This window comes from Anabaena sp. PCC 7108, assembly GCF_000332135.1.
Lineage (GTDB): Bacteria > Cyanobacteriota > Cyanobacteriia > Cyanobacteriales > Nostocaceae > Anabaena.
Window position 1 is genome coordinate 2,812,862 of sequence record NZ_KB235896.1, and the last position, 57,671, is coordinate 2,870,532.

A 57,671-nucleotide genomic window follows, 5' to 3' on the forward strand; every position below is an offset into this window, starting at 1 on the left:
TGGCAATGTATGTATGAGTTAACCCATTTCCTGGTATTTTTTGCAATTCTCTGACAATGCCAGTAATGGGACTAATATGATGTTGATATTTTCTAAAAGTTTCTTGGGGTGAACAATAACGATGTCCTCCATCTTGAGTAAATTTTTTCTGACGATGTTCTAAAATAATGGGTAGAGGTTTGTGATTTTGTTCATTTATTTCTCCACAACTAGAACATTGAGGACGCTTAACGAGGATATGATTTTGGGTTTGGAGAGTCAGCGTATCATAGGTTAATAAAGTCCCTTCTAATTGTTGATTTCTGCCTTGGATAATCCACTTAAAAATCTCTGTAGCTACCATTCCTAATGCTGTTTGCACTGTAGAATTCAGGAATCCCAGCGGTGGAGAAATAGGGGTAGAAATATCTTTATGCTTTTGAATAAACCTTTCAACGGGGCGATTATTTCGTAAGCGGTTTGCAAGGCATTCCCAACACCCAGTTTTATGGGGATTAAATATAGGACCTATCCAGATTTTGGTACCAAGAGGATTGACTAACATCCAGGGAGATTGGGACTTTAATGCTTGTTGATTAAATTCCTCTAGGTTAGGGTGGAGGTAGTCATCAGTTAAGACAACTGTAAGATGTCCTTCATCAACTACTTGAATATGAAGGGATTTAAGAATAGCTATTAAGTCTGCGGTAGGAAGAGAAGGATAAGGTTTGACGGTAACTTTAGTTGATTGCAACCTTAGATAAGCGACTGTGGGAGTAATGTTGAGATGATGACAAAAAATAGCTAAATGCGATGGTAATGAGTCATTCTTTTCAACCAGATATCCTTGTTTTTCCATTTGGAATAGGGCATATTGAGTCTTGATACTGATATCAAGAAAATTTTGGAAAAAGTCGTTTCTTTCCTGAGGTAATTGTTGTTTATTTAATAGTTCTAGTTGAATTATTTCTATAATTTCATCAACACTGTAATGGTGTTCTTGCAGTAAAGAAGCTACACGATAAGAAAGGTGATCACTCAACCAAATTACCTCTCTTTCAGACAAGAGAAATACCTGGTCTGGTGCTATAGTTTCCACGGAGTAACAAGGCTTAAAATGGGGTTTATTGATCATCTTCTATATTCGTATTAATTCAAGTTGAAAGTTATTTGGTTCACTGAAACTGAAATTGAACGTACAACTCACTGTTGCGGACAATTTATTTGATTTCCTAAACACTTATCAATCATTACTCCTCTCTGTGCCTCTGCGTCTCTGCGTGAGAAAAAACCTCTATATCTAAACACTCCTCAACTTAATCACACCCCGATCAAAAACACGATTATCAACACCAATACCACTCACCTCAATTCTATCTGTATACACATCATAAGCCGCAAAACTCAAATTACTAGTCGAATATTCAGTCAACTCAGAACGGCTAATAGGACGATTACCCGCGCCAGCACCACAAATTAAATAGGTAGTTCCATTAATAGAACGAGTGCGTTCATAATTGTGTTCATGACCATTGATATAAAGTTGAACATTGTATTTTTGAAACAGAGGAGTAAAAATTTTAATAAAATTAGCATTACTCCCATAATGACCAGATGAATAAATTGGATGATGACCAAACACAACTTTCCAATCAGCTTTACTTAAACTTAATTCTTTCTCTAACCAAATTAACTGATTTTTCCAATCAGCATTACCGTTAGTATCTAAAGCAAAAAACTGAACTTTATCTTGACTAAACGTATAATAACGCCCCTTCATATTAAAGCCAGCATATTTAACTTGGGGAACTCCATTATCAGTACGAATATCATGATTACCTAAACAAGCATGAAATTTCACGCCATTTTTCAGCAAAGGTTGATAAGGACGTTCAAAAACTGCATTGATTTTCTCAATTTCGCCGTTATTGTAAATGTTATCACCAGCTAAAACTACTACATTATATGGATTTTTTTGGTGATAAAAATTCATAGCTTTTGCTACAGAATACTGTCCTCTAGCACCAGTTCCGGTATCAGCTACAGACACAAAACGTAATAGTAAATCTTTTTTATTTGGGGTAGCAGCGATTACTGAATCTACAAGAATATTTTCAGAATTTTGACCAACTAGTTTCCAACCTGTAAATCCTGTACCAATAGCGCTAAGACTACCTAAAAATAAAAATTGACGACGGTTAAGTTTCATAAATCAATAAATCCAATAAATGGCACAATAAATGATGATAGTCAAAATGTAATTTCTATGTTTTTGATTTGCTAATTTGAGGGAAAGTTCCATGTCACCAGACAACCGACGAAAACAAAGGAATGAGGAAAAAAATCAGCCTTCCCCACAAGAATACCAGACAAATCAGTCAATTTGGAAGACAACAATTATCCAAATTTTGAGGGGAACGATTGGGGTTTTAGAAACCACTGTGGTAAAACTAGAGACTAAACAGACTCTAACTGCGGAGAAGAAGCCCAATTTTTTACAAAGGATACTGTCCGGGTGGGATGGATTTTTGAGGACATTTCGTTTATTTTTACCATCAAATATATCAAATAATTTGTCAGATACAGTTTTGACAGGAATTTTTGCGGTAATTGCTGTGGGAATAGTGGGAACAACTGCATTTTTATTCACTTCTAAACCTGTTGAAGTAACAAATCTTCCCTCAGTTGAGGAAGTTCCCGCACCCATACCAACTGTAACTGCTTCCCCAGAACCAATTCCTGAACCAGAACCCATACCGACACAAGAACCAGAACTAATTCCCGAACCCACAATAATTCCAGAACCAGAACCAACGCAAGAACCAATTCCCGAACCTACACCAACACCAATTATAGAATTAACACCAGAACAAGCTTTAATTGCGGCTATTGAAAATCAGTTTTCAGACATTAGTATTTCCTTAAAAAGTAGCGAAAGTGAAAGCATTTCTTCTAAACTGATAAAATCTATTCAAGCCAATTTCCGTACCGGTGATTTAACTATCAAAATTAGTGATGTTTGGTATGAGCTAGAAAAATCTCAACAAGATAAACTAGCTGCGGATATATTACAACGTTCTCAAGAACTAAATTTCAGCCATTTAGAAATTATTGATTTTCAAGATAAGCTAGTAGCACGTAGTCCAGTTGTTGGTAATCAAATGCTAATTTTTAAACGATGAAATTTGATATATTGAGAATTTTCAACTACTGACTAGATCAAAAAAACAATTTTTAATTATGCGTTTATTATTAGTTGAAGATGAACATGATTTAGGTGTTAGCATTCATAATGCTCTTACCCAGCGTGATTATATAGTAGATTGGGCAGAAGATGGAGAGACGGCTTGGGATTATCTGAATACAATACCACAAAGATATGAAATTGCGATTTTAGATTGGATGTTACCCAAGTTATCAGGATTAGAAATATGTAAAAGATTAAGAGCGCAGAAAAATCAATTACCAGTTATGTTATTAACAGCAAGAGATAGTATGAATGATCGTGTAACTGGTTTAGATGCGGGAGCAGATGATTATCTTGTTAAACCATTTGGTATGGAAGAATTATTGGCGCGGGTAAGAGCATTACAAAGAAGATCGCCAAATTTCCAACCACCGCAGTTACAAGTAGATGGTTTAATGTTAGATTACGGTAATTTTTCACTGGTGAATTTAAATAGTAAAAATTCTTCACCTATTATCCTCACAGCCAAAGAATTTCAACTGCTAGAATATTTTATGCAGCATCCTCAACAAATACTAACTCATGAACAAATTCGCGCCAGATTGTGGGATTTTGAAAGTGATACTGTGAGTAATGTGGTTGCTGCACAAATAAGATTATTACGACGCAAATTATTAGAATGCGGTTTTCCTACAGCGATTGAAACTATTCGGGGTTTTGGTTATCGTTTTTCTGTTTAAATTAACTATGCAACAGTTGTAGGTTGGGTTGAGAATAACCCAAAATTATAAAACTGTGTCGGGTTGCGCTATCGCTTAACCCAACCTACATTTTTATTAGATTTTTACAGTTATAAAATCTCAATTTTTATGAATAATAATTCACTATTTAATAATTCTCGTTTTAAATTAGCTATTACCTATGCTGGGGTTATGGGTACAACTTTATTAATATGTGGTTATATCGCTCATATTGTCATGGTAAAAGCTTTTACTCGCACTCTTGATCGAGAATTAGAAGTTTTGGGAAAGGTATTTGAAGATAAACTGAAAACTCAGTTAAAAACTCCAGGAATTTTACCTCTTAATATTAGAAAATCTTTTCCAGAAATTTGTTTTGAAAAACAATCTTGTGTAAAAATAAAATCTGAATCAGCAGTGATGAGTTTATTATTACAAGGTCATTATGTTAGGTTATTAAATTCCAAAGGTGAAGCTATTGCTGCTATTAATCATGATCCTGATGAATTTACTGATAATATTAAACTTCATCATTCTTATGATATCAGAAATCGCAATGGTGAACTATATCATTTACATTTAATGCCTTTAAAAATTAACAATAATCAATTGTGGGGATATTTACAAGTTGGCAGATCCATACAACGATTAAATGATTATATGAATAGTCTACATTTGTTGTTATTATTGGGTATTCCTACTGCTATGATTATTATTGGTAGTGGGGGTTGGTGGTTAGCAGGTTTAGCTATGCTCCCTATTAAAAAATCATATCAAAAATTAGAACAATTTACGGCTGATGCCGCTCATGAGTTACGCACTCCTATTACATCTTTACAAACAATTGTTGAAACAAATTCAATTAACCAAGAAACTCAAAAAGCACTTGAGAGACAAATTAAAAGATTGGTCACTTTAACCCAAGATTTGTTATTATTATCTAGGTTGGAAAGTGGTTTACAGGAAGTAAAAATACAACAAATTTGTTTAAATGATCTAGTTGCAGATGTAGAAGAAGAATTATTATGTTTGGCTATGAATGCAGAGGTTTTATTATTTAGTCATGTTCCTGATCAAGCTTGTTTTTATATTCAAGGTAATGAAAGTCAAATTTATCGAATGTTGCTAAATTTAGTTAGTAATGCTATTAAATATACCCCCGTTGGTGGGGAAGTGAAAATTAATCTGACAACCAATGATAATCAAGGTATAATTACTATCAAAGATACAGGTATTGGTATTCCTGCTGCTGATATTCCCCATATTTTTGATCGCTTTTATCGAGTCAATGCAGATCGTTCTCGAAATACAGGAGGTTCGGGTTTAGGTTTAGCTATTTCTTTGGCAATTGTCCAAACTCACAAAGGCAAATTAGAAGTACAAAGTCTTGTAGATAATGGCAGTACATTTACTGTGACTTTGCCACTCGTTTCCAAAGTAAACAGGTAACTTCAACTAACATAGACGTAATCATGGCTATAGCGGCAGCCATTGCCCCATTCATGCCTTTGTTAATAGCAAAAGTAGCAATTATTAATAAAGTTCCTGTTCCTAACCAAGTAGATAGATTGACGTGTCCTGTGCGATTTTCGCTGACTAAAAACCCCTGAGTTGCATTTTGTAAAGCCACAAATAATGGGACAATTGTACATATTAAAAGAACTGGTTTAATGCTTTTAGCGAGGGTGAGATCATTACCGATAAAACTTTGAACAATGCGATCGCCTATTGGTGTTAAACTCATCAATAATAGTAAGCTGGAACAAGCACCACCAACACTGATGGCAAAAGTCAGTAATTGGCGATCGCTCACTTGATGACGATATTTAATCACCATTTGCTGTACCATGCGGGTAGAATTGGCAATTACCAGAACCAACCCCCAAGCCGCAGACCAAGCAGCAATGGCAATTGTCGCATCTTCAGCGCGGGCAAGAATGCTAATTAATATCGCCCTTCCTCCCCATACCACCATCATAGAATTAGCCAAAGGAAAATAGAATTTCCACACCTGTGCTAAGTTTTGAGGTAAATTAGGCTGTTCTATTTCCGGTGGTAAAATTGCCCCAGAACGATAGGCAAAAAATGTGACAACTATAGCTTCTACTATCACGCCAGCAATGAGGGCTAATCCAGCTAGGACACCGCCAGATATTTGTAATAAAAAGCCGATAATTAGAACTACTGCTAAGGTTAATAGTCTGCAAATACTGGCTTTTGCTAAAGCACCAGGCTGACCATGATAAATTAATAATCCTTGAAAATAACGCCGCCAAGCGATCGCAAATGGCCAACCGCCCATTAGTAATAATACTTGACTAACTGTAGCTAACATTGCTGATGGAATCCCCAACAGACTCACACCCACAAAATTAAAAATGATCGGTATTCCTAACAAACTTAATAAAAAAGTTAGTCCTCCACCTACCAATAAAGTAAACCGCCATAATGCTTTGCGTGAATCTTGAGAACCAGCCAAAGCGTTAGCAGCGTGCAGAATCATAATAATCGGACTTTCAAAAAATATCGCCAAAGATTTAGCAATACCTACAGCCGCCAGGTTAATTTGAGCATCAGGAAGATGAGCTAATGTAGTGGTCATCATCGGATCACCACAGGCCATAGTCACATCACTGAGGGATAAAGGCAGAAATTCCCGCCATAAAGTCCCTAAACTAACTGGTTGAGATTGGGGTTCTTGTAATTTCATATCATCACGAAGCTATGTGTGCAAAAAGCGCAAAAATCTAACTTTTAAACTCTTACCCTTTGCGCCTTTGCGCCTTTGCGTGAGAAAATTATCTTTATGACTCTTGACTCCTACCAACAATATCCAATGGTACAGGTAGAAGATTCGCAATTGCTGTCGTTAAATTGGTATTTTCGAGGATTGTAATTTCCTGTGCAGTTAACCAATCAGCATTGTAAACTGTTTCGAGATAGCGATCGCCTCGGTCAGGATTAAGTAGTAACATAGTTTGAGGTTTAGTAAATCTTTGGCCATCCGCTAAAGCTGCGGCGACAATTGCACCAGTGGAAGCACCTAAAAGCATTCCTTCCTGTTTAGCCAAAGCATGACAAACCGAAAACGCCAGCCTATCATCAACGCTATAAGCCGCGTCTAACACTTGCGGGTCAAAATTGGGGGGAACGAAGGATAAACCCAGTCCAGTCATCTTATAGGGGTGTCTGGGTGTACCAAAAATAGCCGATCCTGCCACATCAACACCAATAATTCTGGTTTGGGGATAATACTGTTTAAAATAGCGACTGATACCGCCTAATTGTCCGGCTGTACTGACTCCAATAGCGATAGCATCCGGCGCACCACCAAAAGCAGCTTCTATTTCCCGCGCTGTCCAAAGTTCATGGGCATCAGTATTACTAGGATTTTTATGTTGACAAGGATACCAAGCACCAGCAATATTTGTGGCTAATTCCTGAGCTTTTGCCATTCTTGCTACCTGCATCGAACCTTGAGCATCAGCCGCACTCAGAGGCACTTCTACTAATTCTGCACCATAAGCAGTAAGCATTCTCCGCATTGTTACAGGAGTTTTCGCATCAATGACAATCATCACCCTGTAACCCTTAGTTGCACCGACAATGGCTAACCCAATGCCAAAGTTACCAGAACTAGATTCAACAATTGTACCTCCTGGCCGCAATAAACCTTGTTTTTCGGCTTCATTCACCAGATAAGCCGCATTTTTTTCTTTAATACTCCCACCGGGATTACAAGATTCTAATTTTAAATATAAATGATGATGTTGACAACTGGGGTGAATTCGATTTAATTGAACTATGGGAACTTTACCTAACGCTTCTGTTACCGTTTTAAATAGCGGTGATGTTGGTAAGCTGCTTCTGAAGGTTGATTCTGGAGAGTAAGTAACCATCATTAATAGCCAAATACTGTTCATCTCCAAAAATGCCAACCCTAGATGAAATAGAGATGAAATTGGTCAACTAAATATAAGTTTTTAGTTCCTGTAATGCTAAATGTGGGTTGATTTCTCTTATATGGAAATAGCTTATAATGCAGAATTATAAGCTTTAACTAACAAATCAATTCCCGTAATTGCCCCACCCACAACAACAGCATCAGCACCTAAATCTAAGGCTTTTCTTGCCATTGCTGGTGAAGAAATACCGCCTTCACAAATAACAAAAGTATCAAGATTTTCTATGATTTGGGTGAGTAATTCCCAACCAGGAGGAGCAAAATTTTTAGTTTCTGTAGTGTAGCTAACTAGAGTAGTTCCCACTATATCAGCACCAGCATCAACAGCTAATTTTGCTGCGGCAAATGTATCTACATCTGCCATAACTGGTTTACCCAATTCTTGATGAATACTGTTAATAATATCAATTAATTTTTCATCACCAGGACGATTTCTCATCGTAGCATCTATAGCAATAATATCTGCACCTGCTTGTGCCACAGCTACAGCGTGATGAAACTGTGGTGTAATGTAAACATCAGAACCGGTTATGACTTGTTTCCAGAGTCCAATAATTGGTACTTGTACTTTTTCTCTCACAGCTTTAATATGATTTGGCGTATCAATTCTCACGCCAACAGCACCATTATTAACAGCAGCTTGCGCCATTGCTGCAATTACATAAGCATCATGTAATGGAGAATTTACAGGTGCTTGACAGGAAACAATTAATCCTTTTTGTAAATTAGTCATTTTTGATTTTTGATTTTTAATTGTTTAACAAATTCTGGGAGTTTAATTCAATTTACGAATTACAAATTAGGAATTACAAATTACGAATTACGAATTACGAATTACGAATTACAAATTAGGAATTACAAATTAGGAATTACAAATTAGGAATTACGAATTACGAATTACGAATTACGAATTACGAATTACGAATTACGAATTACGAATTATTTTAATTGATTTGGTATCCAGATAGTAAAAATTGAACCTATGCTTACAGTCGATTCTACTTCAATTCGACCGCGATGAAGTTCTATAATTTGTTTAGTTAAAGCTAAACCAACTCCTGTACCTTCATAGCGACGACGATAGGGTGTATCAAGTTGCTGAAATTTTTCAAATAGTAGTGGTAATTGATCTTCTGGGATGCCAATACCAGTATCTTCAATTTGAAAAACAGCAGTGTCATCTTCTACCCACAAACGCAAAGTAACGCTGCCACCTGCGGGAGTAAACTTGATAGCATTAGCTAATAAATTCCAGAGAATTTGTTCTACTCTTCCAGAATCAGCAGTAAATAAATCGCGCAAAGGGTTAATTTGTAAATCGAGTTTAAGAGTAACTTTTTCGCTGTTTGCTTTTTCTGATAATGATTCTAGTGCATTTTCTGCTGTTTTGATCAAAGAAAATTCAGAAATATTTAATATTGCTTTACCAGCCTCAATTTGTGATAAATCGAGGATGTCATTAATCATTTCTAATAAATGTTCACCACTGTCATGGATAGTTTGTAAATAATTACGTTGTCGTTGGCTTAACTCACCCAAAGGCCAACGTAATAATGTCGAAGACATCCCAATCACATAAGTTAAAGGTGTGAGCAATTCATGACTGATTGTAGCCAGAAATTCACTTCTGAGACGACTGGCGGCTTCTGCGGCTAGTAGTGCTTCCCGCATTGCCATAGTCCGTTCAATCACTCGTTGTTCTAAAGTTTGTTTTTCTTGAGTTAGTGTTTGCGTAGCATCTCGTAAAGAATGCATTAAATCACTTTGATGAATAGCAATCGCTAATTGTTCTGCAATTGAATTTAATAAGTTTTTTTCACTTTCTTGCCATACACGAGGAACATGACATTGGTGAGCAATTAAAAGCCCCCAAAGTTTTTCTTCAAACATAATTGGGGCTGCTAATTTTGCCCGAATTTGGTTTGTCCTTAAAAAATTTAATAAACACACTTCCAGTGCATAGGTTTTTTCCACATCATCAACAGCTAAGATAAAACCTTGACGATATTTTTCCCAACAGTGAGAAATGCGCGTCAGACATTCTTTTTCTTGAAAATTTAACACAGAGGTAATATTGTCTGTAGCACGGGCTTCATAAACTATACAACCCCAGCAATTTTCATTATTCTGTTCTAAGGATTGAGAATTAACTGAACTTAGGATTAAATCTTGTGTATGTTGAGTCTTGACTTTAAGCGGCTCAAATTTATAAATTACTAATCTATCTAATTCTAGAAATTCACGTACTTGTGTAATTGCCGTTGCCATAATTACTGGCAAATTTAGGCTTTTGCGGATTTGTGTATTTACTTGATTTAACAGACGTTCTTGAGCAATCTGTTTTATCAAGGCATTTTCCACCGACTGACAACTAAAATTCTCTGGAGAAATTAAATTGGCAGGTACTGTTAAATCTATGTTGAAATCAGGGAGCAGATATTCTAATAATAACAGCGTAAATTTACTTTGGAGTGTGGCATCATTAGGAGCAAGAAGTTGCTGATATTGCTCAAGATTTTGGTATGTGTCAGAATTAGACTCAAACAAATTTCGCAATTTAGAGACAAAAGATGCGATCGCTTCCTGATTAAATGTCAAACTAGCATTTAGGGCTGAGTCAATTTCTTGATTTTCCAGCTTTTGGGTTCCCACCAACAGTGCATTAAATCCCTGAGAAACCACCAGTTTAAACCTTTGTTCTTGCCATTCTACAGGCAGTTTTATCCGAACCAGTACAGCTTCGGTCAGCACTAAAGCATCACTTTCTACCGCTGGAACCATTTGCTGTAATAATTCTCCAAGCTGATTAAATACACTTAAAGGCAAGGTTCGAGAAAAGCCCAAATCAGGAGAAATAAGCATTTTCAAAAATGTGGTGAGAGGGGCTAAATGCTGGATTTAGAAGTTGTTTTTGATTGTGTACTAACCAACAGTGTAAAACGGTAAAAGAGAATTATGCATCGTATAAGTGCTACACCAGGGGGATGGAATCAGTCGGAAGGCGTAATTTTCCTTGAACAAACCCCATCACCTTTCGTGTTAATCACGGCTGCCGATACCGACATTCAAACCCTAGCAGCTGTCGTTACCAAATTACCTGCCCAATTTCCACAAATTAGAGTAGCCAACCTGTTACAACTACAACAACAAATAAGTATAGATGCTTATGCTGAACAAGTATTAGAATCAGCCCAAGTGATCGTTCTCCGTTTAATTGGTGGAAGTTCTTACTGGGGTTATGGCTTGGAAGTGGTACAAGAAATTGTGCAACGTAATAGTACAACCCTTATTGTAATGCCAGGAGACGACGGACTTGATCTTGATTTAATCTCTAAATCTACGATTTCTTTAGAAATTGTTAAGCAAATTTGGCAATACTTTCAGGAAGGTGGTATTGAAAATTTCCTGAACGCCCTCCAATTTATCGCTGATACAGCCCTCTCTACCTCGTTTAATCCCCCACCACCACAACCTGTTCCTCGTGTGGGAATGTATGAGAGGTTGGGGATTGGGAACTGGGGACTGGGGACTGGGGAAGAATTTTCTTCTACTTCTTCCACTTCCACTTCTACTCTGTCACCGTGGCGTAGCACCTGTCACCTGTCACCTTCTAAAGTTGGTATTTTGTTTTACCGCGCTCATTATTTGGCGGGAAATACTAAGGTTATTGATGCTTTATGTGCGGCTTTAGTAGAAAAAAATTTACAACCTGTACCAGTGTTTGTTTCTTCGTTGCGTGAACCTGGTGTGAGTGAACAGTTGTATGAGTTATTTCAGCCGAAAGATGGACAGCATATTGATTGTTTACTCAATACCACCAGTTTTTCCCTAGCACGGTTGGAAACAGAAACACCGCAAATCGAACTTTGGGAAAAATTAGATGTCCCCGTTTTACAAGTAATTCTCTGTGCTAGTTCCGTGGAACAGTGGGAGTCACAGTCACAAGGTTTGACACCCCGTGATATGGCGATGAATGTGGCATTACCAGAGGTAGACGGGAGGATTATTAGTCGGGCTGTGTCCTTTAAAAGTTTGCAAACTCGCAATAATGATTTAGAAACAGATGTGGTAATTTATGAACCAAAGAGCGATCGCATTGATTTTGTCGCTCAATTAGCCGCAAATTGGGTAAGATTACGCCAAAAAACGCCCCAAGAACGCCGCATAGCTCTAATTTTAGCAAATTACCCCAACACCAATGGTCGCCTTGCTAATGGCGTAGGACTTGACACTCCTGCTAGTTGTGTGGAAATTCTCAAAGCTTTACAGTTGGCTGGTTATGAAGTCGGAGATATCCCAGCGACTGGTGATGAATTAATTCAACTTCTCACATCTGGCGTTACTAATGATCCTGAAGGAAAAGATTGGAAACCAATACAGCAAGGTCTTTCGGCGCAAGAATATCGAGAGTATTTTGCTGGTTTACCAGAAACTGTGCAGGAAGGTATTAGTGGCCGTTGGGGATTTTTTGGAGAAACGAACCACAGAGGCACAGAGGTCGCAGAGGATGAGGAGGTTTTAGCTATTTGTGGGATTCAATTTGGTAATGTTTTTGTGGGGATTCAGCCTTCACGGGGTTATGATCTTGACCCTAGTTTGAATTATCATGCGCCGGATTTGGAGCCTACTCACGCTTATTTGGCTTTTTACTATTGGGTGCGGGAAAAAAATTCTAGTTGTTTTGGGGCTGATGCGATCGCTCATGTCGGTAAACATGGAAACTTAGAATGGCTACCTGGTAAAAGTATTGCCTTATCTAAAACTTGTTATCCTGAAGTTGCTTTTGGAGCTATGCCTCACCTATATCCGTTTATTGTCAATGATCCTGGTGAGGGTTCTCAAGCTAAACGCCGCGCCCAAGCAGTAATTATTGACCATCTCACACCGCCAATGACTCGCGCTCAATTATATGGTGCATTGCAACAGGTAGAAAATTTAATTGATGAATACTACGAAGCCGCAAGTTTAGATCCTACCCGTTTACCAACAATACGCGATCGCATTCAAGAATTAGTCATCAAAGAAAATCTCTATAAAGACTTAGGAATTACCGACGCAAAAGACATCTTAAATTTTGAAACCTTAATCTTAAATTCCCTAGATGGCTATTTGTGCGAACTCAAAGAAGCCCAAATCCGCGATGGACTCCACATTTTCGGTCAATGTCCCCAAGGTACACAACTACGAGACTTAATAGTAGCGATCGCCCGCCTCCCCAACCGCCATTCCATCGGCATTACCCGCGCCATAGCCCAAGAATGGGGCTTAGATATAGACCCCCTCACGGATGATTTTTCAACCCCTCTCTCTGCACCTTCTCGCCTTTGTGAGAGGCTAAACTCTTGCCACATCATCGGCGATGTAGTAGAACTCCTAGAAGCAGAAGCCGCCTTTTTAGTCGAAGAACTCATAAATTCCCAGTCCCCCGTAGGGGCGGGGTCTCCCCGCCCTCTCCAGCCATCCTCCGTCACCACTACTCTCGACTGGATACAGTCCAAACTCCTCCCCGCACTGCAAAAAACCACCGAAGAAATCACCAACTTCTTACGCGGACTAGATGGAAAATATATTCCCAGCGCAGCTTCTGGCGCACCCACACGTGGCCGTCCAGAAGTCCTCCCCACAGGTAAGAACTTTTACGCCGTGGATATTCGCGCCATTCCCACAGAAACCGCTTGGGATGTTGGCAGAAACGCCGCCGAAAGCCTGATTGAAACCTACACCCAAGAACATGGAGAATATCCTAAAACTTTAGGTTTATCATTATGGGGAACTGCTACCATGCGAACTGGTGGCGATGATATGGCTGAGGCTTTGGCTTTAATCGGTGTTCAACCTGTTTGGGATGGTGCAGCCAGAAGAGTAGTAGATTTTGAAATTTTGCCTTTATCTATTTTGGGTCGTCCCCGTGTGGATGTGACTTTAAGAATTTCAGGATTTTTCCGAGATGCTTTTCCCAACTTGATTGATTTATTTTCCCAAGCTGTCACAGCCGTAGCCGCATTAGATGAACCGACAGATGAAAACCCTTTAGCAGAAGCAGTTCGTCAAGATACTGACTTATGGACTCAAGAGGGTTTAAGTTTAGAAGCGGCACAAGAGCGATCGCAATATCGTGTCTTTGGTTCTAAACCAGGTGCTTACGGTGCAGGACTCCAAGGCTTAATCGCCTCCCAAAATTGGCAAGATGATCAGGATTTAGCCCGCGCTTACATGAATTGGAGTTCTTACGCTTATTCTGGGGGAACAGGGAACAGGGAACAGGGAACAGAGAAGAGTAAACAGACAACGGAAGATAATAATACTGTCACCTGTCACCTGTCACCTGTCACCTCTATGGAAGCATTTGAGCAACGCTTGAAGCAAATGCAAATTGTACTGCACAATCAAGACAACCGGGAACACGATTTACTCGATTCTGATGATTATTACCAATTTCAGGGTGGCTTAACCGCAGCGGTGCGTTCTCTCCAAGGAAAAAATCCTCAAACCTATTTTGGTGACAATTCCATTCCCAGCCAGCCAAAAGTCCGCCAACTCAAAGCAGAAATTGCGCGGGTATATCGTTCTCGTGTAGTTAATCCCAAATGGATTGCGGGAGTTATGCGTCACGGTTACAAGGGTGCATTTGAAATGGCCGCGACTGTAGATTTCTTATTTGCCTACGATGCTACCGCTCAATGTGTAGAAGATCATATGTATCAGGGTATCGTCCAGGCATATTTACAAGATCCAATTGTCTGTGAATTCATCCAAGAAAAGAACCCGTGGGCGTTGCGTGATATTTCCGAAAGACTATTAGAAGCACATCAGCGCGGTTTATGGCAGGATGTCAGCACACAGACCTTGGCAGATTTAAGAAACCTAGTACATCAAGCTGAAGCCGCAATTGAAGAAATATAAAGTGGTTTAGGAAACAAATATGGAAAATATTGCGTATTTGCACCTAGCTTTTGCCTATGAAGATAGTGAATTCGGTGAATTAGCTTCTCTATTTCACCCAGCCGCCATACCAGACTGGAAACGCCTTTCTAGCAAGGCTTGGAAGTATATGCTTCCCGTTGTGTTAATTCTCTCTATTTTCAGTTCTGTGGGTAGCGTTTTGGCATTAGAAAAAGGCGATCAAGGCCCTTCTGTCAAAAATCTGCAACAAAAGTTAAACACAGCCGGTTTCTATCGAGATCCCATTACTGAAGTCTATGACTCTTCTACAGAAGATGCTGTCCGAGACTTTCAAAAAGCTGCTGGTTTGCCGATTAATGGGGTTTTTGAAGTTAAAACTTGGCAAAAATTAGAAAGTTGGCAAAAAACGCCAGAAAGTACAACAACCAAAACTGCTACAGCACCAACGCAAAGCACTACAACCAGTAATCCCAGTTATGTAACTAACAAGCGTCAAAATCCCAAACTCATTACTAAAGGTGATGAAGGTGAACACGTGAAAGTTTTACAAGCACGCTTGCGAATTGCTGGTTTTTATTTTGGGAATCCGAGTGGTATATTTGGTCCAATTACGGAGGAAGCTGTTAAACGATTTCAAAAAGCTTATAAGTTAAGCGCTGACGGTATTGTTGGACCAACTACACTGGCTAAATTACCGCCAGTAGATGCAGAAAGTGGGGAAGATACTCTAAACAAGGAAGTTAATCGAGATCAACTCAGTTTAGGCGATCGCGGTGAAGCTGTCAGAATTCTCCAAGAACAATTAATCAAAGCCGGATATCTAGACGGACAACCCAATGGTTACTATGGTTCTTACACCGCAGATGCTGTTAGTCGCTTTCAAAAACATCATCACTTAGAAGCTAACAGCATTGCTGGAACTACTACCCGCTCTAAGTTACATCACTTAGCTAAAATCTCACCCAACAGCGATTTTAGTGTTTTGGAAGTTCAAATGCGACTACAGGAGAAAGGTTTTTATAAGGGATCAATCAACGGCATCATGGCAGAAGACACTAAAAAAGCAATCAAACGCGCCCAAGAGTTCTATGGCGTTAGCTCCGGTGATATCATCAGCGGCAGCTTTTAGCACAGTCCGACAAAGATAACTATCGAGTTGAAAAATGATCAAAAGCTGATGCAACAAACTTTCTTTTCTCCAGCCAGACTGCCTCATTCCACTAGCAGCTGCTTAGATTGGGCAGAGGATTCCCCCACTAACCGATTATAGGGCAACACGAAGACGCGCAGAGTTTTTAGCCTGGTGACTCACCCTGATGCTAAAGCGGCATTAATGCCCTTTGGCATTTGGGACAAACGGCATGAATTGTCAGTTGACAGTCAAGTAGGTGAAAACCTTCTTTTTGGGCTGTTTTTACGCCAATTTTTAAAATTGACTCATTTTTGAACTCAATTGTGGTGTTACACTTAACACAAATTAAGTGATGATGGTGATGGGGATAGGGCTGGTTAAGTTCATAATGTTTATGTCCTTCACCTAGTTCCAGTTCTCGCAAAATCCCCATTCTCGCCATCAACTTCAAAGTCCGATAGATGGTTGATAGACTTATCCCTTCGCCGTCAGTTTCTAGGCGATGATAAAGATCCTCGGCGCTTAAATGTTCACCTTGCGGAAGTTCTTGAAAAATGTGTAGAATTGTTTCGCGCTGTGGAGTTAAACGCCAGCCTCGGTCGTTTAGTTCTGCCTTGAGTGAACCAGTTGTGTAGACAGTCATACTAAATTTTCTCAACAAAGCCTGTTAATTGAGAATATAACAAATTTTAGGCTTGATTTGCAACAAATATAGCTTATTGAGAATATTTGCTATTTGTTATTTGTCAGGTGACAATTTTAAATCTCAAGGTTAGAATTTGGTATGGCCGTTGCCAGTGACTGCATTTACAGAAACTGCTCATAAAACCGAGTCACCAAAAACCTTCAAGCTTATTCAGTGTTCAAGCCCTTCATGTAGTAGGATGGCAACAACTTCAATCCAGAAAGGTAGCAAAAGCTGATGTCAGCAGCTTTTCACCTTCTGCCCCCTGTACTAAGTTAAAGACTCTAAATAGTCGCGGATCAGGTTACGGCGTTTGGGTTGGCGCAGTTTTTGTAAAGCCTTAGATTCAATTTGTCGTACACGTTCTCTTGATAAGTCAAGGGCGCGGCCAATTTCAGCTAATGAGTAAGGATGACCATCGGATAAACCAAAACGCATGAGGATGACATCACGCTCACGGCTAGTGAGATCCTCTAGTAAATTTTGCAAATCTTTTTGTAAAGATTCTCGCATTAACATTTCTTCTGGAGTGACGCTATCAGTCTCCAGCAATTCGCCCAACTCAGTATCTTTATCTTTACCGACTTTGGTTTCTAAAGAAACTGAACGAGGTACACGCAACAAAACTTCCCTGACTTGCACAGGTGTCATGTCTAATTCAATTGCTAAGTCTTCTAAGGTGGGAGTACGACCTTTTTCTTGAGCAATTTTACGTTGGGCTTTTTTAATTTTGTTGAGTTTTTCTGTAATATGTACAGGGAGGCGAATTGTGCGGCTAGAAGTGGCGATCGCTCTGGTAATTCCCTGCCGAATCCACCAATACGCATAAGTACTAAAACGATAACCCTTAGTGGGGTCAAATTTTTCCACGGCTCGTTCTAAACCTAAAGTCCCTTCTTGGACTAAATCTAACAATTCCAAGCCACGATTTTGATACTTCTTGGCCACAGAAACTACCAGGCGCAGATTCGCCTTAATCATATGTTCTTTGGCTTGGAGTCCTTGTGACTGAACTTTTTCTAGTTCTTCTACTGTCAACTTAGCAATTTCTGCCCAGCGACGTTTACCTGCTGACAAAGTAGGCTTGAGATCCGATAACTCAATCCCCGCAGTAGTAGCCCATCTTTCCAAGGAAGGGCGATGTCCTAATTCAGAGGATAAACGCTCTTGAACTTCGACTAATCTCAGATAGGGTGCAATCACTTCGTCTCCTTCTTTGGCCGCATTCGCAAGAACTATTCGCATTCGCAAATATCGTTGCACTTTTTGGGCTTCTGCAACTTCTTCATCCCGACCTAACAACCGCACCCGACCAATTTCTTGAAGATATAGACGTACTAAGTCTGTACTCCGACGGTTATTGTTAGCGGCTAAATTATGAGAATCAACAGCAGCTATTTCTATATCTTGCAAATCATCTAAAGACAAGTCACTGTCATCAATAGTTAAATCAGAGTCTAATGTGGGGCTAGACTTGTGGGCATCGTAGGCGGCATCTGTGTAAAAAGATGTTGCTGGCATAATGTCTTAATTGCTCCAGGTAACAATAGATTACGGTCAGCTAAAATTAGTTCAGCAAAATCAACTGTTGCTATTGTTCCCGTAATTTACGATGAACGAACATTGTTGATGTTTACAGTACAATTCTTTGCAAATTCTTGTACTAGTTATTTTTGTTACATTTTACTTGGCTTGTTCAGCAACTATCGTTCTTGAGATTGAACCAATAGCTGTGAATCAGCCAGTCATGTGAATGAAACGCCTAAAGACCTGACGGAACAGTAGTTAAAAGTTACAAATTCCCCAAAGTGTTACTAGGCTGTAAATTAGTAATTACTGAGTTAACACTGTACTTTTGAGCTAAATTAACCGTTATTTTTATAACCAGGTATAAACATATTCATAGTAATTTTGCTGTTTATAAAGTACATAGTTATATTTACACGACTAGGGAAGTAATTTCCTGACGATTTAGCACTTTTTTTAGTGATTATTTGGTCATGAGCCGATGTCAGTTCCGAAATAATGCTGATAGCACAGCGTTACAGAAGCCATAGCTTTAGTGGATATACTCTGGCTTGATATCTCGTAACATTAGTTTATCCAGGGCTTGTTGAGGTGTAACCTCAGCCTCAAGTAAACGATAGACCTGTTCAGTAATAGGGATAGGGATATTTTGCTGCTGGGATATTTGCATTAAAACCCGGCAAGTGTTCACTCCTTCAGCGGTTCCTGGTAAATTAGCTATAATTTTTGTCAGAGTTTTGCCACAAGCTAATTGGTATCCAACTTGGTAATTGCGACTTAAGGGGCTATTGCAAGTGGCTAACAAATCCCCTAGACCTGATAAACCGTAAAATGTTTCCGTCTTTGCACCAAAGATGTTACCAATGCGAACCATTTCTGTCAAGCCACGAGTGACTAAAGCAGCTTTAGCATTGGTTCCTAAATGCAGTCCATCACATACCCCAGCTGCGATCGCTATCACATTTTTGATTGTACCCCCCAGTTCTACACCCACGGGGTCAGGGTTTGTATATACACGGAATCGATTGGAAGAAAATACTTGCTGTACCATTTGGGCAGCAGCCGTATTTTTGCTGGCTACTACTGTTGCAGCTGGTAATTCCTGTTCAATTTCTGGAGATAAATTTGGACCGGAAAGTACCACTACTGGATGATCAGGAAATTGCGTTTGCCAAATTTGCGAAGGTGTGCGGGTAGTTTGCGGTTCTAGTCCCTTTGTGGCTGTGACAAAAATTGTCTCTGGAGACAAGGGACAAGATTTAACTAGAGAGGCGACACTACTCACACCTTTCATAGAGATAGCCGAAAGGATGATTTCGGCATTGAATAAAACTGTTTCTAGAGTCTGGGAACTCTGACGCGACCACAAGCATACTTGATGACCGTTTATCTGTGCCAAATTTGCTAAGGCTGTACCCCAAGCACCAGCACCCAGAATAACAACAAATTTTGGATTTTCGATTTTGGGTTTTCGAGTAGTCATTATTAAAATCAAGTTGCGTGATTGGGAATTGGGGATTTCCCCCATGTCCCCGCGTCCCCTTTCCTAGCGAGGGTAACGTTCCATTAATTCCCTAACTTGCTCTGCATGATAAGAGCTTCTTGTCAATGGTGAAGAAACAATTTGTAAAAAGCCTATTTCTTCCCCATATACTTTCCAAGCTGCAAATTGTTCTGGAGTGATAAAGTCTGATATTTGCAAATGTTTTTGACTAGGTTGGAGATATTGCCCAATGGTCAAAATATCACAATCTACTGCTCGTAGATCCTGCATGACTTGACGAACTTCTACATCAGTTTCACCTAAACCCACCATAATACCCGATTTGGTGTATGTGCTGGGTGCAATTTGGCGGGAGCGTTGTAGTAACTCCATTGTTCGTTGATAATTACCTTGAGGACGTACCCGACGATACAAGCGTGATATCGTTTCTGTGTTGTGGTTGAGTACCTCTGGTGCAGCTTGGAGAATAATTTCCAGTGCATTCCAATTTCCGCATAAATCAGGAATCAACACCTCTATTGTAGTGTTAGGTGAGACGCTACGAACTGCGGTAATACACTTAACAAACTGAGATGCACCACCATCGGGTAGGTCATCACGGTTAACGGAAGTAATCACAACGTGATTAAGCCGCATTCGTCGGACTGCTTCTGCTAGTCGTGTGGGTTCGGTAGCATCTAGGGGTTGAGGTTTTTTCTCAAAATCAATATCACAATAAGGACAAGCTCTAGTACAAGCAGGTCCCATAATTAAAAATGTGGCGGTTCCTGCATTGAAGCACTCACCAATATTGGGACAAGATGCTTCTTCACAAACCGTATTCAGAGCTAAATCCCGCAAAATTTCTTTAACGTTACCAACGCGCTCCCACTGAGGCGCTTTTACCCGCAACCAGTCTGGTTTTACAGTCACAATCCACTTTTACCACTGAAGTTATACACATTTAATCCTAGCAAGCAAAGACCGCTGTGAAAGATATATGATTTGTGATTTTTTTCTGCTTATGATATCATCATAATGATATTTATATATTTATAACGGGATGTGGCGCAGCTTGGTAGCGCACTTCGTTCGGGACGAAGGGGCCGCTGGTTCGAATCCAGTCATCCCGATTTTATTGTGTCTTTTGCCGGATTACTTATCCGCGTTGATGAAATACCTAATGATCATAATTAAAGAGCGATTCCTAAGTTGCGCTTCGCAATCGCACATTTGGATGAAGGTAAAGCTGTTATTTCTGTGAGGTTAGATGTTATTATGACTTACGCATTGACAAGATTCCTCAAATATGTAATATGAATTATATTTCTTGTAGGGTGCGTCAGACACGATATTTTCACAAAAAACAGATTCTCTCTATCTGACGCACCTTACTCAATAAGTGATTCCCAAAGGCGAAAACGACGCAATTTCGTTCATTCACATCATGGCAGATTCGTACAGTGCGTAAGTCCTAGTTATTTATCAGAAGTTACCAAAAAAATTAACTTCTTAAATACTCAAACACACGGCGTAAAGCCGAAGCTTGCCTACAATTATAGAATTTACGCAAGGGTAACAATAAAAATCTGTTGTAGGGTGCGTCAGACTGCATAAATCCCGCAAATAAACAGATTGTTGATATCTGACGCACTTTTTTAACTTCTAACAGGCCAAAATCCTTTACCTGTAAAGTTTTCAGATTTATCTGGCTAACGCCACGCTACGCTATCAGCAAGCCTTATGTATATTCTATCAATATCTAAAAATTGCTGCCACCGTTGCTTCATTTAGCATCTCTTGAGATTTGATAGTGTAAACTTTGCCACTATTTAAAATAGTATGAACAGCAGCAAAATCTAACATATCTTCATCATCTGCTTCTGCTTCTGTGTGTAAATCCACCGTCGTTGTTTCTAAATTAAATTTTCCCCATTTATGTTCACCCACAGATATAAATAAATAATCAACTCGGTGATAGTAAGCCGCAGGAATGATTTCTTTAATATCACTATTAGCCTTGCTATTACCTTCACCAGCTAATTGGTTATAAAGTGCTATTGCTGCTTTTTTATTTTCCTGAAACGATGGTGCAACAATTCTCCAAGCTTGATCATGTAATTCTCTTAAATTCAACAGTTCTGGATTACCAGTAATACCTTCTATTAACAAATGAGGATAGGTATTTGCTTGTTGATAAATTGGCAAAAGATACTCTACTCCTGCTAATACCAAAGGCGCTTTTTCTTCTCGTAACTTTTCATGTATAGCTCCATCAATAGCGTAGCAAAATTGTAGAATATCTTCTTCATGCTTCTCTCGGTCAGGACTACCTTGTCCATGAACAGAACCTGGATGTTGAGCAGAAGCAGTTGCTCCTCTAGTTATACCAATTCTATGCTGGATACCTTTTTGTAACTCATCTTCCATGAGAGTATCTGCTAGAGAATTCGGCATATTTTCTAGTTGAATTTCATGGAGACTATGGGCTGTTCCTGCAAAAATTCTCACCTTTTTTTGACTCAAAGCCAAAACGTAGAAATTCCCATCATTATTAATTAAATGCAGTAAAGGCTTGAGATGAAATTGCTCACCAACAACTACCAATTCTGGAAATTCAATAGGTACAGAATAGTAACGAAATAAATTTTGGGAACTAAAAATTACCAATCCCTGATCTTGGTGTTCCCAGAAATCAACTTTATCGAGTTCCATAACTGGTGTAAGCAGATTTGCAGCTTGAGTTTGGCTTATTCCTATTGCATTTAAGCGTTCCTCGGCTTCCCGAACTAAATTTTTGAAGCGAATGGGATTTTGTCGAATCTCTGACCCGGCTTTATGGGTATGCATATACATAGATACACAAGGGTGTTCGGGATTTGCAACTAAAGTTTTGAGTTCATCAATAGACAATAGCTTCATCTTCTGATTTTGTCCACGTTAAGAAATTGGAATAATCTAGATTTATTCAACCTCTATTGTGGTATCACTGCATCTTTCTTTTGACCGGAAATTACATTCTCATATTCCTTTCTTTAGATAGAATTATATGATTTACAATTCACCCATACACACCAATTATGTTGCCCAATTCTATGCTGTGTAAAAATTCCCTTTCTTGTGAGGTTTGATAGGGCTAAAGCCCTGACTACTAACTTCTCTTTTATTCAGCTTTAGCAATGTGAGGATTAGTTCTTGGTGAATTCATACCTTTATTTACGAAACCTAAAGTTACACGTTTCATTAACCAGTACAAACCCGAAAGCACCACAAAGGTAATCAAGATAATTACCAAAGGCTGTTTACCAAAAAGTTCTTCAACACCTTTAGTCAATATGGCATCTGGCTGAGTAATAAAATCCCAACTGTTGAAACGCAAAAACCGTCCCCAATAAATCCCAACAGCAGAAAGAGCATGAGTAATTAATTCAACACCAAAAACCCATTTATTTTTGCCAATGCGTTGCAAATAGTAACCTAAATTGATCAGGGAGATGACATAAGCTTCAAATCCACCTAAAATTACTAGCAGATAAGTAGGTATTAGCACTAATGTAATTATCCAGACCGATGAAATTCTGCGGATATCATCAATTAAGTGAATTACATCAGTCAACAGATAGGGCGCATTGGGCAAAAACGCATAGAAAGCCAAGAATCCTAGCCACCAGACCCAAGAGCGGCCGCGTTTAGTGCGAAATAACCAAATACTCAAAACCAGGGGAATAAAAGCCAAAAATAAATTCCAAGTCATCCAACGTATATTAATTTGTAATACTTGGGTAACTCTGGCTATCAGTTCAATCAATTCTGCTTTCATACGCAATAAGTTTTCTTCAAATAGAGTGATTTGATTAAATCAACAATCCCTGTCTTCTTTATTGGGGTTGACTACAATACTCATTCAGCTGATTCCCGAATGTATCAGATTGTTTACCAGCCGTTTTTGCTGCTGCTGTCAGTGCTGAGTCAATATCTGCTCTGGCTTCTTGGATTTTTTCCCTCCCAGCAGATGATGCTTCTGCTGTTTTAGCTGCACCAAGAGCCTTAGCTGCTGTGGAGATGGATTGACTAAGATTATCAAAAACTTTCACGAACTTGCTTTGAAACTCTTTCAGTTTGGGATCTGTTAACCGTAATTCCCCAATTGATTTAGTAACATTTTTCAAATCTCTGGATAATTGTAAACTAGTTGTTACTTGTTTTCCTTTATTGGTATCAATCAAAGATGTACCTTGGTTGACAGCTTTAATCAATCGTTGACACTGGGAAATTTTACTCTCACTACAACCAGTCACCAACAAAACAATACTGAGACTAACAGGAGCAATAATAGTATACTTACGTAAAATGAACATTAATTTATTAATTTCTCAACAGCAGTAAAGTCCCATTAATACTAGCCAATAATTTAGCAATTGTGGTGTAAATCAATTGGGTGAAATTTTAAATCCACAAATTCGTAATTCGAGTTATTAATTACGAATTACGAATTACGAATTACCAATCTACGGGCAAACCTAACTGATCTAAAGTATTCCCATCTTGCAAAAGTGACTGAATATCGCTATCTATTTGAATTTGACCAGCAGAGAGAACTAAAGCGCGTTGAGTAACTCTACCTAACCAATGTAGGTCATGGGAAGCAATTAACATTACTTGCACCGGCAATTTTAATAATACTTGGGCTAAATGTCTTCTCCATGCTGGATCAAGTCCGTTGGTTGGCTCGTCTAGAATGAGAATTGATGGCTCTAAGGCTAATATGGTGGCTAGAGCGGCTAAACGTCGTTGTCCTCCTGATAGTTCATGGGCGGAACGATGAGCATAGGCTTCTAGACCAAAATCAGCTAATAATTGTCGGGCTTTATCAGTTGCTATTGCTGGTGAGATACCGTAGTTGCGTGGACCAAAGGTGACATCTTCTAAGATGGTGGGCATAAATAATTGGTCGTTGGCATCTTGGAAGGTAAAGCCGATTTGCTGGCGTATTTGGGGTAAGGTGCGTGGTTCTACGGGAATGCCATTGATGAAAATTGCACCACTATGGGGATGTTTTAAGCCAATTAGGGTTTCTAGTAAGGTGCTTTTACCTGAGCCGGTTGCACCCATTAGAGCGATGCGATCGCCTGCATTTAAGCTAAAAGAAATTTCGTTTAATACTGGTTCCTCGTGAGAATAGGCATATACCAGATTTTTCACCTCAATCACAGCATTGTGATGGGGAGAGATTGAAGTTTGGGGATTAGATGTTAGAGATGTCAAAATTCACCACTCAAATATAAATGGTCATTGGTCATTGGTCATTGGTCATTGGTCATTTGCATTCTGACTTGTGAGTTTTGACCTGTGACTTTTGACGGTAAATAACTAGTACAGCTAAAAGTAGGAATTGAAGGTTATACAAGTAGCAGTTATTCCTACTGTTATTAGTGTAAAACGTTCTTTTGGTCTGAGGGTGGAATCTATGGGTAATTGTCCGTTATAACCACGGGCGATCATGGCGCTGTAAACTCGTTCTGACCTTTCTAAAGTCCTGAGATACAAAGCTCCAATCATCGCGGCACTAGCATAGCGTAGCCATCCCCCAGCACCATTTAAACCGCGTAATTGGGCGCTACGTTGCATTCGTGCTACTTCTGAGAGCAAAATTTCTAAGTATTGACCAGCCAAGAGTAAATTTTGCTTTAATGGGGCTGGCACGGGTAAGCCTTTGAGGGCGATACCGAAACTATGGGGCGGTAAAGTTAACAAAAAGCTATTCATGGTAATTAAACAAATTAGGGAACGCACGAGCAAAAAACTAGCTCGTTCCCATCCCAAAGGTAAAGCTACCAAAGACAGAAAAATTAATTCTGTACCTAGTAACCCGCCTAATTTGCGAATAGGGACGCGTAATAGGAACATCCACAAAAGTGCGATCGCTCCATACACAACTAAATTAGACCAGGCATAATGCTTTAATAAAGCTGCCCCAATCACGATTACTAGGGACAGTTGCAAGCGTAAAGGCAGGGAAATTTTCAGCGAAATTTTAAGCATTTTTTGGTTTCATGACTTTGGCAATTCCAAAAGCAACCCCAAAGCAAGCCGTTGCTCCCACCAATCCAGCGATACTAGTACCGATTTCTCCTAAACCTTTAATTTCATAATCAGCTAAGGGTGTGGGTGAAATTACTCGCACATTCTCAGCTAAGTTAATAAAGCCAATATTTTCTGCCACTTTTTCTAAACCATCCGGCCAAGCTGAGGCAAATAAGGACAACACACCAGCAACTAGAAATATGCTGACAATGGGAACCAACCACCCGCGAAACTTTTCTTCTTCTCCTGGTAATAAATCTGGTCTGGCTGTGGCTAGGTAAGTCAAGACACCTCCTGTAATCAAACCTTCACCAATACCAATCAAAATATGTACACCTGTCATGGTGGGTAAAACTATGTTGACTGGTGCTGTTCCAGAAAGGGCTAATTCAATCGCACAAGCAATAGCGGCTACTACGACACTAACACCGGCAGCAATACCAGCAGCTAGGGGTAAACGTGCCTTGGAACCCCCAAATAGTCTTTGTAAGGTTTGGGTTAATATCCAACCTGTCCACACTCCCACTACAGCCATATTCAAAATATTTGCACCTAAAGCGGTAATGCCACCATCGGCAAATAGTACGGCTTGAATAATTAAAACTGTGGCAATACACAACATTCCTGCCCAAGGACAACCCAAAATGATTGCTGCTAAGGTTCCTCCTAACAGGTGTCCGCTGGTTCCCCCGGCGACGGGAAAATTAATCATTTGGGCGGCAAAGATAAACGCAGTAGTTAAACCTAGTATCGGAGCGCGACGAATTCCCAAACCTTCTTGCGATCGCCCAAAAGCAATAAACAAAGCTGCTGCACTCGCTAAACTAGTCGCTCCTGCCACTGGTGCAGAAATAAATCCATCAGGTATATGCATATTCTGGCTTTTATTTTCCTGTTTTTTTCACACTAATGCCAGCAATATAATTACGGCATCAATTTAATAACAAACTATAAATTTCCTTTTTTTACAATGCCATATTGGGGGATTTTTAGCGGCTACTTAGGAAAGATTTATAATAATAAATACGTTTAATATTATACTTATTTTTTATAAAATTAATTTTTGTCAATTTATTTTACTTGAATATTTATCAAAATTTAAAAAACAATTTAAAATTCAAAATCCAAAATTCCAAATTCAAAACCCAAAGACACAAAAAACTCTGGCGTTGCATAATTGCGGGATGATTTGAGAATCTGCATCAATATATAATCACCGCGTCACCGCGTCTCCTTCCGCGTCAGCCTCAATCATCCTCTTATTCAGCAACGCCAAAACTCTTTGCGCCTCTGCATGAGACTATTTCAAACTATGCACCTTCCCGCAACTTATCTAAAACACTGCGGTCTTCCAAAGTAGAAGTATCACCAGACACCTCTTGACCAGCGGCTAAATTCCGCAATAACCGCCGCATAATTTTCCCGGAACGGGTTTTAGGTAAAGCATCAGTAAACCTGATTTCACCAGGACGGGCGATCGCACCAATTTCACTCACAACGTGCTTTTTCAGTTCCTTACTCAGTTCTTCACTGGCTTGATAAGTCCCCTCTAAAGTCACAAAAGCTACAACTTCCTCACCTTTCAAATCATCGGGTTTACCCACCACAGCAGCTTCAGCAACCGCAGGATGAGACACCAACGCAGATTCTACTTCCATCGTTCCTAAACGGTGTCCAGAAACATTGAGGACATCATCAACACGCCCCATAACCCAAAAATAGCCGTCTTCATCCTTTCTTGCACCATCGCCGGCAAAATAAGTATATTTACTATCTTTGGGCGGAATATGTTCCCAGTAAGTGCGGCGGAAGCGCTCAGGATCACCGTACACAGTCCGCATCATTCCCGGCCAAGGATAACGAATTGCTAAATAACCACCTTCGTTATCAGGGACAGAATTACCGTCTAAATCCACCACATCCGCAATAATACCGGGGAAGGGGAGAGTGGCTGAACCTGGTTTAGTGGGAATTGCCCCAGGTAAAGGTGTAATCATAATCCCACCTGTTTCCGTTTGCCACCAAGTATCTACAATCGGACAGCGTTCACCACCAATGATTTTGTGATACCACATCCAAGCTTCGGGGTTAATGGGTTCACCTACAGTTCCCAGTAGTCGCAGAGAAGAAAGATTCCGCGCTTTGGGTAAATGTTCACCCATTTTAATAAATGTCCGAATTGCCGTCGGTGCAGTATAAAAAATATTGACACCATGCTTTTCAATAATATCCCAAGTACACCCAGGATTAGAAGCACGGGGCGCACCTTCATACATGAGAGTTGTTGCACCATTGGAGAGGGGTCCATAGACAATATAACTATGTCCAGTAATCCAACCTACATCAGCAGTACACCAATATACATCTGTGTCTTGTAAATCAAAAATCCATTTGGTGGTGATATGACTGTATAAGTTATAACCGCCTGTAGTATGAACAACTCCCTTAGGTTTGCCGGTACTACCGGAAGTGTAGAGAACAAACAGCATATCCTCGCTGTCCATTGGTTCTGCGGGACAATCAGCAGAAACGCCTTTTTGTAAATCATGCCACCAATGGTCGCGTCCTGCTGTCATGTGCGTTGTTTGATTTGTGCGTTTGACAACTAGCACATCTGTAATGCTGGGAACGGCATTATTTTCTAAAGCTTTATCTACCTGTTCTTTGAGGGGGACAATTGCATCTTTGCGCCAACCACCATCAGCTGTTATGACTAGTTTAGCCTCAGCATCATTCAAGCGATCGCGCAAAGCTTCGGCACTAAATCCCCCAAAAACTACGCTGTGTGGTGCGCCAATTCTGGCACAGGCTAACATAGCAATCGCCGCTTCAGGAATCATTGGCATATAGATACCAATGCGATCGCCTTTTTTCGCTCCCAACTGCTTTAGCACATTGGCAAATTGACAAACTTCCCGATGTAGTTGAGCATAAGTAAGAGTACGAGAATCTCCGGGTTCTCCTTCCCAAATCAAGGCAGCTTTATTTTTGCGCCAAGTTGTAAGATGTCTGTCAAGACAATTGTAAGAAATATTAATTTTACCGTTGACAAACCACTTAGCAAAAGGTGGTTGCCAATCTAGTACAGTGTCCCATTTTTGAAACCAGTGCAACTCAGTTGCTGCTAATTCTGCCCAGAATTGTTGAGGATCAGCTTTAGCTTGATTATATATCAGCTGATAGTCTTCTAAGCTTTTGATATGGGCTTTTTGCGAAAATTCACTCTGAGGATGGAAGAGGCGCTTTTCTTGTAAGATGGATTCTATAGTCGGTTGAGACATGGTAATGTATGCAAACGATATTGTGACTGAAAACTATTTTTAACGGAGTTGTGTCAAATAGTGTTGATATTTTCGTTAAGCTGGGTAAAAGTCTCCAAGTTACTCAGATTACACTAACCGCTATTAAGCCAGGATATGCAGTTGACGGCAAGTTAAAGCTGAAAAAAATATTAAGTGTAATTTAGAAAATTCCAAATTACACCTCTTGCCCCTTGCAAAAAGGTAAGATAACAGTGTATTGCTAAGTTAATAGGTATTTTACATCTATTGACTGGGTTGAAACCTGTAGTCTAAGGGAATAAAACTTCGTCAATAAAAATACTTTGGATAGATTGTTGTAAATGGCATCCTTTTTTTAAACCAAATTTAAACCAAAATTTAATCAATCATGATTGAGAACATCCGCAGAAAAGGTATAAATTCTTAACAAAATCGTTAGTTACTCAAAAGCAGGGCGTAGTTTGCAAGCAAAAGAAATAAAGGATAAACTAAAATCACTGACCGAGCAAGCCTCTTTGATAGATCCTCAATTAGCGAAAAGACTAAATGAGATCAATCGTTGGGTTAGATTTACTCGTCCTGGTTCTTTGACTGCTAAACCATTTGTTCTGGCCTTTCTCCTAGAAGTAATTACGGATTCTAAAATTTGGCTAATCATTCAATCTTTACCTTCAGAAGCAGCACGGAAAGCAAAATTCGATCAAATGACACCAAATGAGAGGTACTGGTATAGTTACCTTTTCCCTAGGTGGATAAACTCAACTGATTCCAAATTTTATATTTGGAAGAAAAAAATTATGTCGGGAGAGTTTAATCAGTTTGATGGTGATATTATTAAGTTAATAGCTCAAGATGTAGTTCGTCGGGAAGGGAGCTTTTGGCAGCGTTATATTGCCGACCTTTCTATGGCAACAGACTTAATCATCAGTAATCATCAACAAAAACCACTTTGTATTCAAGTTACCAGTGTTAGCGAAGAATTTCATCGCCAAAAGTATGAGAAGTGGCAAAATTCACTGCAATTGTGGGAAATAGAGAGAGGATTGTTCCTAAGTTACAATCCCGGAGAAAGTAACTTTATCAATCAGTTAGTAAATGTGGCGCTGTATAACAGTGATCATCTGTCGGAAGGAAAGTATATCAATTTTTCCTGAAGTCAAATTTTTGCTCTCTGTCTAATATTTGTGTCCTAGCCTACATCGTTACCTGCTCAAGACAGCATTTATGATTAACCAACAAGAAATGAACAGCATTACTCAAGTGGATGAATTTGCTGAGATTTTAGCAGCGGCTCGGAGAATGCAGCAAGATTGGCTAGAACATGGTTTAAATTTTGTCCATCTTTATGTTGAAGATGTAGAGGGAGATTGGTTAGAAACTTGGGGAGATGATGAAATATCTAATTCTTTATTCGATTCTATTAAGGAATTTCTAGTAAGTAATGATGATGTAGCCCTGAAGATTAGATATTGTTTAGGAGACAAACCACTGTTTGATTTAGCAGTAAATTTAGAAGAATGTCTGAGGATTTCTAGAGAAGATGAAAAAGCATCTGCTGTGAGAGATATTTTAGCTGCTTATCTTGATATTTATGATCCCAATTTACTTGATTTAGCAAATAATTTGCTAGATAAGTTGTTGTAATATTGCAGCCAAATGCAAGAGTCAGGAGTCAGAATAAATTTTACCTCTGCTATCCTGACGTATGATGCAATACAGCAGATTGTAGGGTACAAAATTTAAGAACAAAGCCATATAAAAAAAGTTTCAACCCTGTTTCCTGTTGTAATTTTTTCATAAATCAAAGCGGATTCCCATAGCAGATGACAGTCTAAAAAGTCTTTTAGTGTCCTAATCGCCCTGTCTGTTGCTATATATAAAAAAAGACTTGGAGTTTTTTGAAAATTCCAAGTCTGAAATTAAGATTTATTGATTTCTAAAGTTTTCGCTTAAAGTGTCAAAGATTGAGGATTAGTTTCAATCAAATTAGCTAAATCTTTCAAGAATGCTGCTGCATTAGCGCCGTAAATAATCCGGTGATCACAGGTAATATTAACTTTCATTTGTTGACGAACACCAAACAAACCATCAGCAGTGGCGATCACTTGCGGACGAGAGGCGGCGATCGCTAAAATTGAACCTTGTCCAGGTGGCAAAATTGCATCAAATGTATCTACACCAAACATTCCCAAATTAGACAGTGTGAAAGTGCCACTGTTGTATTCATCTGGTTGTAGTTGTTTAGCTCTAGCCTTATCCACCAAAGATTTCCAATTGCGAGATAGAGAATAAATATCTACTGCATCTGCTTTTTGCAATACTGGTGTAATCAATCCACCATCATCCATTGCTACTGCTACAGCAACATTGATATGAGGATGATAAACAATTCCTTGGTCGGAATAGCTGGCATTTAATAAAGGGTGTTTTTGTAATGTCACCGCTACAGCTTTTGCTAATAGCGCTGTCATTGTCACTCCTTTAGATTTAATTTGCTTATAAAGTTTGTCTAGTCCATCAGTAGTAATTGTGTAACTGACATGGAATGTAGGTACAGACAAGCTTGTTACCATATTCCGTACTACTGCATTTTGTAGCGTAGTTAATGGTACTACCTGACCAGGAATAGCACTGCTAACAACTGGGGCGGCTGCGGGTGTTAGTTTAGCAGGTGCTTGGGCTGTGGTGGTGATAACAGGTTGAGTGGGAGTAATAGCAGGGGTAGTAGGTTGCTTAACTTTACCAACGGAGGTTTCTACATCTTCGGCGACAATCCGACCGTAAGGACCACTACCTTTCAGGCTATTTAAATCAACCCGGAGTTCTTTTGCTAACTTACGAGCGCGAGGTGAAGCTACTAGCCGATCTTCTCGATGGTTGGAGCCATTTTGAGAGGCTGTAGCAGGTGTAGCTACTGTTGCAGCTGCGGCCACGGGTATGGGTGCGGGTGTTTCAGCCACAGCACTTCCTCCACCAGCCATAGCTTTGGCAGTTTCGATTTCTGCTTCTGTTTCAGCAACGTAAGCGATAGCCGCGCCAATGGAGGCGCTTTCACCAGCGGGGACGATAATATGGGCAAGAAATCCTTCATAGAAAGATTCCACATCCATATCAGCCTTATCTGACTCGACAACCACCACTGTTTCGCCTTTTTCCACTTTATCCCCCGGCGATTTTACCCAAGAAACGATTTTCCCCTCTGTCATGGTGGAACTCAGCGCCGGCATAAATACTTCATGAATGCTCATAATGGTGGTTTCAGAATCAATAATTTTATGGACTTTAACAGCTGTTGCCAGATCGAATTGTATCTTGGCACGAGAATTTTAGGTGATGAAAGGGTCTGAGAATTGAGGACAAATCAAGTCAAAAGTCACAAGAGAAGATAATTTTCTCTTCTAGCTGAGGAACTGCTACCTCTAATTGGAACCTAACGGGTTGGGTGATGTCTATATACATAGCAATTATTGGTAGTTAGTCAAGAGGAACTAAAATTATTGCTATATATCTATGTATCTCTGTTCCTCACCGCTAGGAAGATACATAGAAAATCTGCTTATTAGCAGTGGTTGGGGGTGAGAGCAAAATCTAGAATTCAAAATGGTCGTTAACCTGTTTGAAATTGCCCTTTAATACTATTACTATGTCGGCAAAGTTCAAATTGTTTTTAATTTTGACACTCAGCATATTTGCCGCTGCTGCTGGGGTTTATGTAATTCAGCATCAGCCAGCTGCATTGATCAATGTAACTGCCAATGAGCAACAGCAACAACTAGCTGTAGAAAAACAATCCTCAGAATTTCTGGCTTACCCTGAGCGTTCTCATTATAAAATCATACCTTTAGAAAGTATCAACTCTACTCTCCAAGGTAGTGATCCTGCGGCTCTGGCTTTAAATGCTCTGGATGAAGTGGCATCAGGGGCTAAAATACGTAAAGTCGAGGTTGCTTATCCTCAACCTAATCAAGCATTAGTGACAATTACACAAGTCAAGCCGACTAAAGATAATTCTGTGCGTGCGATTAGATACCGGATGGAAATGAGTCGCTTTGGGCGATCGCTGTTAGTGAGTTCTCCGCCAATATGGGAGATTATCTGGGTTGGTTCCCAGGTGCAATGTTTCTCTAGTAGTCAAGACAAGACTAAATTCACAAACTCCTGTCGTTAGTCATTGCTCAATGATCAGTTACTTACAGAAGATGTTAGGTTGCAGGAGGGACAAAATGTCAAGAGACTTTCAAACCTGTTCCCTATGGCTTGCTGTATGACTAAAGACCAATGACTAATGACTAATGACTACATTTTAGATATCGCCGCGAATTTCTTCGACAACGCCATCACGGAGAACCACTTCAACTTGCATTTTGCTAATTAAGTTATCACCCGGTTCTACCTTAAAAAAGCCTTCCATTTGGAATTGGTTGACTTCTTGATCTAACTCCAGAAACTGTACCTGTTGAAGATTTTGTAGTAACTGATTTTTCTGCTCTAGCAGTTCACTTTTCTTTTGATTGATCTGAAGTTGAATATTGTCAATTTGTTGGAGGGTCTGGGGTCCTGGTGGTTGCAAACTTTGCTTTTGAATTGCAGCAACTGCTCTTTGTCCTTCAACATCTAGTTGTTGTAGCTGCTGATCAAGTTGATTAATCTGAGCCTGTAGCTGCTGTTGTACTTCCTCTTTCCAGAGAGGAGTGACGATAACTTTCACATTAACGCCACGTTTTAAAAGCAATTGCGGGTTGGAGACATCCATAAAAATTTCACGTTCACGCTTACTAGTTTGCAAATGGAATTATTTAGCAAACATTCCGTCAATAATATCGTGATACCGTTCCGCGACAACGTATCGTCGAATTTTGAGGGTTTGTGTCATCAGGCCATTTTCTATGGAAAACGGTTCCAGAATTAGTCTGAAGGGGCCAATGCGATCATCTGCTCGATAGCCTGGACGATTCTGCACTTCCCGATTCAACTCTTGCCGAAATAAATCCTGGATTATTTTACTCTCTATGTTAACTTTTTGACTAACTGAGGGGGTAAGATTATCGTCTTTTGTACTTAAAATCAAGTTTTGATTTTCTGCCCATTTTGCCAAGGCTTCGATATTGGGAACAATCAAAGCCCCAGTGCTACGCTGGTCTTGTCCCACTAACATAATCTGATCAATGTAAGGCGATCGCAAGCAAGCATCTTCTATTGGCTGCGGTTCAATATTTTCGCCGTTGGTTAAGACAATTGTATCCTTAGCTCTACCAGTTAGCACTAAGTCATTTTCAGGAGTCACCCAACCCAAATCACCGCTATCAAACCAACCTTCAGCATCTATGACTTTCTTTGTCGCTTCGGGATTTTGGTAATAGCCCTGCATAACTTGTGGCCCTTTTAGCAGCACTAAACCCCGTTCTCCTAATGGTAGCGGCTGACGAGTTTCTGGATTCACAATTTTTACTTCTGTAGCCGGAATCGGTTGTCCAGATGAACCCCGCAAATTCCGCCAAGGACGACGCGCATTAGTTACCGGTGAAGTTTCTGTCAAGCCATAGCCTTGTAAAATCTCTACCCCAATAATTTCAAAAAAGTTATCTATATGTCTAGGAAGCGCACCCCCACCGCTAATCACTTGCTTGATTCTTCCCCCTGTAGCTTCCCTCACTTTGGCATAAACTAATTTTTCTCCCAATGCATGAAACGGTAACAAAGCCAATTCTGTTATCTTTGCTTCTGAGCGCTCGATGACTGAGGCATTGATGTGATCTAAACTTAATCCCTGAGCAATTCGCCGCGCTGTGATATATTTTTGGCTCATTGCCAGTAAAAATTTAATTAATTGCTGTTTTTTAGCTGGTTGGGTACGGAATTGCTTTTGCGCTCCTTCATAAATCGATTCCCACACCCTGGGTACAGCAACCATGTAATTGGGTTTGTATTTTTTTAAATCATCTTTGACAGAACGTAAATTTGTGTAAATTTGTGTGCAACCTTGAGAAAGCAAAAAATACTCACAACTCCGTTCGTAGCTGTGCCATGTGGGAAGAATACTCAGGACTATATCTCCTACTTTTGGTTGCACCAACACTCCTAAGCTTGTTACTTGGTGCAACAAGTTTTTATGAGACAGCATTACACCCTTGGGTTTGCCCGTAGTCCCAGAAGTATAAATTAGGGTTGCTAAGTTATCCCGGCTTTGTTTGATGACAACTAAAGTGTGGTTGCTACCAATTTCTAACAATTGGGTGAAGTTCACCACTTGAAAATTTTCTGCTATTGGTGGTGTTTCATCGGAAAGCAAGATTACCACTTTAATGGGTAAGTCTTTCAGACCTGCTTCTAATTTCTTGAGTGTCTTGATATCCTCAACTACCAGCGCGGTACTACCACTATTGGCGATGATAAATAGTAATTCTTCGCGTTCGGCTTGAGCGCTACGCACTGCGTTCACAGACCCAGCTGTCATAATACCTTGATCGGCGATAAACCAGCGCGGGCTGTTGTCCGCAATCAGGGAAATGCGTTCACCGCACGTGGAAGTTACACCATCGCCCATATTCACCCCTAAAGCCTGTAAACCAGATGCAAATCGTTGAATTTGATTAGCTAACTGACTATAAGTAATCTTGATTTCTGGTTGACTGTGAGGGTTGTGGAGGGCAACAGTGCTGCCAAATTTCTTAGCAGCCAAAGACCAAATTTCTGGTAGCGACTCCACTTTTGTGTAATCTACCAATCGCTGTAATTCTTGGTATTCTCGCTCAGGAATAGAGATATTAGATAATAAAGAAGACTCAGATTTTGTGTTTGTCATAACAAGCTGTTGGAAAAATAATTTGATTGTTTTTGTATTAATAGTATTTAATATTCACAGTGTCTACTATGTATAACCTTATGTGCAACTTTTTTGAATCCCACCATTATAGAAGCTTTGAAGACGGGAATATTAGACAAAAAATCTGAAAAACCTTGTTCTATTTTAGAAAGTTGCACATCTTGTGTCTATGTACCGTTTCCTAATCACATGAGGTAGCTTAAGTAGGTAAACAGAAAAATTTAAAGGTATGTGAAGAAAAGTAAATAGGGCTGAAACCCTCTTTCCCCCTGCTCCCTGCCCCTGGTTCCTGAGCGAAGTCGAAGGGCTGCTCCCTGCCTTACCCCAACGACAATTTTTAACGCCCACCTACTTATATTCCCTTCATCACTTGCGGAGATGGGGTTTTTGTACCTCACTTGACTAAAAATCGCTATGACAGTGCCGTAACTTCAATGGTTATATAGTAGGTGACAGGGAAAAGGTGACAGGTGACAGTGCTAGAAACCTTGTATTGTCTAAGTTGTAGGATTCTGTTGATGTCTTAACTGCCTTTTCCATTGCTATATTTACAAAAATATATGCTAAACTGCATTTACATAGAGAAAATGTAATGGTTCAGTTTTGATGCAGTTCCATGCATTTTACTATCAAAGTCAATCCATGTCCCAATAATTGGTAATTCGTAATTCTCCTAATTCATGAATACAGAAGAGAGAAAATCAGATTGCTGGAAATTCAGGATTTCTAGTCATCGATTCCACCCCCATTTCTTCTTTCGTTCAGGACTCAGCAGTAACACTGGATTGATTTTTTGCTCGTTGCCTATATTCTCTACTAAATTTAGCTGCTATCTACTGTAAGTTTATTTTTTGTCTTTAATGACGAATTATTGTTACCACCTGATTGATCGAGGAGGTGATTAACTATAGGTTTAATTGATGCATTATTAATCACAGTCATGAATATGGCTGCTTGTTTAGCTTTCCCCAAGCTTCTATCTGTGTTTTTGGCTTTTAAAGGCAAATTATCTAAGCCATCATCAATGGGTTCTAATTTACAACCCACCAGGATAGAAATAACAAGTTTCCCCTATTGTACCGCTTATGCGTTGACTCGTAGCCAGTTCTGTAAATTCAGCCCTCATTTCTGTTCCCAGTGTTCTCCTAATGGTGGGGAATAGTGAGATTTGGGGATTTTAACCAGAAACATCAATTTCACATCTACATCTTTATTTTTAATGGGGAACTTGGGTCTCAATGTAGAGGTTGGTTTAGACAATATAGCCAGTATAAATGTAGGGTTGGAATCATCCCACCCTGCAATCACACTGTGCTTAAAACGATAAGAATTTTTAATAAAAGACAGAAATTTGTCCGACAATTATAAAAAATATAGTTTGGATAATTTAAAAAACCGTATCCCCAGGCAGATAAAGAAAACCTAAATATGTCCTGGTAGAAACTCCAAAAGGATAACTAGGAAGCAATTCCACAGAATTTACTGGGAATTGCCAGTACTGAGTTTTTGGTTTCTATTTACACCGTTATAAACAAGCGATAATAAATTCCATTCAGCACGTTATCCTTAGGGGTTAAATGAGTTTTCTACTAAGTTTCTGGATGATGAAGGGGATCTGGTTTGAGATCCCTTTCTAGGTTCTAAGACAACTGGATTTGTTACCGAGATGCAACAACGCCGATGGATATCTTTTGAACTAAACGAGGCTTATTTAGTGGTAGGTTGCTATCAATTTAGTTGAGAGTAGATAGTTCCAAAAAGCACAAACATTGATTTTATGCTGAGAGTTTGTCGGTTATAAGGCCGACAGAGAACACTACAGGACTTGATTACACAAACCGAACCTACCAACATTTATTCAAAGCAGGGCATTTATTTATAAATGCTTTGATTAATGAATCAGCCACCAAATGCACAAGGGATAGTGCTGCTATTTCCCAACTGGTGTTGAGAATAACTTGGGTATGGCGAATTCATATATCACCATTCACCTGCATTTGATGGACTTGATCTGCTAACTCTTGACGACCTTGGTCATCAAGTTTATCAATTGCTAACATCCCCATCAGAATAACTTCTTTCAGGGTTAAACGCGTAGAGTGTGCCTGTTTTTGCACAATCTCTTTGATAATTGGACTTACACCGATTGCTGTACTAGCTCTAGCCACGGAAAAACAGGGAAACATTAATGACTTCGGATAAATCTTAGCACGTTAAAGGCAGTTATTGTATATAGCGAAAATTTTTATAAAAATCTTAATGGTAATAATTTATACGTAAAAAACGAAAATACTATTCTGATGGGGGATATTGATACAAGCTCAAGGAAAGTAAAATTTTCCTGAATTGAGTCAGAGAAGGCTGTCATAAGGAAAAGCAGTGAGTACTTACGAGGAAAGAAAAAACGATGACGGAACCTTATCTGTTGGCAGCGAGCTTGTTAACAGGATTAGCACTACCAGCATCGGCTCTCCCAAAGATGTCGAGTATCCCGCCAGAAACTACTGGATTCCTGTGGGATTTACAACAGGATTCACGGATGCAATCAGGTAACAAAATTATCCCCAGTGTTGATATTTCTTTACCAGAATTCAGTAGTCAAGTCGCTTCTTCAAAGAATTTACAGTCAGCAACAACCCAGAAAATAGTTCCTAGTCTTGATGTCTTATTAGCACAAGTCAAGAACTACGTTTTACCAACACCCATAAAATCATCACTGAATCTCAGTTCCCAACCAACTAACCAAATTCCCGCCTCTGGGAATCAACTTTACTATCTGAGGTTAGCGTCTCTACGGATGGGTCAAATTTACACCCGTGTAGATGATGATGAGGACTTACAGGCTTCGTGGAAGTCCAGTAAAAAACAAAAACTGAGTTATGAAGATTGGAAAGACTTACTAGCTATGGAGGCCAGAGCGATTTCCCAAGGACAAGGTACAAATCGTTTGAGTATCTTGGTGGGTGATTCTTTGAGTATGTGGTTTCCTAAAGACAAACTTCCTGCTGGTAAATTGTGGCTAAATCAGGGCATATCTGGAGATAGTTCCATAGGAGTGTTCAAAAGATTAGCGGCCTTTTCGGTAACAAAGCCGGAAGTTATTTACCTGATGGTTGGTATCAATGATTTACTCAAGGGTGCAAGTGACTTGTCAATTTTGCGTACTCAACGTCTAATCATTCGCCGTTTACGCCAGGAGCATCCAAAAAGTCGGATTATTGTCCAATCAATTTTGCCAATTCGCCGGACAAAAATTCCCAACAGCCGTATTCGTCATCTCAATACCCAAATTGCTGTGATTGCTAAACAAGAAGGTGCTAATTATTTGAATATCCATAATTGGTTTACAGATGTTCAAGGCAACTTACTTCCAGAGTTAACAACAGATGGGGTGCATTTGTCACCAGAGGGATATGATGTATGGCGATCAGCCCTCCAGCAGATAGAATATAGAGTTGCTCAACGTGCAAATTGAGTTTCAGCTAATGTGTCTTTAAATTGTGATCAGAATGCGGGAGGAGTTGCTCCCATCGAAAGGCTTAGATGCCTGACTTTTCCAAGAGTTTGGGTATCTGGTAGTTTAAAACCTGATTTAATTTACCACTGCGATAACCTTCTAAATCCAAGGTTACATAGATAAATCCCCAGTTCTGAAATGCACTAACCAGAGTGGGTAAATCTGTAGTTAAGACAAAATCTGTAATTTTTTCCGGTGGTAGTTCAATCCGTGCGGTATTTCCTTCCGAACGTACCCGCAAATTTTCCCAACCTAGTTTTCGTAAATAAATTTCGGCTCTACCCACTCGTTGTAACTTGGCTATGGTAATTTCTTCTCCATAGGGAAAGCGAGAACTTAGACAAGGTTGAGCGGGTTTATCCCACCAAGCTAAACCCAGTTGTTGAGAAAGTTGACGGACTTCGGCTTTGGTGACACTAATTTCTGCTAATGGCGATCGCGCACCTCTTTCTTTTGCAGCCTGAATTCCGGGGCGATAATCGTGCAAATCATCGGCATTTACCCCATCTACCACATAGGGATAGCCTAACTCTAAAGCTAAAGGCTTGAGTGTATCGTGCAGTTCACTTTTGCAAAAATAGCAGCGGTTAACAGGGTTAGAGGTGTAATTGGGATTTTCCATTTCGTGAGTCTGGACGATTTGATGGTGAATCCCGATAGTTGCGGCTTGAATTTTCGCGTCTTCCAACTCTTCTGGTAACAGGGAAGGAGAGACAGCAGTGACAGCCAAAGCGCGATCGCCTAACACATCATAGGCAATCTTAGCCACTAATGTACTATCAACTCCCCCTGAGTAGGCAATCAAAGCCTGCTCCATTTCTGCAAATAATGCTTTTAATTGTTCTAGTTTTTCTGTTAGTTTCATTTCCCAATCATGCCAAAATCTGATAGCACCCAACAATTTCTATTGTAGTCATCCCATGTTCTGTCAATATCAATGATGTCTGAATCAGGAAATACCTACGCATTAAATAAAGCCAAAGAACTATTTGCAGAAGAAGCAAAGCGACTCAAAGACCTCAAAAATCCCCAAATTCCTCAACTACAAGCCTATTTTGATGAAAATGATGGTTTATAGCGTTTCCCAGTCTAATGAAGTACACACCAATTTATTCCCTGTGCCCTGTTCCCTTTTTTTGTAAATCCTGATTCTGACAAATAATCAAAAATCATCATTCTGTAAATCCTGATTCAGACAATTAGCTATACTTTGCCACCATGCTACCTAAAAGTTGTAAATCAATTGGTTTAGAAATATAGTCATTGACACCAGCTGCTAGACAAGTTTCTCTATCCCCTTTCATAGCCATTGCTGTTTGAGCAATGATGGGAATATTTTGGTATTGAGAATTTTCTCGCAGTTGTTTTACCAAGTTCAAACCATTGGCATCTGGGAGACTGACATCGATTAAAATTACTGCTGGTTGTAGCTGTGGGAGAATCTTCCACATTTCAAAAGCATTGTTAACACAAGTCACTTGATAACCTAATCTACCTAGATAAATTCGCATTAATTCAGCATTAGCTAAATCATCTTCTACTAATAAAACTTGTCCTGAAGAACTAATAATAATGTCAGATTTAGATAGGGATGTAGAATAATTATTTACATCTTGACTAACTTCTAAATCCTTGGTAGCTGTTAATTCTATGGCTTCTAAAACCTTTCCCACTGGCTTAAGGGGCAGGAGAATAGTAAAAGATGAACCGTGATTTACTGCCGATTCCAACTCTAAAGAACCACCATGAATTTCTGCAAGTTGCTTAGTTACAACTAACCCCAAACCAGTTCCTTCATTGCTACTAGATGCAGAGTTAACAATTTGGCTGTAAGGACGAAATAATAAAGCTTGATTTTCTGGAGAGATGCCAATACCAGTATCCCAAACTGTAAAACGTAAATATAAGTCTTGAGTAGTTACTCGTAAACCAACCCTACCTACATTTGTAAATTTGATAGCATTGAAGAGTAAATTCAATAGCATTTGCTTGAGTCGCAATGGGTCTGCTACTAAGGTTTTGATATCGGGATCTATTTCTATACTTAGTTTTAAACTCTTATTGGCAGCTTTTTCTTTAACTAAGGCTAAAACATTGCGGCATAGTATTGGCACATCGATGATATCCCATTGCACTTCCATTTGGTTAGCTTCAATTTTAGAGAGATCCAAAATATCATTAATTAGACCCAGCAAATGCTTGCCACTAGATTGGATAATGTGTAAATACTCTTGGTGACGTGGTTTTTCTGGCTCGTAACCTTGTGCTAGTAGCAGGTGGGTAAATCCAATAATAGAACTAAGAGGAGTGCGGATTTCGTGACTGGTATTAGCCAAAAACTGGTTTTTCAATTGATTGCTGCGTTCTAGTTCTTGATTAAAGTTTGCTAACTGTTGACAATGTTGTTGATAAGATTGTATTTGCTTAATTTGTGTTAGGGCTTGATCACAATACTCGATGGTTTTTTTAATAAATTGCGATCGCAGTTGATAAAGTGATGGGTTGAAAGCTTCGCAGTTAGAGTTAGTAGTGGCAATAATTAGCCATCCCATCACACCATTAAAAGTCTCAACTAAACACCAAGATTTGGGAGGTTTTTGTCTCTGCATCTGCTGCAAATCTTCTAATTTGATAGCAGCGTGTAATCGCAATCGCAGCTTTGTTCCTGTTGTGGATATTACTTCCAAGTTCGGAGTTGGTGAACTAGGATAACTAGAAACATAGGAAACTTGAGCAACTGTTTCTTGTGGTTGTAACAGAGCAATACCTACGGCACAATGTAACCGACTGCCATTTAAAGCCTTGTGAAGTAAGTTGACGACGGTTTGAAAAATTTCGGCTTCTGGAGGTCTTGTCTCTGACATCTGGGTAGAAGCAGAAAGTAGACAATCATTGAGACGACACTGCAACTGGTTCAAGCTGCTTTCTAACCACAATTGCTCCCGCAGTTGCTGGATTGTTTTCAAAAGCGCTGGCGTTTCATTTATCTGTGAGTTCTGTTCTGGTAAGCTTGAAGACTGCTGCATGGTCAACTAGACCGCTGAAAATTTATCTTTGTAGGAAAATATGAACCTGATTTTATGTATATTAACTGACAATTTTTCTTTATTTGTCAAAAATAACTGATAGTGTCAATTTTAACTGCTTATCGCACCATTATTGCAGAAAATTACATACCGAAAATTTTCTTAATAGAGATTTAAAACAATGGATACACAACTAGCTCAATTAATCATCAACGGCATTGCTGTGGGGAGTATTATTGCTCTGGCAGCAGTTGGACTCACACTTACCTATGGAATTTTACGATTATCTAACTTTGCTCACGGGGACTTTCTGACTATGGGAGCTTATCTAACCTTGCTAGGAAATAATCGTGGTTTGCCTATTTGGCTATCAATGGTGTTTGCCGCAGTGGGGACAGTAGCTGAGATGTTATTGACTGAAGAATTGCTCTGGTCAAAAATGCGGTTTATCCGTGCTACTTCGACAACACTAATTATTATTTCCATTGGACTGGCTTTATTTCTCCGCAATGGGATTATTTTTATTTGGGGAGGTAAAAATCAAAACTATAATTTACCTGTTACTCCTGCTTTAGAAATTGGGAATTTAAAAGTGCCGCAAAATCAATTATGGGTACTGGGGTTAGCAGTGCTGGCTATTGTGTTATTACACTACCTTCTCCAAAACACCAAAATTGGTAAAGCTATGCGAGCCGTTGCTGATGATTTAGATTTAGCCAGAGTATCTGGTATCAACGTTGACAGAGTAATTTTTTGGACTTGGGTGATTGCGGGAACTTTTACTTCTTTAAGCGGCAGTATGTATGGGTTGATTACTGCTGTTAGACCGAATATGGGCTGGTTTTTGATTTTGCCTTTGTTTGCTTCTGTAATTTTAGGCGGAATTGGCAACCCCTACGGCGCGATCGCAGCTGCTTTCATTATTGGCATCGTACAAGAAGTGAGTACTCTTTGGCTAGGTTCTCAATATAAACAAGGTGTAGCCCTGTTCATAATGATTTTGGTGCTGCTCATTCGTCCCAAAGGTTTATTCAAAGGAACGATGTGAACAGTGATCAGTTTTCCAGTTACCAGTTACATAGCGGGTGTGAAACACTACACTATGTCCCTGATAACTGTTCACTGATTTAAGCAGCACCAATCCACTTCTAACTAGTCAATGATGTGGAAATAATAAGCTGCTACCAAAAAATTGATAGCCAACAGTAGTAAAGCCCAACCTGTACGAAAGACGTAGCTAGGTTTTGCAGCAGTTTTACCTTTAGCGGTCATTAGCAGTTCTCCTAAATTTCGTGACTTTTTAAGAAATACCAAACACCAGCACCAATTACCCAAATTCTTTAAAAATATTTTTGTAAGAACAGGGAACAGACTGATAACAGTTAACTATTATCTGACCCAGCATGATAAGAACTGCGAACTAGAGGTGCAGAACGAACGTGGCTAAATCCCATATCTCTGGCTATGCTGCCAAGTTGCTCAAATTCCTCTGGTGTCCAGTATTTTTGCACTGGGAGATGTTCTAAAGACGGGCGCATATATTGACCCATAGTCAAGCGATCGCATTTTATAGCCCGAAGATCCGTCATTGTTTCCACTACTTCCTCAATCGTTTCTCCATGTCCCAGCATCAAACCTGATTTAGTGGGAATAGAGGCATCGATTTCTTTAACTGTCGCCAGCACTGCTAATGAGCGATCGTACTTTGCCCCTCGCCGCACAGAACCAGTTAGAGAGCGTACTGTTTCCACATTATGGTTGAAACAAGCTGGTTGAGCTTTGACAATCATCTCTATCCCCTGGCGTTGTCCTACCACACCCGCACTACCCCAAAAATCTGGTGTTAGGACTTCAATTTGAGTTATTGGGTTTATTTGGCGGATAGTCTCCATGGTCGTCACAAAATGACTAGCACCCCCATCTGGCAAATCATCACGGGCTACAGAAGTCAGTACCACATATTCCAAGCCTAAAATCTGTACTGCTTCTGCGACTTTTTGTGGTTCTTCCATATCTAAAGGCATTGGTGCATGACCTTTATCTACTTGACAAAAAGCACAAGAGCGTGTGCAAGTTGGACCCATAAGTAAAAAAGTCGCCGTTTTTTGGGCATAGCATTCACCCCGATTGGGGCAGCGTCCTTCTTCACAAATTGTGTGAATTTGCCGCTGCTTAATAATACGTTGTACCGTAGAGATTTCACTGGCTTTACCAAGGGAACGACGTAACCAGCTAGGCATTGCTGTAATTTCTGATTTGAGTTCGGCTTGTCTTAAAGAAGTCATAGATATCAAGAGTAAGATCCAAAAATAAAGATAAAAGATATACTAGTCCAGGTTGGCAGAAATAATGGAGCAGCTAAAATCAGATGAAAAGCTTGTAACATCAGATTTTTCAACCTACTGATCACCGACTACTGAACATTAAGGCGCATTTTTCAGTTTACTGAATTACTATGATACAAATCAATTACAGCACAAGCAGCAGTTTGATAAACTACTTGTAGTTTTGACACTTATACAGAAATATACTCTCCCCCAATCAACATAAATTTTGTATATAGTGGGGGAATTCTTAATTTCAATCGGCAAACAGCTATCTACACTTAAACTTTCTGGTAGAGTAATCAGTCGTGGCAAACAAAATTCTAGTTATCGATGACACTACAGTTGTTAGGGTAAAAGTACGCGAAATGTTACCTCAGGGTAACTTTGAGGTATTAGAAGCAAAAGACGGTTTAGAAGGATATAATCTTATCCTTAATGAAAAAGTCAGCTTGATCATGTTGGATTTTATACTACCGAAAATGAGTGGCTGGGAAGTTTTCCAGAAAATTCAATCCCAGTCAGAATTAAAGAAAATTCCTCTGGTGATCATGTCTGGTCGCAAAGAAGAAGTAACAGAAAAAATTCCTGAACCGTTTGAATATTTTGAATTTCTCAACAAGCCTTTTGATAAACGGCAGTTGATTAGTGCAATTAAGTCAGCGATGGACAAGGCTAGTAAAAAAGGTAACACAGATACTGCTCCTCCAATAGTAATAGCGCCTAAGCAAGAACCAGTAGCAGTAAAACCTGTTATGGAGACTAGTAGCTCTGCTGCTGATATTGACGCACTAAATGCCAAAATTGTCAAGATGCAAGCAGAAATTGATAACTTGAAGAAACAGCTAACTCAGGTAGTAACATTTATTAAACAGAAAATTAAGTAGTATTGGCTCTTGCTATTATCCCCCGAAATATTTCAGTCAATAAAAACAGTTATGGACTGACTAAAACCTGCCGACTTGTACTTAGAGTAAGAGAACGGCAGGTTTTTTGGACTGGGGTAGAAGTCTCAACTACACAAATAGAAGAGGTTTTTGGATAACTTTATTTTTTGTTACATACTTCAGTTTTTTTTAGTAATGCAGGTTTCTATAAAACCCACCTAATGCGGGTTAAGAATTGTGTGGGAGATTAAAATTAAGTTAATTATTAATTAGATAGTTGATTATGAGCTATTTTTGGGAACTATGTAAGTAGAGTTCAAAAACTGTAGTTTTCAAATTTATGAACGAATACGCTAACCAATCATTAGATCATGTCTATGTCCCCTTAGAGCGTGATGTTTTTTTACGTACCTTAATCAGAGAATTGTCAGGAACATTACAGGATATAGTAGGTTTAGAAGAAGCCTCTGGATTTATTAGCGTAGTTGGTGAAAGCATGGGTAGACAGATTAACGAAGATTATAAGTCTGCCCTGAAAGTATCAAATCTTAACCATAAGCAAGTTGTAGGAGTCTTGATTGACTTGAAAAGAAGAATTCAGGGTGATTTTTATGTCATTGAGGAGAATAATGAAAAAATCGTCTTTGGAAACCACATTTGCCCATTTGCAGAAAAAGTAATTGATCGTCCTGCTATGTGTATGATGACTTCAAATGTTTTTGGAACTATTGCATCTGATAATTTGGGATATGCCAAAGTAGAGTTGCAAGAGACAATAGCAAAGGGTGCAGATGGATGCAAAATAGTAGTTTATCTAAAAACCACACTAGAGTCAGAAGATGCACCAGGAAGAGAGTATTTCAAAGGTTTATAAACTAGATAAATTCATTATTAGTTAGCCAATCCTAGATTCTGATTGCATTTTCATCAAAATGCTCAAAAAATTAAAATAGAGACCGCATGACTCCTGAACAATTTATTGAATTTGCCAGAGTTTTGCCAGAACCTTTACTTTTAGTGAATAGTGATGGTCAAATACTAGCTACTAATCAACCAGTAGCAGATATGTTGGGGTTACGCCGTCAGGAATTGCAAGAGAAGATGATTTTTGATCTTGCGACTGAGCCTCATAGTAAAATTTCTGTGTATCTAAAAGCCTGTTCTCGTAGCCGCTCAATGGTTTTAGGTTCATTAACATTGCAAAATAGTCACGGAAAAACATTAGTCTGTCGTTGTCAAGGAGCCGTTATTAAACCTTGGTCTAATGAATCTTTAGCCTTAATTCTTCTCCGCTTAGAAGAGAGAAAATCAGCGAGCATTAACTTTATTTTGCTTACTAATAAAGTAGATGAACTAGCTAAAGAAATTTATAGACGGAAACAAGCAGAAGAGGCACTTTTCAAAGCTAATCAAGAACTAGAAATCAGAGTTGAGGAACGTACAACTGCTCTAAGAGAAATATTAAAGCAGTTACAAATTACCCAAACTCATCTGATTCAATCTGAGAAAATGTCTAGTTTAGGTCAGATGGTTGCTGGTGTAGCACACGAAATCAATAATCCGATAAATTTTATTTATGGTAATCTATTTCATGCCGAAAATTATATTGAAAATTTGTTGAAATTATTAGATAAATATCAAGAATATTATCCCAATGCTCCTCAAGAAATCCAAAATATTAGAGAAGTGATAGATGTGGATTTTATAGTAGAAGATATAATTAAAATTATCCATTCTATCTGGAGTTTAGACTAAGCCATGAAAAATGACCCAGCAGGGCTGAGTTAATCAGAGACTTAGGAAAAGTATGAATAACCTTGAGTATTAAACAGCAACAGAAGGTTCTTTAGGTGGTCGTGATACTGTTTTTTTAACAATGGGGCAGCGGTTTTTACGGTGACGCTGTTTTCCTGGTTCCCAACCAGAAGACTTTCCGCGAGGTTTGGGTGCAGAAGTGGGAGTACCAATGGCCGCAAAAACTCCACCCATAGATTGAGCAACCCTTCCAGGGGTCAAATTACCCTGAGATTTTTGCCAAGGGAGAGGATTATCGGTAACAATATCACGAGCTAACCACAATTCCCAAGTCATCAACGGCATCAGGTCACTCCACCTTTCACATTGCTTAGGTGTACCAAAGTTTGGAACTGTCCAATGTAAACGTTGCTTTAAAAAGCGATACCAATGGTCAATGGTAAAGCGACGCAAGTAAAGACACCAAACTTCCTCTAGGGGTGGCATTTCTTCTCCTACCCAAGCCAACCACAAAGGTTTAGACACTCTCATGTTACCTTGCGCGTCCAGACGTTCAACTCTGATAATTAACATTGGGCTTGTGGCAGCTTTACGGAAATGTAAATCTTTCCACAGTCTCAGACGCACAAGTCCTAATTTTGGGTCATTTATTTCTAATACAGATGTCGCCTCAGTCCATGTTGTTGGTTCATTGAGTTTAAATTTATCACCATGCTTCTTGGGTCGCCCCTTCCCAGAATAAGCTCCTGGTTCACCCCATAAACACAAGTTTGAACGCAACCGAACGAGAATATCTGCGGGAATGTTCGCAGTTTTTAAGACAAAAGGCGCACAACCATACTCACTATCCCAAACAGAAATTGGTCTGACAGGTAAATATTTACATACCTGTTTGAGTTGCCAAACTGCTTTTGAAATAGGACTTTCAGAACTTGTGATTCGTTCATGTCTTAAAGGTAATGCCCAACTCCCCTCTTTTTCTGGTATCCAGGCTATTGTGCTATATCCCTGTCCTACAGTTATTGGTTTATTTCCGGCGATGGATGTGCCACTATGTTGATAAGTTCTTTCTTTGAGTTTGACTGCATCTGGTCGTGACCAGTTCGTATGATCTCCTGCCAATAGAGGTCGCTCCACAGTTGGTATCTGTTTGATATATAGCTGCATCAATTTCTGTCGCTGTGGTCTGCTATCTTGTAATGCTTCATAGATGCTTGGCCACTTGCGTCTAAATACTGGTGATAAGGACAACTCTGCTAGGCAATAAACATTTCGAGTCAGTAATATCGCATCTGTCAATTCAAAGGTAGCGTCTTTCGCTTTGCCTAAATGTTGGTAGGCTGCTTGACGGAATTCTTCTAAGGAGGTACGTTTCATATTGGCGAGTAAGAGTAGGTGATTCTTCTCTTAGCTTCCGCCAAAAGGGGGACTGTATTCAATCAGACTCCCTTTTTTCTTGAACATGACCGATTTAGTCTAAACTCCAGTTCTATGAGATTCGGAACAAAACGCGTTCAGGCAATTGTTAAATCGCTGCGTAACTTTTCTAGGCTTGATGAAGCTGAAATTAAGGCAGTTAATATACATGAAGGAATTGACAGCACTTTAATGATTTTGGCACACAGATTGCACGGTAAACATTGTAACTATCCAGAAATTACAGTCATCAAAAAATACGGTAAATTACCAAATGTAACTTGCTGTCCTTCTAAACTAAACCAGGTATTTATGAATCTTCTAACTAATGCAATTGATGCAATAGAAGATTTAGTTTTTAGGAATCATTGTTCAATTTTAAGCTCAAAAATAACCCAACAAAAAAGTAGTCAATTCAGCGAGCCAATAATTTGTATTACTACCGAAGTGATAGATGATGATTGGGTGGAAATAATTATTGCAGATAATGGTTCAGGAATCGAGGAAGCATTACAAAATAAGATATTTAATCCTTTTTTTACAACAAAACCTGTGGGTAAAGGTACTGGTCTTGGTTTATCTATTAGTTATCAAATTGTAGTAGAAGAACATGGGGGATACCTGAGCTATAATTCTATACCCATGAAAGAAACTAAATTTGTGATGAAGATTCCCATCAATAAGAGATAATTGAAAATCTGTTATGTTATTTTTTTAAAAATGTGCCTGTATTAAACCACGTCTACTTTGAAATCCTTAGTTTTTTCAGAATTGGGTTTTATTCCCAAATCTTATACTCTTCCCTGTTCCCTGTTCCCTGTTCCCTGTTCCCTGTTCCCTTTTGAAAAACTCCAGTTCTCAACTTGGATGAGGTTTACTTATGTAAAACCACGAGGATGTTAGGGAAAATTGAGGAGTAAGCTAAGATAAATATTTGAAAAGGAACTCTGAGATTACTCTCATTGTCAGAAACATTTATTGTGAACTAACGTCTTAGTTCATACGGCTTAAAGTTTAATTTAATTGTCTATTGAGATTGCCATGAAATCTATCATCAAACTGTTAACTAAACTCAACTGTAACCGCAGATTACCTCAAGTAATGATTGTGACATTGGTCTTAACAAGTTTACTAGCTTGTGGGATGGAAATTACTAACAATAATCCATCTTTAGCTGTTCCTAATACAGAACAGAGACAAACGTCTCAAAACAAATTACCTAAAAGTATTTCTAGAAAATTGCTACAGGATGCGTCTAAACGTTCTGGAGTGAAAACGCGTGATTTGAAAATTACTCAAGTTACAACCAAAACCTTTGGAAATCCTTGCACTTTTCAATTTGGAGAAATTTGCACTAGGGAATATAGACCAATTCAAGGTTGGGAAGTGGTTGTTCAGGTAAAAGATAAATCATGGACTTATCATGTCAATAAATCTGGTTCCCAAATTATCTTAGATCCCAAAGTCAGCACTAATCAACTACCGAAAAGTATTGCTGATCAAATTTTGAAAGATGCTGCTCAACGTTCTAGCTTACCGATTAATGCGATAAAAATTACTCAAAGCACTCAGAAAACCTTTAGTAATGCTTGTGTGTTGAACTTTGGTGAAATCTGTACTCAGCAGTATGATCCCGTAGAAGGCTGGGTAGTAACTGTGAAAGTGAAAAACCAATCTTGGACTTACCATACAGACAAAACTGGCTCAAGCGTTGTCTTAGATCCCAAAATCAACGCCACTTTAAAAAATTAAATTTCTTTCCTCTGCGCTCCTGCTGTGGTTAGTTCATTTCAATTTTTTTAGTGTATACTATTAGATTGTGTCGAATCCAAGCCATCCCATGCCTAAACTCAAGACTCGTAAAGCAGCAGCCAAGCGATTTCGTGCTACCGGCACCGGTAAAATCGTCCGTCGCAAAGCTTTCAAAAGCCACCTTCTTGAACACAAGTCTTCTAACAAAAAGCGCGGTTTGCGCCAGTCTGCACTTGTACATGAGCGCGACGAAGACAATGTGCGCTTGATGCTTCCTTATTTGTAAAACATCACAGGTAGTTAAGATATGACCCGGGTAAAACGCGGTAATGTAGCTCGTAAACGCCGCAATAAAATTCTCAAACTAGCTAAAGGTTTTCGTGGTTCTCACTCAACTTTGTTTAGAACCGCTAACCAACAGGTAATGAAGGCACTTCGCAGTGCTTACCGCGATCGCAAAAATAAAAAGCGCGATTTTCGTCGTCTGTGGATCACTCGTATTAACGCGGCTTCCAGACAACATGGCTTAAGCTACAGCCAGTTAATCGGTAATCTGAAAAAAGCCAATGTGGAACTAAATCGCAAAATGTTGGCACAATTGGCAGTTCTTGATCCCACAAGTTTCGCTAAAGTTGCTGAACTGGCAAACTCAGTTAAAGGATAAAGGTGGCAACGGATGAATAACGGATGTAACATATGGTCAAAAATTAATCAGTTACATCTGGTATTATCCGCTACCTTGTTTCTGGTTTTATGCCTGTGCTTTGGGGGGAAAGAATTGACTGCATCTGCCGCCCCACTGTCAGAAATTGAGCGCCGAGGCTATGTAAATATTGCTGTTAAAGATAACTTGCGTCCGTTGGGATTTAGGGATAGTAAAGGCAATTTACAAGGCTTAGAAATTGATTTAGCCCAGCGTTTAGGAAGTGATTTGTTAGGTAAAATCGATGCGGTGAAGTTGCAACCGGTGGCTAATAGCGATCGCTTGTCTGTAGTCTTAGAAAATAAAGTTGATCTCACCATTGCCAGAGTCACAGCCACTGAATCCCGCTCCCGCATAGTCAGCTTCAGTGTTCCTTACTATTTTGATGGTGCGGCAATAGTCACAAAAAATACGGCAATTAATCAGCTAAAAGATTTAGAAAAACGTAAAATAGCTGTACTCAACAACTCCAGCACGATTGATTATGTAAAATATTTTATCCCGAAGGCTGAATTAATAGGCGTAAACTCTTACATTCAAGGACGAGAGCAAATAGAAAGTAACAGTGCTGATGCTTTTGCTGCTGATACCAGCGTTCTGAGTGGTTGGGTACAAGAAGATTCCCAATATCGGCTACTACCAACCAAGCTATCGGCCGAGCCTTTGTCGGTGGTTACACCCAAGGGATTGCAGTACGATGAGTTAAGAAGAAAGGTGAATGAAGCGATCGCTCGTTATACAGTAACAGGTTGGCTCAAAGAACGCATCCAGTATTGGGGATTATCATAGGTAGACGTGAATATTTATCGTTAGGATTAAAACAGTAGGCAGAAAGTATAATTACGAATTACGAATTACGAATTACGAATTATTTTTTTATTTCCCCATGTTCCCATAAAGCTGAATAATAGATAGAGAAAGCACTTTTTATATTTGTATTTGTAGGTAATGGATAACAATCTAGTCCTTGTTTATCTCTCAATTTTCGTCGGGTTGCTCGCATTTGCAGGTGTGAGTGTTTTTCGCCAGATTTTCAAAACTCGCAAACTAGAAAGTTCTCTTTCTAAGTTGAAAACCAAGTTAAGTAAAGAGAAGGGTACAGCCCAAGAATATTACGAATTAGCCAGTATTTATTCTGAAAAAAAAGTTTTTACCCAAGCAATACCACTTTTTCAAAAAGCTTTAAAAGCGGCTGAGGAAGAGGGAGAAGAGAGTATTGCCCCAGTTTACAATGGCTTGGGTTATGTTTACTTTGCCCAAGAACAATATGACTTAGCAATTCGTCAATATAAAGAAGCCATTAAATTGAAACCAGATTATTTATCAGCCCTAAATAATCTTGGACACGCCTACGAGAAGAAAAAACTCAATGCTCAAGCATTAGAAATGTATGAAGAAACACTAAAATTTTCTCCCAACAATGCTATTGCTAAACGCCGTGCAGAATCTTTACGCCGCTTAGTTTCAGCTTAAATTTGCCCAATCTCGAATCTCAAATTGATAAATGCCTCTTAATTTGGCGGTTTTTTGATCAGAACGTAGGAATGAATAACTATGTTTTTATCAAACAATGTCAAGCAGAATGATTAAGAGGCTGAATCATTTTTTTAAGGTAGTTATTACCATTTTTCTTTTTTTGACAATCTCCCTGGGATTTCCTGATACTACATTTGCTCAGGAATCAGTTATTTCTCATCCTCTAAATCCATTAACTGAAGTAGAAATCAACGCAGCTGTAGACATACTCAAACAGAAAAAATCATTGAGTGAAACAGCATTTTTCCCAATGATTACATTGCAAGAACCTGATAAAAAAGAAGTCTTGAATTTTACACCTGGCAAACCGTTTCAACGCCAGGTTTTTTTGGTAGTTTATGAGCGTGAACTCAATAAAACCTTTGAAGCAGTAATTAATCTCACCACAAACAGCTTAACATCCTGGCAAGAAAAAACGGGTGTTCAGCCTGCAATTCTTCCTCCAGATTATGAACTAGTTAGAGAAATAGTTACCTCTGATATCCGCTGGCAAAAAGCTATGAACAGGAGAGGAATTAAAGATTTTGACCAAGTCCAAATCAGTTGTTGGTCATCAGGAATACTCACCAAAGAAGAAACAAAAGCAGGTAATCGTCTTTGTCGAGTATTATCTTATTATCGAGGTAAATCATGGAATTATTACGCCCGTCCCATTGAAGGGCTTTTAGTTACCGTCAATTTAAATAAAGAAGAAATTGCTAGTTTTGTGGATAACGGTGTAGTTCCTATTTCCCAAGAAAACTGGGATTATGACATTAAGTCATTTAGCAAATTACTTTCACCACCTAAACCATTAAAAATTATCCAATCTGATGGTCATACTTTCCAAATTCAAGGCAATGAAATTACTTGGCAAGGTTGGAAATTTCGTTATTTAATGCATCCCCGTGAAGGCTTGGTTTTGTACCAGGCCAGTTATAACGATGGTGAAAAAAATCGTCCTGTATTGTATCGTGCCAGTTTATCAGAAATGGCAGTACCTTATGGTGATACAAATCCTAATTGGTCATTTCGTAATGCCTTTGATGTTGGTGAATACAACATTGGTTTATTAGCGAATCAAATGGAATTAGGTCAAGAAATTCCCGAAAATGGGATTTTACTTGATACGGTGTTTGCTAATGGTGAAGGAGAAGCTTACACCATGCCAGGAGTAATTGGTATTTACGAACAAGATAACGGTGTATTGTGGAAACATTTTGATTACAGTACCCAGAAAAATTATGTGCGTCGCAGTCGTGAATTAGTCATGAAAATGACGACAGCAGTTGATAATTATGATTACAGCATCAATTGGATATTCCACCAAGACGGTACTTTAGAAGTACAAAATGAGTTAACAGGGATTGTATTAGCACAGGGAACAGCAGCAAGAAAACAGGAAAATAATCACTTTGGGCGATTGATTGCTAAGAATATTTTTGGAGTCAATCATCAGCATTTCTTTAATTATCGTCTAGATTTAGATGTTGACGGACAGGCTAATTCTGTGATGGAAATGAATGTTCAATCTTTGCCAATCAGTGATAAAAATCCTTTAGGAAATGCCATTACTGTAGAAGACACTTTCTTAACAAAAGAAAAAACTGCTGTTCGTGATTTAGATATCAAACATAGTCGAGAATGGATGATTGCTAGTGCAGATAAACAGAATAATTTAGGTGTTGCTCCTGCATATATGTTGATGCCGGGAGGAAATACAATTATGTATGCTGTAGAAGGTGCAAAGATCCGAGAAAAAGCTGCTTTTGCAACTCATCATTTTTGGGTGACAAAATATAAACCCAGTGAAATGTATGCAGGTGGAGATTATCCCAATCAAACAAAAATGGGAGAAGGTTTACCAAAATATATTGCTGATAATGAGTCTTTGCAAAATGAAGATATTGTTGTTTGGTACACAATGGGAATGACTCATGTTCCCCGTCCAGAAGATTGGCCTGTAATGCCACGACACCAAGTTGGGTTTAAGTTGATGCCGAGGGGGTTTTTTAGTAGGAATCCGGCGATTAATTTGGGTGAGTAAATTAATAGGACTTATGCAAAATTAACATATTTTAGTGATTGTGGTCGTAGGGAAACAATCTCAAACCTAGATTTTTCGTTCACCGTGCGTAAATCCTTTTTAAAATAACTATGTAACAATGAAGGCATGATATAGTGATATTATACAAGGGTACAAAATAAAGTCGCAAGAAAAGTTATGCCAAAATCACAAACAATTCTGTCTTGTTTTTGGGAATGTATTCCTGATAGTACATACTTAGATATAGAAGATTGGTCTTGGAAACCCAAAACCTATTTATCAGAGTCAAAGATATTTTTGTCTGGACGACCTACTAAATTTACTACTCCACAAACAACACCTACCAAAGAAGGTGGTGCTATAAGAGACAACTATTCAGATAGCGATCCTGCTATAGAAGGATAACCCTAAGAATTAAGTTTAGCCGCTGATTATAATAGTTAATTGGTGGCTAGAAATAAGCAAATTTGATTCTGTTCATATTCTTATGCTATATCTAGCAATCATTCTAAATCAAAAGCACCTACAATATGCAAGACATACTAATTTTTACATTATCTTTTGACGAACATTCAAATGTGATTTGTGAGAGATTATTAAACGAAAATATTGATATATTAAGAATAGATGCAGATAAGCTTGTGGAAGATACTCCTAAAGTTTCCTTTATACCTGGAGAGGGAATTTTAGTAAATGGTAAAATCATTAATCCTCACAAAACTTCTATCCTATATAGGAGACTTACACATATTCCAATCAACAGTAATTTTCAGGATAAAGATGAGAAATTAGCAATTGAACAATGGAACTCTTTTAATAAAGGGATAGCATCTATTTTAGATGATAGTTTTTGGGTATCTCACCCCCATTTTATTCAAAGAGCATCGAATAAACCTTTTCAGTTACAGGTTGCTAAGAGTCTTGGTTTAAAAATACCTAAAACGATCATAACCAATGACATAAAAAATATAATGCAAAACATTCCTCCAAGCAGTATCTGTGTCAAGACACTAGAACAAAGTTTTTGGTCCATAGAAAATGGGGTACAAGGAATTTATACAAATAGAGTAAGTTCCGATTTGTTAACTGATGATAATGTGAAGCCTATACCAGCTATCTGGCAGGAATACATAGAAAAATTATATGAGGTTCGTGTAACAGTTGTAGGCAACAAGTTATTCACATGCAAAATTGATAACCAAGTTTCGAGTAAAGCTAAAGTTGATTGGAGAAGATATGATTTTAAGAATGTTCCTCATTTATCTCACTCACTTCCAGATGAAATAGAAGTCAAGATTTTAGAACTCATGAAAGTTTTCTCTTTAAGATATGCGGCTATTGACTTTGCAGTTGATATGAATGGCAACTACATATTTCTCGAAATAAACCCTACCGGACAGTGGATGTGGATTGAAGAGCTTACCGGACTTTTAATTACAGAAGAACTATGTAATTTACTCAAAGCAGGAAAATTATAAATTCAACCTAGACTGTTCATTTTAAATTTTTAATAAAAATAAGTATGACTGAAAACATAGACCATGACCGATTATTTAAAGAATTAATCTCCACATTTTTTCTAGAATTTATAGAACTCTTTTTTCCCGAAATTCTCAAATATCTAGATACCAACTCCATCATTTTATTAGACAAAGAAATATTTACCGATGTTACCGCAGGAGATAAATATGAAACAGATTTAATAGCTAAAGTGCAATTTATCGGCAAACCTTCCTACTTTCTCATTCACATTGAAGCCGAATCAGGTTCACGTGCGAAATTCAATCAACGAATGTTCCGATATTTTGCCAGATTAGATGAAAAATTCGACTTGCCAATTTATCCTATCGTTATATTTTCTTATGACTCACCAAAAACTATAGCAGTCAATAACTATCAAATCAACTTTCCTGACTTTGAAGTGCTAAAATTTAGTTATCGAGTTATCCAACTCAATCAATTAAATTGGCGAGATTTTTTAAATCGTCAAAACCCAGTTGCATCTGCTTTAATGTCAAAGATGAACATATTAGCAGCAGATCGACCAAAAGTAAAAGCAGAATGTTTAAGGTTGTTAGTCACTTTAAAATTAAATCCTGCTAAAATGCAGCTAATATCAGGGTTTATTGATAGTTATTTAAGACTGAATCAAATAGAAGAAGAGAAATTCCAAACAGAATTAGGTTCACTAATAAAAGAAGAAAAAGAGGAAGTTATGGAAATAGTAACTAGCTGGATGGAACAAGGTATTGAAAGAGGTATTGAACGAGAAAAAGACTTAATTATGCGTCAAATTAATCGTAAATTAGGCAAAATTGAACCTGAATTAGAAACACAAATTAGAAGCTTAGACCTAGAAATAATTGAACTTTTAGCAGAAGAAATATTTGATTTATCTACAGTAGAAGATTTGCAAAATTGGTTAGATAAAATATAATCTACAAAAATTGATCAAAATATTGGTCAAATCATTAAGATTTATTTACTTAAACAACATGAATATTGTTTAAATCAACAGCCATAACCCAGTCAGCAACTAGGTTTTCCCGTCTCCCACGTCAAATAACCTCGCAACAAACCTTATTTGTTCATAGCCAGTAGGTTTGAGAAAATCAGAAGCGATTTAATAATCAAGCACTTATAGTTATTTGAGTTGTAAAGGGAGAAGACCGGATGAAATTGGCTTACTGGATGTATTCAGGCCCCGCCCACATTGGTACTTTGCGGATTGCTAGTTCCTTTAAAAACGTTCACGCAATCATGCACGCACCTCTCGGTGATGACTACTTTAACGTCATGCGTTCCATGCTATCGCGGGAGAGGAACTTCACCCCAGTGACAACCAGTGTGGTTGATAGAAACGTTTTAGCGCGTGGTTCTCAAGAAAAGGTGGTGGATAACATCACCCGCAAAGACGCTGAAGAACACCCCGATTTAATTG

53 protein-coding genes, 1 tRNA gene and 1 pseudogene (2 of these 55 running past the window's edge) are annotated in these 57,671 nt (G+C 38.9%); 28 read left to right on the forward strand and 27 right to left on the reverse strand.

From position 1 onward, the window contains the following. Together ANA7108_RS0113305 and ANA7108_RS0113310 are read right to left on the reverse strand one after the other, a co-directional pair. Positions 1-1,114, reverse strand: partial view of a TOMM precursor leader peptide-binding protein gene (locus tag ANA7108_RS0113305; protein ID WP_016951293.1) — the 5' end (the start) only. The gene continues 1,193 nt to the left of window position 1, outside the view; only the first 1,114 of its 2,307 coding nucleotides appear in the window; it begins with the start codon at positions 1,112-1,114; its stop codon lies off the left edge, out of view. A gap of 165 nt (positions 1,115-1,279) precedes the next feature. Next, positions 1,280-2,188 (reverse strand): metallophosphoesterase, encoded by a 909-nt coding sequence (locus ANA7108_RS0113310; RefSeq protein WP_016951294.1) that lies wholly within the window; start codon positions 2,186-2,188, stop codon positions 1,280-1,282. Positions 2,189-2,279: 91 nt separating this feature from the next. On the opposite strand from ANA7108_RS0113310, the gene ANA7108_RS0113315 reads away from it, so the two are divergent. From ANA7108_RS0113315 to rppB, 3 genes are all read left to right on the forward strand, one after another. Then, positions 2,280-3,161: a hypothetical protein gene (locus ANA7108_RS0113315; RefSeq protein ID WP_016951295.1), complete on the forward strand. Its 882-nt coding sequence runs from the start codon at positions 2,280-2,282 to the stop codon at positions 3,159-3,161. A 58-nt stretch (positions 3,162-3,219) separates the two neighbouring features. Beyond that, a complete protein-coding gene (gene rppA, locus ANA7108_RS0113320) occupies positions 3,220-3,906 on the forward strand; it encodes a two-component system response regulator RppA (protein ID WP_016951296.1) in 687 nt (228 codons plus the stop codon). A 129-nt stretch (positions 3,907-4,035) separates the two neighbouring features. Beyond that, positions 4,036-5,355, forward strand: a complete 1,320-nt coding sequence (gene rppB, locus ANA7108_RS0113325) for a two-component system sensor histidine kinase RppB (RefSeq protein WP_026104169.1) — start codon at positions 4,036-4,038, stop codon at positions 5,353-5,355. On the opposite strand, the gene ANA7108_RS0113330 is transcribed toward rppB, so the two are convergent. From ANA7108_RS0113330 to ANA7108_RS0113345, 4 genes are all read right to left on the reverse strand, one after another. After that, positions 5,315-6,616 (reverse strand): hypothetical protein, encoded by a 1,302-nt coding sequence (locus ANA7108_RS0113330; protein WP_016951298.1) that lies wholly within the window; start codon positions 6,614-6,616, stop codon positions 5,315-5,317. The genes rppB and ANA7108_RS0113330 overlap by 41 nt on opposite strands. A gap of 94 nt (positions 6,617-6,710) precedes the next feature. Next, positions 6,711-7,829, reverse strand: a complete 1,119-nt coding sequence (locus tag ANA7108_RS0113335) for a PLP-dependent cysteine synthase family protein (RefSeq protein WP_144052383.1) — start codon at positions 7,827-7,829, stop codon at positions 6,711-6,713. Between the two features lie 111 nt (positions 7,830-7,940). Continuing rightward, entirely contained in the window at positions 7,941-8,624 is a 684-nt protein-coding gene (locus ANA7108_RS0113340; protein ID WP_255345029.1) for an N-acetylmannosamine-6-phosphate 2-epimerase, read from the reverse strand. Between the two features lie 185 nt (positions 8,625-8,809). Then, positions 8,810-10,732, reverse strand: a complete 1,923-nt coding sequence (locus ANA7108_RS0113345) for a GAF domain-containing sensor histidine kinase (RefSeq protein WP_016951301.1) — start codon at positions 10,730-10,732, stop codon at positions 8,810-8,812. A gap of 93 nt (positions 10,733-10,825) precedes the next feature. Here ANA7108_RS0113345 and cobN point away from each other — a divergent pair, with 93 nt between their 5' ends. Together cobN and ANA7108_RS0113355 are read left to right on the forward strand one after the other, a co-directional pair. Continuing rightward, positions 10,826-14,773 carry a cobaltochelatase subunit CobN gene (gene cobN, locus ANA7108_RS0113350; protein ID WP_016951302.1) on the forward strand — a complete coding sequence of 1,316 codons (3,948 nt, stop codon included), beginning with the start codon at positions 10,826-10,828 and terminating at the stop codon, positions 14,771-14,773. A 19-nt stretch (positions 14,774-14,792) separates the two neighbouring features. Continuing rightward, on the forward strand, positions 14,793-15,902 hold the full coding sequence (locus ANA7108_RS0113355) for a peptidoglycan-binding protein (protein WP_016951303.1): 1,110 nt from the start codon (positions 14,793-14,795) through the stop codon (positions 15,900-15,902). A 190-nt stretch (positions 15,903-16,092) separates the two neighbouring features. Here the strand turns inward: ANA7108_RS0113355 and ANA7108_RS0113360 are convergent, their stop codons facing one another. From ANA7108_RS0113360 to lipA (ANA7108_RS0113375), 4 genes are all read right to left on the reverse strand, one after another. Continuing rightward, on the reverse strand, positions 16,093-16,548 hold the full coding sequence (locus ANA7108_RS0113360; protein WP_016951304.1) for a Fur family transcriptional regulator: 456 nt from the start codon (positions 16,546-16,548) through the stop codon (positions 16,093-16,095). Between the two features lie 312 nt (positions 16,549-16,860). Further along, positions 16,861-18,111 carry an RNA polymerase sigma factor SigC gene (gene sigC / locus ANA7108_RS0113365; protein WP_016951305.1) on the reverse strand — a complete coding sequence of 417 codons (1,251 nt, stop codon included), beginning with the start codon at positions 18,109-18,111 and terminating at the stop codon, positions 16,861-16,863. 538 nt (positions 18,112-18,649) lie between these two features. Then, the gene (locus ANA7108_RS0113370) at positions 18,650-19,600 is read right to left on the reverse strand and encodes an NAD(P)H-dependent glycerol-3-phosphate dehydrogenase (RefSeq protein ID WP_026104170.1); all 951 of its coding nucleotides are present in this window, start codon (positions 19,598-19,600) and stop codon (positions 18,650-18,652) included. Positions 19,601-19,663: 63 nt separating this feature from the next. After that, positions 19,664-20,533 carry a lipoyl synthase gene (gene lipA, locus ANA7108_RS0113375; RefSeq protein WP_016951307.1) on the reverse strand — a complete coding sequence of 290 codons (870 nt, stop codon included), beginning with the start codon at positions 20,531-20,533 and terminating at the stop codon, positions 19,664-19,666. A gap of 126 nt (positions 20,534-20,659) precedes the next feature. Between lipA (ANA7108_RS0113375) and ANA7108_RS0113380 the strand changes: the two genes are divergently transcribed. Further along, positions 20,660-20,733, forward strand: a tRNA-Pro gene (locus tag ANA7108_RS0113380). Positions 20,734-21,355: 622 nt separating this feature from the next. Here ANA7108_RS0113380 and ANA7108_RS0113385 read toward each other — a convergent pair. The 7 genes from ANA7108_RS0113385 to acs form a co-directional block, all read right to left on the reverse strand. Then, a complete protein-coding gene (locus ANA7108_RS0113385; protein WP_016951308.1) occupies positions 21,356-22,522 on the reverse strand; it encodes a hypothetical protein in 1,167 nt (388 codons plus the stop codon). A 241-nt stretch (positions 22,523-22,763) separates the two neighbouring features. Beyond that, positions 22,764-23,420: a DUF1361 domain-containing protein gene (locus tag ANA7108_RS0113390; protein ID WP_016951309.1), complete on the reverse strand. Its 657-nt coding sequence runs from the start codon at positions 23,418-23,420 to the stop codon at positions 22,764-22,766. 58 nt (positions 23,421-23,478) lie between these two features. Further along, positions 23,479-23,958, reverse strand: coding sequence for a hypothetical protein (locus ANA7108_RS0113395; protein WP_016951310.1), 480 nt, complete (start codon positions 23,956-23,958; stop codon positions 23,479-23,481). 142 nt (positions 23,959-24,100) lie between these two features. Beyond that, entirely contained in the window at positions 24,101-24,865 is a 765-nt protein-coding gene (locus ANA7108_RS0113400) for an energy-coupling factor ABC transporter ATP-binding protein (RefSeq protein ID WP_016951311.1), read from the reverse strand. A gap of 114 nt (positions 24,866-24,979) precedes the next feature. Next, positions 24,980-25,642 carry an energy-coupling factor transporter transmembrane protein EcfT gene (locus tag ANA7108_RS0113405; protein WP_016951312.1) on the reverse strand — a complete coding sequence of 221 codons (663 nt, stop codon included), beginning with the start codon at positions 25,640-25,642 and terminating at the stop codon, positions 24,980-24,982. Continuing rightward, complete coding sequence (locus ANA7108_RS0113410; protein ID WP_016951313.1) at positions 25,635-26,558, reverse strand: energy-coupling factor ABC transporter permease; 924 nt, start codon at positions 26,556-26,558, stop codon at positions 25,635-25,637. The genes ANA7108_RS0113405 and ANA7108_RS0113410 overlap by 8 nt, the downstream gene beginning before the upstream one ends. A 436-nt stretch (positions 26,559-26,994) precedes the next feature. Continuing rightward, positions 26,995-28,965 carry an acetate--CoA ligase gene (gene acs, locus ANA7108_RS0113420; RefSeq protein ID WP_016951315.1) on the reverse strand — a complete coding sequence of 657 codons (1,971 nt, stop codon included), beginning with the start codon at positions 28,963-28,965 and terminating at the stop codon, positions 26,995-26,997. Positions 28,966-29,015: 50 nt separating this feature from the next. Between acs and ANA7108_RS31200 the strand changes: the two genes are divergently transcribed. The 3 genes from ANA7108_RS31200 (at position 29,016) to ANA7108_RS0113430 (ending at position 30,609) form a co-directional block, all read left to right on the forward strand. Beyond that, on the forward strand, positions 29,016-29,150 hold the full coding sequence (locus ANA7108_RS31200) for a hypothetical protein (protein ID WP_255344928.1): 135 nt from the start codon (positions 29,016-29,018) through the stop codon (positions 29,148-29,150). Positions 29,151-29,426: 276 nt separating this feature from the next. Then, the gene (locus ANA7108_RS0113425; RefSeq protein WP_016951316.1) at positions 29,427-30,119 is read left to right on the forward strand and encodes a hypothetical protein; all 693 of its coding nucleotides are present in this window, start codon (positions 29,427-29,429) and stop codon (positions 30,117-30,119) included. 70 nt (positions 30,120-30,189) lie between these two features. Then, positions 30,190-30,609 (forward strand): hypothetical protein, encoded by a 420-nt coding sequence (locus ANA7108_RS0113430; protein ID WP_016951317.1) that lies wholly within the window; start codon positions 30,190-30,192, stop codon positions 30,607-30,609. 305 nt (positions 30,610-30,914) lie between these two features. On the opposite strand, the gene ANA7108_RS0113435 is transcribed toward ANA7108_RS0113430, so the two are convergent. Continuing rightward, the gene (locus tag ANA7108_RS0113435; RefSeq protein ID WP_026104171.1) at positions 30,915-32,213 is read right to left on the reverse strand and encodes a dihydrolipoamide acetyltransferase family protein; all 1,299 of its coding nucleotides are present in this window, start codon (positions 32,211-32,213) and stop codon (positions 30,915-30,917) included. 395 nt (positions 32,214-32,608) lie between these two features. Here ANA7108_RS0113435 and ANA7108_RS0113440 point away from each other — a divergent pair, with 395 nt between their 5' ends. Next, positions 32,609-33,133: a hypothetical protein gene (locus tag ANA7108_RS0113440; protein WP_016951319.1), complete on the forward strand. Its 525-nt coding sequence runs from the start codon at positions 32,609-32,611 to the stop codon at positions 33,131-33,133. Between the two features lie 135 nt (positions 33,134-33,268). Here ANA7108_RS0113440 and ANA7108_RS0113445 read toward each other — a convergent pair whose 3' ends face one another. The 3 genes from ANA7108_RS0113445 to ANA7108_RS30200 form a co-directional block, all read right to left on the reverse strand. Continuing rightward, a complete protein-coding gene (locus ANA7108_RS0113445) occupies positions 33,269-33,718 on the reverse strand; it encodes a YlqD family protein (protein WP_026104172.1) in 450 nt (149 codons plus the stop codon). A 39-nt stretch (positions 33,719-33,757) separates the two neighbouring features. After that, positions 33,758-35,767: a long-chain fatty acid--CoA ligase gene (locus ANA7108_RS0113450; protein ID WP_016951321.1), complete on the reverse strand. Its 2,010-nt coding sequence runs from the start codon at positions 35,765-35,767 to the stop codon at positions 33,758-33,760. Between the two features lie 843 nt (positions 35,768-36,610). Continuing rightward, positions 36,611-36,835, reverse strand: coding sequence for a hypothetical protein (locus ANA7108_RS30200; RefSeq protein ID WP_016951322.1), 225 nt, complete (start codon positions 36,833-36,835; stop codon positions 36,611-36,613). Between the two features lie 589 nt (positions 36,836-37,424). Here ANA7108_RS30200 and ANA7108_RS31390 point away from each other — a divergent pair. Beyond that, positions 37,425-37,529, forward strand: a pseudogene (locus tag ANA7108_RS31390) (site-specific DNA-methyltransferase); the annotation flags it as partial. A gap of 232 nt (positions 37,530-37,761) precedes the next feature. Here the strand turns inward: ANA7108_RS31390 and ANA7108_RS0113460 are convergent. Then, the gene (locus ANA7108_RS0113460) at positions 37,762-37,974 is read right to left on the reverse strand and encodes a hypothetical protein (protein WP_016951323.1); all 213 of its coding nucleotides are present in this window, start codon (positions 37,972-37,974) and stop codon (positions 37,762-37,764) included. Between the two features lie 221 nt (positions 37,975-38,195). Here ANA7108_RS0113460 and ANA7108_RS0113465 point away from each other — a divergent pair, with 221 nt between their 5' ends. Next, a complete protein-coding gene (locus tag ANA7108_RS0113465; RefSeq protein ID WP_016951324.1) occupies positions 38,196-39,263 on the forward strand; it encodes an SGNH/GDSL hydrolase family protein in 1,068 nt (355 codons plus the stop codon). A gap of 64 nt (positions 39,264-39,327) precedes the next feature. Here the strand turns inward: ANA7108_RS0113465 and larE are convergent, their stop codons facing one another. Then, positions 39,328-40,170: an ATP-dependent sacrificial sulfur transferase LarE gene (gene larE / locus ANA7108_RS0113470; protein ID WP_016951325.1), complete on the reverse strand. Its 843-nt coding sequence runs from the start codon at positions 40,168-40,170 to the stop codon at positions 39,328-39,330. Between the two features lie 72 nt (positions 40,171-40,242). Here larE and ANA7108_RS30205 point away from each other — a divergent pair, with 72 nt between their 5' ends. After that, complete coding sequence (locus ANA7108_RS30205; protein WP_158318362.1) at positions 40,243-40,383, forward strand: hypothetical protein; 141 nt, start codon at positions 40,243-40,245, stop codon at positions 40,381-40,383. A 121-nt stretch (positions 40,384-40,504) separates the two neighbouring features. Here ANA7108_RS30205 and hrmK read toward each other — a convergent pair whose 3' ends face one another. Then, positions 40,505-42,331, reverse strand: a complete 1,827-nt coding sequence (gene hrmK, locus ANA7108_RS0113480) for a hybrid histidine kinase/response regulator HrmK (protein WP_016951327.1) — start codon at positions 42,329-42,331, stop codon at positions 40,505-40,507. Positions 42,332-42,512: 181 nt separating this feature from the next. Here hrmK and ANA7108_RS0113485 point away from each other — a divergent pair, with 181 nt between their 5' ends. Further along, entirely contained in the window at positions 42,513-43,379 is an 867-nt protein-coding gene (locus tag ANA7108_RS0113485) for a branched-chain amino acid ABC transporter permease (RefSeq protein WP_016951328.1), read from the forward strand. Between the two features lie 104 nt (positions 43,380-43,483). Here ANA7108_RS0113485 and ANA7108_RS0113490 read toward each other — a convergent pair whose 3' ends face one another. Then, positions 43,484-43,603: a photosystem I protein PsaX gene (locus tag ANA7108_RS0113490; RefSeq protein ID WP_016951329.1), complete on the reverse strand. Its 120-nt coding sequence runs from the start codon at positions 43,601-43,603 to the stop codon at positions 43,484-43,486. Positions 43,604-43,713: 110 nt separating this feature from the next. Continuing rightward, positions 43,714-44,616 (reverse strand): lipoyl synthase, encoded by a 903-nt coding sequence (lipA, locus tag ANA7108_RS0113495; RefSeq protein ID WP_016951330.1) that lies wholly within the window; start codon positions 44,614-44,616, stop codon positions 43,714-43,716. Positions 44,617-44,963: 347 nt separating this feature from the next. Here lipA (ANA7108_RS0113495) and ANA7108_RS0113500 point away from each other — a divergent pair, with 347 nt between their 5' ends. The 3 genes from ANA7108_RS0113500 (at position 44,964) to ANA7108_RS27330 (ending at position 47,297) form a co-directional block, all read left to right on the forward strand. Then, a complete protein-coding gene (locus ANA7108_RS0113500; RefSeq protein WP_016951331.1) occupies positions 44,964-45,542 on the forward strand; it encodes a PleD family two-component system response regulator in 579 nt (192 codons plus the stop codon). Between the two features lie 340 nt (positions 45,543-45,882). Next, on the forward strand, positions 45,883-46,416 hold the full coding sequence (locus tag ANA7108_RS0113505) for a methanogen output domain 1-containing protein (protein WP_016951332.1): 534 nt from the start codon (positions 45,883-45,885) through the stop codon (positions 46,414-46,416). An 86-nt stretch (positions 46,417-46,502) separates the two neighbouring features. Further along, on the forward strand, positions 46,503-47,297 hold the full coding sequence (locus tag ANA7108_RS27330) for a PAS domain-containing protein (RefSeq protein WP_016951333.1): 795 nt from the start codon (positions 46,503-46,505) through the stop codon (positions 47,295-47,297). A 69-nt stretch (positions 47,298-47,366) separates the two neighbouring features. On the opposite strand, the gene ANA7108_RS0113515 is transcribed toward ANA7108_RS27330, so the two are convergent. Next, a complete protein-coding gene (locus ANA7108_RS0113515; protein ID WP_016951334.1) occupies positions 47,367-48,674 on the reverse strand; it encodes an NF041680 family putative transposase in 1,308 nt (435 codons plus the stop codon). Positions 48,675-48,692: 18 nt separating this feature from the next. Here ANA7108_RS0113515 and ANA7108_RS27335 point away from each other — a divergent pair, with 18 nt between their 5' ends. The 11 genes from ANA7108_RS27335 to bchB form a co-directional block, all read left to right on the forward strand. After that, a complete protein-coding gene (locus ANA7108_RS27335) occupies positions 48,693-49,403 on the forward strand; it encodes a sensor histidine kinase (protein ID WP_237741515.1) in 711 nt (236 codons plus the stop codon). Between the two features lie 351 nt (positions 49,404-49,754). Continuing rightward, positions 49,755-50,465, forward strand: coding sequence for a hypothetical protein (locus ANA7108_RS0113525; RefSeq protein WP_016951336.1), 711 nt, complete (start codon positions 49,755-49,757; stop codon positions 50,463-50,465). Between the two features lie 88 nt (positions 50,466-50,553). Next, positions 50,554-50,751: a 50S ribosomal protein L35 gene (gene rpmI, locus ANA7108_RS0113530; protein WP_016951337.1), complete on the forward strand. Its 198-nt coding sequence runs from the start codon at positions 50,554-50,556 to the stop codon at positions 50,749-50,751. A gap of 21 nt (positions 50,752-50,772) precedes the next feature. Further along, complete coding sequence (rplT, locus tag ANA7108_RS0113535; protein ID WP_016951338.1) at positions 50,773-51,129, forward strand: 50S ribosomal protein L20; 357 nt, start codon at positions 50,773-50,775, stop codon at positions 51,127-51,129. A gap of 12 nt (positions 51,130-51,141) precedes the next feature. After that, on the forward strand, positions 51,142-51,957 hold the full coding sequence (locus ANA7108_RS0113540; RefSeq protein WP_016951339.1) for a transporter substrate-binding domain-containing protein: 816 nt from the start codon (positions 51,142-51,144) through the stop codon (positions 51,955-51,957). A gap of 159 nt (positions 51,958-52,116) precedes the next feature. Continuing rightward, positions 52,117-52,641, forward strand: coding sequence for a tetratricopeptide repeat protein (locus ANA7108_RS0113545; protein ID WP_016951340.1), 525 nt, complete (start codon positions 52,117-52,119; stop codon positions 52,639-52,641). A gap of 109 nt (positions 52,642-52,750) precedes the next feature. Then, positions 52,751-54,730, forward strand: a complete 1,980-nt coding sequence (locus ANA7108_RS0113550) for a primary-amine oxidase (RefSeq protein WP_026104174.1) — start codon at positions 52,751-52,753, stop codon at positions 54,728-54,730. A 177-nt stretch (positions 54,731-54,907) separates the two neighbouring features. Further along, complete coding sequence (locus ANA7108_RS0113555) at positions 54,908-55,135, forward strand: hypothetical protein (RefSeq protein ID WP_016951342.1); 228 nt, start codon at positions 54,908-54,910, stop codon at positions 55,133-55,135. Between the two features lie 125 nt (positions 55,136-55,260). Continuing rightward, positions 55,261-56,208 (forward strand): hypothetical protein, encoded by a 948-nt coding sequence (locus ANA7108_RS27340; RefSeq protein ID WP_016951343.1) that lies wholly within the window; start codon positions 55,261-55,263, stop codon positions 56,206-56,208. Positions 56,209-56,252: 44 nt separating this feature from the next. Further along, positions 56,253-57,167: a DUF4351 domain-containing protein gene (locus ANA7108_RS0113565; protein ID WP_016951344.1), complete on the forward strand. Its 915-nt coding sequence runs from the start codon at positions 56,253-56,255 to the stop codon at positions 57,165-57,167. Between the two features lie 236 nt (positions 57,168-57,403). Beyond that, on the forward strand, positions 57,404-57,671 hold the 5' portion of the coding sequence (gene bchB, locus ANA7108_RS0113570; RefSeq protein WP_016951345.1) for a ferredoxin:protochlorophyllide reductase (ATP-dependent) subunit B. Its footprint extends 1,259 nt past the window's final position; only the first 268 of its 1,527 coding nucleotides appear in the window; it begins with the start codon at positions 57,404-57,406; its stop codon lies off the right edge, out of view.

Excerpts from the sequence above, each read along its gene's own strand:
- ANA7108_RS0113310 (WP_016951294.1), bottom strand. The coding sequence starts at position 2,188 with ATGAAACTTAACCGTCGTCAATTTTTATTTTTAGGTAGTCTTAGCGCT.
- ANA7108_RS0113315 (WP_016951295.1), top strand. The coding sequence starts at position 2,280 with ATGTCACCAGACAACCGACGAAAACAAAGGAATGAGGAAAAAAATCAG.
- rppA (WP_016951296.1), top strand. The coding sequence starts at position 3,220 with ATGCGTTTATTATTAGTTGAAGATGAACATGATTTAGGTGTTAGCATT.
- rppB (WP_026104169.1), top strand. The coding sequence starts at position 4,036 with ATGAATAATAATTCACTATTTAATAATTCTCGTTTTAAATTAGCTATT.
- ANA7108_RS0113330 (WP_016951298.1), bottom strand. The coding sequence starts at position 6,616 with ATGAAATTACAAGAACCCCAATCTCAACCAGTTAGTTTAGGGACTTTA.
- ANA7108_RS0113335 (WP_144052383.1), bottom strand. The coding sequence starts at position 7,829 with ATGAACAGTATTTGGCTATTAATGATGGTTACTTACTCTCCAGAATCA.
- ANA7108_RS0113345 (WP_016951301.1), bottom strand. The coding sequence starts at position 10,732 with ATGCTTATTTCTCCTGATTTGGGCTTTTCTCGAACCTTGCCTTTAAGT.
- cobN (WP_016951302.1), top strand. The coding sequence starts at position 10,826 with ATGCATCGTATAAGTGCTACACCAGGGGGATGGAATCAGTCGGAAGGC.
- ANA7108_RS0113355 (WP_016951303.1), top strand. The coding sequence starts at position 14,793 with ATGGAAAATATTGCGTATTTGCACCTAGCTTTTGCCTATGAAGATAGT.
- ANA7108_RS0113360 (WP_016951304.1), bottom strand. The coding sequence starts at position 16,548 with ATGACTGTCTACACAACTGGTTCACTCAAGGCAGAACTAAACGACCGA.
- sigC (WP_016951305.1), bottom strand. The coding sequence starts at position 18,111 with ATGCCAGCAACATCTTTTTACACAGATGCCGCCTACGATGCCCACAAG.
- ANA7108_RS0113370 (WP_026104170.1), bottom strand. The coding sequence starts at position 19,600 with ATGACTACTCGAAAACCCAAAATCGAAAATCCAAAATTTGTTGTTATT.
- ANA7108_RS0113385 (WP_016951308.1), bottom strand. The coding sequence starts at position 22,522 with ATGAAGCTATTGTCTATTGATGAACTCAAAACTTTAGTTGCAAATCCC.
- ANA7108_RS0113390 (WP_016951309.1), bottom strand. The coding sequence starts at position 23,420 with ATGAAAGCAGAATTGATTGAACTGATAGCCAGAGTTACCCAAGTATTA.
- ANA7108_RS0113395 (WP_016951310.1), bottom strand. The coding sequence starts at position 23,958 with ATGTTCATTTTACGTAAGTATACTATTATTGCTCCTGTTAGTCTCAGT.
- ANA7108_RS0113405 (WP_016951312.1), bottom strand. The coding sequence starts at position 25,642 with ATGCTTAAAATTTCGCTGAAAATTTCCCTGCCTTTACGCTTGCAACTG.
- ANA7108_RS0113410 (WP_016951313.1), bottom strand. The coding sequence starts at position 26,558 with ATGCATATACCTGATGGATTTATTTCTGCACCAGTGGCAGGAGCGACT.
- acs (WP_016951315.1), bottom strand. The coding sequence starts at position 28,965 with ATGTCTCAACCGACTATAGAATCCATCTTACAAGAAAAGCGCCTCTTC.
- ANA7108_RS0113430 (WP_016951317.1), top strand. The coding sequence starts at position 30,190 with ATGATTAACCAACAAGAAATGAACAGCATTACTCAAGTGGATGAATTT.
- ANA7108_RS0113435 (WP_026104171.1), bottom strand. The coding sequence starts at position 32,213 with ATGAGCATTCATGAAGTATTTATGCCGGCGCTGAGTTCCACCATGACA.
- ANA7108_RS0113440 (WP_016951319.1), top strand. The coding sequence starts at position 32,609 with ATGTCGGCAAAGTTCAAATTGTTTTTAATTTTGACACTCAGCATATTT.
- ANA7108_RS0113445 (WP_026104172.1), bottom strand. The coding sequence starts at position 33,718 with ATGGATGTCTCCAACCCGCAATTGCTTTTAAAACGTGGCGTTAATGTG.
- ANA7108_RS0113450 (WP_016951321.1), bottom strand. The coding sequence starts at position 35,767 with ATGACAAACACAAAATCTGAGTCTTCTTTATTATCTAATATCTCTATT.
- ANA7108_RS0113460 (WP_016951323.1), bottom strand. The coding sequence starts at position 37,974 with ATGTTTCCCTGTTTTTCCGTGGCTAGAGCTAGTACAGCAATCGGTGTA.
- ANA7108_RS0113465 (WP_016951324.1), top strand. The coding sequence starts at position 38,196 with ATGACGGAACCTTATCTGTTGGCAGCGAGCTTGTTAACAGGATTAGCA.
- larE (WP_016951325.1), bottom strand. The coding sequence starts at position 40,170 with ATGAAACTAACAGAAAAACTAGAACAATTAAAAGCATTATTTGCAGAA.
- ANA7108_RS30205 (WP_158318362.1), top strand. The coding sequence starts at position 40,243 with ATGATGTCTGAATCAGGAAATACCTACGCATTAAATAAAGCCAAAGAA.
- hrmK (WP_016951327.1), bottom strand. The coding sequence starts at position 42,331 with ATGCAGCAGTCTTCAAGCTTACCAGAACAGAACTCACAGATAAATGAA.
- ANA7108_RS0113485 (WP_016951328.1), top strand. The coding sequence starts at position 42,513 with ATGGATACACAACTAGCTCAATTAATCATCAACGGCATTGCTGTGGGG.
- ANA7108_RS0113490 (WP_016951329.1), bottom strand. The coding sequence starts at position 43,603 with ATGACCGCTAAAGGTAAAACTGCTGCAAAACCTAGCTACGTCTTTCGT.
- lipA (WP_016951330.1), bottom strand. The coding sequence starts at position 44,616 with ATGACTTCTTTAAGACAAGCCGAACTCAAATCAGAAATTACAGCAATG.
- ANA7108_RS0113505 (WP_016951332.1), top strand. The coding sequence starts at position 45,883 with ATGAACGAATACGCTAACCAATCATTAGATCATGTCTATGTCCCCTTA.
- ANA7108_RS27330 (WP_016951333.1), top strand. The coding sequence starts at position 46,503 with ATGACTCCTGAACAATTTATTGAATTTGCCAGAGTTTTGCCAGAACCT.
- ANA7108_RS0113515 (WP_016951334.1), bottom strand. The coding sequence starts at position 48,674 with ATGAAACGTACCTCCTTAGAAGAATTCCGTCAAGCAGCCTACCAACAT.
- ANA7108_RS0113525 (WP_016951336.1), top strand. The coding sequence starts at position 49,755 with ATGAAATCTATCATCAAACTGTTAACTAAACTCAACTGTAACCGCAGA.
- rpmI (WP_016951337.1), top strand. The coding sequence starts at position 50,554 with ATGCCTAAACTCAAGACTCGTAAAGCAGCAGCCAAGCGATTTCGTGCT.
- rplT (WP_016951338.1), top strand. The coding sequence starts at position 50,773 with ATGACCCGGGTAAAACGCGGTAATGTAGCTCGTAAACGCCGCAATAAA.
- ANA7108_RS0113540 (WP_016951339.1), top strand. The coding sequence starts at position 51,142 with ATGAATAACGGATGTAACATATGGTCAAAAATTAATCAGTTACATCTG.
- ANA7108_RS0113545 (WP_016951340.1), top strand. The coding sequence starts at position 52,117 with ATGGATAACAATCTAGTCCTTGTTTATCTCTCAATTTTCGTCGGGTTG.
- ANA7108_RS0113550 (WP_026104174.1), top strand. The coding sequence starts at position 52,751 with ATGATTAAGAGGCTGAATCATTTTTTTAAGGTAGTTATTACCATTTTT.
- ANA7108_RS0113555 (WP_016951342.1), top strand. The coding sequence starts at position 54,908 with ATGCCAAAATCACAAACAATTCTGTCTTGTTTTTGGGAATGTATTCCT.
- ANA7108_RS27340 (WP_016951343.1), top strand. The coding sequence starts at position 55,261 with ATGCAAGACATACTAATTTTTACATTATCTTTTGACGAACATTCAAAT.
- ANA7108_RS0113565 (WP_016951344.1), top strand. The coding sequence starts at position 56,253 with ATGACTGAAAACATAGACCATGACCGATTATTTAAAGAATTAATCTCC.